We start from the raw sequence: 57,671 nt of genomic DNA, 5'->3' as shown, positions 1-57,671 counted from the left end.
TACAAGGCCCAGATCCGGGAGCTCGTGGCAGACGGACAGAGCGAGGAGGAGGCCAAAAAGAATGCCCCGATCTTGGTCGAGGCGCAGGAGATGTTGCGCCGGTGGGAGGCCAAGGATCCAGAGGTGTACGACCTGTGGCAGACGATGAACGGCTGGGTCTACGACGGTTTCGACGTTACGTACAAGGCGCTCGGCGTCGAGTTCGACAAGGTCTACTACGAATCGCAGACCTATCTGCTCGGCAAGAGCATCGTCGACGAGGGGCTGCGCAAGGGCGTGTTCTACCGCCGTCCGGACAATTCGGTGTGGATCGACCTCACGGGCGACGGGCTGGACGAGAAGCTGCTGCTGCGCGGCGACGGTACGTCGGTCTACATGACGCAGGATTTGGGAACGGCCTTCCGCCGTTTCGAGGACAACCGGCTCGACGACATGATCTACGTCGTGGGCAACGAGCAGAACTATCACTTTCAGGTGCTCAAGCTCGTGCTCAAGAAGCTGGGCTATGCTTGGAGCGATCACATCACCCACCTCTCCTACGGCATGGTGGAGCTGCCCGAAGGCAAGATGAAGTCGCGCGAGGGGACGGTGGTCGATGCCGACGACCTGATCGCCGCGATGGTGAAGACCGCCCGCGAAATGTCGGACGAGCTGGGCAAGCTCGACGGCTGCTCGGAAGAGGAGGCGGCGGCCGTTTCGGAGATGGTCGGACTGGGTGCGCTCAAGTATTTCATCCTCAAGGTCGACCCGAAGAAGACGATGCTTTTCGATCCGCGCGAGTCGATCGACTTCAACGGCAATACGGGCCCCTTCATTCAATATACGCACGCGCGTATCCGCTCCGTGCTGCGCAAGGCGGCGGAGGCGGGCATCGACTTCGGCGGCGACATCCCCTCGGTCCCTTACGTGCCGGAGGAGATCGAGCTGGTGAAGAGTCTGACGGACTATCCCTCGGCGGTCGCTGCGGCCGGCGAGAACTTCGCGCCCTCGATCGTCGCGGCATACGCCTACGAGCTGGCCAAACAGTTCAACGGATACTACCACGACCATTCGATCCTCAAGGAGGAAAATTCCGATGTGCGCCGCATGCGCCTGCAACTCGCGCAGCAGGTCGCCCGCGTGATCCGTTCGGCGATGAAACTGCTGGGCATCGACGTGCCGGAGCGGATGTAGACGTGTCCGGACTCGGCTTACGACGGAGACCTGCGGCTGAGGCGGGTCTCCGCCGTATTTTATATATGATTCAGGTACAGGATCATTCCGTCTCGCCGCTGCGGTTGCTATCGTCGTGGTACGAATCTTGCGATAGGGTAGTGCAGGAATTTAACCAACACTATTTTAGCGTGAAAACAATACTCTTTACTTTCGCTCTCCCTCTTGCGTTGTGTGCCGCTCACGGAGCGACGGCCCAGATCAAGAGTACGATGTCCGCCCCGAAGGCGGATTCCGTGATGCTGTCGGAAACGACCGACGGCGATTATCTCGTTCGCAGATACATGGTTCGAAGCGATGCCGACACGGGTTATACGGTTCGCTACAAGATCAGTTCGTCGACGCTGACGACGAATTTCGACGGCAACCCCTCGGAAATTCAGGGGCTTACCGACTTCATCAACTCGATGGATCGGGATTCGCTCATGCAGGTGAAGTCGGTAACGATCACCGGTTACGCATCGCCGGACGGACCGCTGGCGCTCAATGAGCGACTGGCCAAAAACCGTGCGCAGAGCCTTAAAAACTATGTAGACAAGCAGTTCGGCCTTTCGAAGAAATACGACGTGAGGACTGCTTCCGTGGCGTCGGATTGGGATGCCGCCCGCGAGGCCATCGCCCGATCGAACGTCCCCGACAAGCAGACCGTGCTCGGCATCATCGACCGGCGCGGCGGCCGCACGGCCGTCGAACAGCGTTTGAAAGCGCTTCCCGCAGAGGTTTGGAAGTATCTTGCCGACCGGATTCTGCCTCCGATGCGTTATGCGGAGATCGCCATAGCCTATGTCGGCGGTCGGGAGGTCGTACAGCGCACGCTGATCCCGAAGCCCGAAGTCGTAGTAGTCGAGGAGGTCGAAGAGGTGTGCTGCGATCCGTGCGCCTGCGTCGAGGTGATGGAATCGGTCAACGGACTGATTGTCGAAATGCCCGATGTACCGGTCGATTTCTGACGACGGAATTTCGCAAAAATTCGCAAAAAAGGGATTTCTCACCGCAGAGAAATCCCTTTTCTTGCGTTGAGTGCGGTTCTTTTTTCGGGATGCGGCCGGCGGTGCTCGATTGCAGGTGCGGGGCCTGCGGGCGGGCTGCGCACCGATGCACCGCAGAAAAAGAGGGGGTCTGCTGTTCGATAATCGGAAACTTTTGCTACCTTTGCCGCAGGAATAATTTATTACTCTACGATATGGCGAATTTAAGAGATTTGAAAAAGGAGATCGACTACCGTCTGGAAGAGGTGGTATTCGACTGCGATATGGCGATGTGCTTCCAGCCTTCGAAGGAGAAGGAGATTTTCGAGGTGATGCAGGAGGCCGTTGCCGTGCGCAACGCGCTTTTCGCAAAGGCGAACAACCCTGCCGAGCCTCATAACCGCTCGCTCGTGCGCAAGCATTATGCCGCACTGCGCTGCGAGATGGCGGAAGCGTACGACAAGCTGTTCGAGAAGTTGAGCGGGATCAACAAGTAGAAGCGAAATATACGGCTGCATGCGGCGCAAATCCTCTTTCCTCGCGGGGAGAGGTCTGCGCCGCAACTGTTATTCGTGTTTGTGGCAGCAGGTGTGGTTTTGCAGCACCGTGTGGGGTAGGTCTCCGTGCGCGATGAGCTGAATCGGACAGTCGTACTCGCGGAGCTGCTCTTCGGTGATGATGTTCGAGTCGTGGCGATGGATGTGGCGGTTGACGCATACGACGCTCTTCACGACGCTCGACAGGGTCCCCACGTCGTGCGAGACCATCACGATCGCCATGCGTTCGTTCAGCGTGCACAGCATGCGGTAAAGTTCGTTTTCGAATTTGTTGTCGACGAAATTCGCCGGTTCGTCGAGGATCAGCAGCCGTGGATCGGAGATGATCGCGCGGCACAGGAGAGCCCGCTGCATCTGACCGCCCGAGACCTCCGCGACGCCCTTGCGCGCCGCTTCGCCGATGCCGGCCGCGGCCAGCAGTTCCGCCGCCTTTCGTTTGTCGTTTTTCGTGTAGCGCCCGAAAAGACCCTTCCGCCCCTGAAGGCCGGAAAGCACGACCTCTTCGATCGAGATCGGAAACGAGCGGTCGAACTCGGTGATTTGAGGCATGTAGCCGATTAGCCGCTCCCGGCCCCGGAAGAGCCGGGGCGAGAAAACGATCTCCCCGCTGTGAGGGACGAGGCCCAGAATGGCCCGTATGAGGGTGGTTTTTCCTCCGCCGTTGGGGCCGATTACACCCAGAAAATCGTCGGGATAGATGTCGAGGTCGGCGTTTTGCAGGGCTTCGCAGCCGTCGTAGTCGACGGCTACGCTGCGCAGAGAGACGAGGGGCGGGTTCATGGTGCGGTGATCAGATCGGTTATTTCCGTGATATTCTCGAATATGTCCTCTCTCAGCGGGTTGATGCCGACGGACTTTCCGCCGATGTCGCGGCTGATGATTTCGACTGCCGAAGCAGGAAACTGCACTTGATAGAAGATGCGTTTTATCCCTTCGGCACGGGCGCGGGCGATCAGGCGGGAGAGCCGTTTGGCCGACGGCTCCTTGCCCTCGTCTTCGACGGCGATCTGTTCGAGGCCGTAGGCGCGGGCGTAGTAGGTGAGGGCAGGGTGGTGGACGATGAAGCTGCGGACGCCGCTTTGCGAGACTTTTGCCGCGACCCGTGCATCCAGACGTTCCAGCTCGTTACGCAGGATTTCGTAGTTGGCCGCATATTTCGTCGAGTCGGGATATGCGAGGCGAAGGGCCCTGTAGGCATTCGCTGCCATCGTTTTCAGTTCGCGCGGCGAGGTCCAGACGTGCGGATCGACGCCGTGGGTTCGGCCGTCGTGGGCGCAGTCGCCCGCGATGGGGACGATGCCGCGGCTGAGAGCGACGATTTTCGCCGTATCGGCCGTTTTCGACAGGAGCGACCGTTCGAAGTCGAGCAGTCCGACGCCGAATATCAGGCGGGCATCGTTCAGCCCGTTGAGTTGCTTCGGCGTGGGTTCGAACGTTTCGGGGCTCGCACCGGCCGGTACGAGCACGTCGATCCGGAAGTCGTCGCCAACGATCCCCTCCACGATCGGCCGCAGGGGCAGGATCGAGACGGCTAAGGCCGGCTTACGCGATTCGTGTCGCGTAGAACAGCTCGCTATGCAGAGCGTCGCAAGAAACAGCGTGATGATTTTTTTCATATTTCGTGCGCCGGCGGCCGTGTTTCCGGCGTTCGCGGCATATTTACGGTTAACAGCGGACAAAGATAGTGAAAGACGGCCGTAAATCGCACGATCCCCGCATGAAAAGATGCCGAGGCCTCTTGACGTACATATTCGCCCGATCGGACGGCGGAAATTCCGACGGGCGATGCCGCCGGCCGGCTCGCCCCCTCCCGTATGTCGGGCCGAAGCGGAGGCCGCCGTCTTCGTACCGGAGGACGGAAGGACGACAGCGCCGGCCACGGCGGCAGCCCGCTGAACATCTGCTCCGCCATACATCCCCGAGGTTGCGATTCATCGGGCGTCCGAAGAGGGGCCGTGCAGGCCGGGCGCGATCGCTGCACCTCCGACCCGTCCGTCGCAGCGCTATAGAAATAGAAGACGCACCTTTCCGAGGCGGCGAAATCCCCTTTGGCAGACAGGGGATTTCGCTGTCGTCCGTGCGGCAAACGTCCGCTGTTTCCGTTCGTTCGCGCACGGCGGGGCAGTCTGTTGCCGACGATCCGGAACCGAACGGCACGCACGGCACGAAATGGAACAGATCGTGCGGAACGCGCCCTGCGAAACAAATATTTCGTTCTGTGTCATAAGTTGACACTGGGGCGCTGTTCCTTTGCATCGTAGTACGAAACGAAAAAAAACCGATCATGGGAACCGCTTACAAAATCCGCTGCAAACACTGCGGCGCACGATTCGATCATCATGCCGACGCCGGCTACGGTTTCATGCAGCCCTGCGTGGGCTGCTGCGACTATGTCGAGACCGAACTTCCGATCCGCTGTCCGGCCTGCCGGCACAAACTCAACGCCACACAGGAGGAGTTCTACGAGCAGATCGAGGTAACCTACCTGTGGGACTGAACCGAAAAAAGTGCCGCGAACGCACCTCCGGACACGAAATTTTTCGTACCTTTGAGAAGTAAACCACACGAATCGCTACATTATGACGAAATTAGCCGCAGGGGACTGTGCCCCCGATTTCAAATCGACGGACCAAAACGGAAAGACGGTAACGCTCGCCGACCTCTCGGGGCAGCGCACGATCCTCTATTTCTATCCGAAAGACAACACCTCGGGCTGTACGTTCGAAGCCCTCAGTCTGCGCGACGGCAAGGCCGAACTGGCACGGATGGGATTCCGGATCATCGGCGTGAGCCCCGACAGCGAAAAGTCGCACCGCAACTTCTGCGAAAAGAACGAACTCGGCTTCACGCTGCTCGCGGACACCGACCACAGCGTGTGCGAGGCCTACGGCGTCTGGGCCGAGAAGTCGATGTACGGCCGCAAATACATGGGCGTCCTGCGCACGACGTTCATCATCGACGCCGAAGGGCGGATCGAAAAGATATTCGACAAGGTGGACACGAAAAACCACTACCGGCAGATTCTCGATTCATATAAATAGGGTTGTCGTGAACGGTTTGCGGACCATAGCCTGCGTCGGATTCCTCGGCTGCGCCTGTGCGCTGCACGCACAGGAACGGCCCGAGAACCGCCCGATCGAACATCGTATCGCCCCCTCCGCGCTGCAAAGTCCCGTCGGGGCTCCGGTCGGTTATTCGACACGGCAACTGCGCGAGCGGCTCGATCCCGTGAGGCGCGAACGGATGCAGATCCGGCGCTGGCTCGACGACCGCCGATCGGAATCCGTTCTGCACAGGCGGAGCAGCGGCACGAAACGCGATCTGAATCGGGAAAGCGGTTTTTGGAAAGCCACCGTCGGCAACTCTGCGGCAAAGAACTGGAGCCCCTATCCGGACCGTTATCTGGACGCGCGGACGATCAAATTCCCGCTTCCGCGGAAATGACGCGGGCGCCGGCGCCGGATGCGGCGAGGCGGCAGTGGTTTTCGCACCTCCGGCAGGCCGGTTGCGGCCATTTTCTCGGCTGCGGCCGAACGTATGAGGATGCAACGGGAATGCGGGATCGTAGCGCCTCGCGGAACAGGCGCTTCGGAGGAGTGCAGCGCATAAAACAGAAACGACAAAACCGTACTTGCTACGGGAAAACACCGGCCCGAATGGACCCGGGGACAGGAGTGATGACGGATACGACGAACCGCCCCTCCCCTCACGGACAACGCGGGCCGAATGGAACTGAAAACGATTCAAACAAATAATAACGCATAAACCAATGGCAGAAAAAGTACAGGCGAATCCCGACAAGCTCAAAGTGCTGAACGCGGTGATGGAAAAAATAGAGAAGGACTTCGGCAAGGGGTCAATCATGCGCATGAACTCGCAGGAGGTGAACGACGTGCCCGTCATACCGACCGGTTCGATCACCCTCGACATGGCGCTCGGCGTCGGCGGCTATCCCAAAGGCCGCGTGGTCGAAATCTACGGCCCCGAGTCGTCGGGCAAGACGACGCTGGCCATCCACGCCATCGCCGAAGCGCAAAAGGCGGGCGGCATCGCAGCGTTCATCGACGCCGAGCATGCCTTCGACAGCTACTATGCCCAGAAACTCGGGGTGGATGTGGATAACCTCCTCATCTCGCAGCCCGACAACGGCGAGCAGGCGCTCGAAATCGCCGACTCGCTGATCCGGTCGAGCGCCATCGACATCATCGTGATTGACTCCGTGGCGGCCCTGACCCCCAAGGCCGAGATCGAAGGCGAGATGGGCGACGCGAAAATGGGCTTGCAAGCACGCCTGATGTCGCAAGCGCTGCGCAAGCTCACGGCCAGCATCTCGAAAACGAAGACGGTCTGCATCTTCATCAACCAGCTCCGCGACAAGATCGGCGTCGTCTACGGCAACCCCGAGACCACGACGGGCGGCAACGCCCTGAAGTTCTATGCCAGCGTGCGGATCGACATCCGCCGCGTCTCGGTCATCAAGGACGGCGAAGAGCAGCTCGGCACGCGCACGAAGGTCAAGGTCGTGAAAAACAAGGTGGCGCCTCCGTTCAAACGCGCCGAGTTCGACATCATGTTCGGCGAGGGCATCTCGAAGATCGGCGAGATCATCGACCTCGGCGTGGATTACGGCGTCATCAGGAAAGCCGGTTCGTGGTTCTCCTACGGCGAACGCAAGATCGGTCAGGGGCGCGACGCGGTGAAAGAGCTGCTGAAAAACGACGCGGCTCTCAGCGCCGAGATCGAGGAGAAGGTGCGCGAGGCGATGAAAACGAAAAAAGAATAAAAGCCTATGGTATGGATTATACTGCGGAGGACGAAAAACTGATCAAGGAAAAGTGGGACGACCTGCTCTACTCGTGTACCAAGATCTGTAAGAACGACGAGGACTGGAACTTCATCAAACGTGCGTTCTTCCTTGCGAAAGAGGCTCATCAGGGGGTAAGGCGCCGTTCGGGCGAACCTTACCTGCTGCATCCGATCGCCGTGGCCAAGATCGTGATCGAGGAGATCGGACTGGGCGTGAAGTCGGTCGTAGCTTCGCTGCTGCACGACGTGGTGGAGGACACGGAGTATACCGTGGAGGACATGGAGCGCATCTTCGGTCCCAAGATCGCCTCGATGGTCGACGGGCTGACCAAGATGTCCGGCGTCTTCAACGCCGACACGTCGGAGCAGGCCGAATACTTCCGCAAAGTGCTGTTGACGCTTTCGGACGACGTGCGCGTGATCCTCATCAAGATCGCCGACCGCCTGCACAACATGCGTACGCTGGGGTCGATGCCCATGAACAAGCAGATCAAGATCACGAGCGAAACGATCTACCTCTTCGCGCCGCTGGCCTACCGCCTCGGGCTCTACTCGATCAAGAGCGAACTGGAGGACCTCTGCATGAAATACCGCTTTCCGAAGCAATACGAGGAGATCACCCGCAAGCTGAACGAAACGGAGGCTTCGCGTCAGGAGTTCATCAACAAGTTCAACGCCCCGATCATCGCCGCGCTCGACCGCGACCATATCAAGTACGAAATATCGGGCCGTGTGAAAAGCATCTATTCGATCTGGTCGAAGATGCAGCGCAAGCAGATTCCCTTCGAGGAGATCTACGACCTGTTCGCCATCCGCATCGTCTTCCAACCGCTTCCGTTCCCTTCGGAAAAGACGCAGTGCTGGCAAATCTACTCTACGATCACCGACATCTATACCCCCAAGCCCGATCGCCTGCGCGACTGGATCTCGATGCCCAAAGCCAACGGCTACGAAGCGCTCCACTCGACGGTGATGGGCCCCGACGGCGTCTGGGTCGAAGTGCAGATCCGCACGCAGCGCATGGAGGACATCGCCGAGCGGGGATTCGCAGCCCACTGGAAGTACAAACACGCCACCATTTCGCAGAACGAAGACGAGTTCGACAAGTGGCTGGCACAGATACGCGACGCACTGAACAGTCCGACGGAGAGTGCTGTCGACTTCTTGGATAACTTCAAGTTGCAGTTGTATACCTCTGAGATCGTAGTGTTTACCCCCAAAGGCGAAGCGCGCAAAATGCCGTTCGGCGCCACGGCGCTCGACTTCGCCTACGAGATTCACTCGAAGATCGGCAACAGCGCCATCGGCGCCAAGATCAACCACAAGATCGAGCCGATCACGGCTCGCATCAACAGCGGCGACCAGATCGAGATCATCACCTCGGATACGGCGCGCCCCAAGCCCGAATGGCTCGACATCATCACCACGAGCAAGGCGAAGCAGGCCATCAAGAGCTTCCTCAAAGGGGAACGGCAGCACAACATCGAACGGGGGCAGCAGACCCTCGAAGAGAAAATGCGCGAATTGAATATTCCGCTCAGCGGCCGCGTGCTCCGCAAGATCATTCCGATCTACGAAAGCAATAACAAGGAGGAGCTGTACAGCAAAATCGGCGCGGGAATCGTCCGCCTCGACGATCTGGAGAAAGTACTGAAAGTCAATTCGAAGAGTAAGATACTGAAATTCTGGACGCTTTTTATTCCGAAAAAAGAGAAGGGCGACGAAGACGAACCGGCGAACGCCGGGGAGATCGCCCCCCGGCCGGGCGCGGAGGGCGATGCCGAACCCCGATTCGTCATCGCGGAATGCTGCAAACCGATCCCGGGCGACAGCGTCGTCGGCTATCGGGATCCGGCTTCGGGCAAAATCATCGTCCACAAATCGACGTGCGACGAGCTGAACCGTCTGGGGGCGCAGTTCGGACGGAACATCGTCAAGGAGGAGATCAAATGGTCGCAGCACAAGGCCATGTCCTATCTGTCGACCGTGCTCATCCGCGGCATCGACCGCATGGGGCTGCTGCTCGATTTGGCGAAGGTCGTTACGGACGATTTCAGCATCAACATGCGCGAAGTGAACATCCAGAGCCACGACGGTATCTTCGAAGGGAATATAAGTCTCTATGTCAAAGACGCGGAAGGTTTGCACGATATTATGGACAAAATCCGGAAAATCAAGGGAATCGAAAGCGTCAAACGCAGTCTGAATTGATATGGAGGATTTTTCGAACATCTTATGGTTGTTGATACTCGTCGGATCGGCGGCGGTATCCATGGCGACGAAGGCCAAAGAGCACAGGCGCAAAACCGCCTCTGCCTCTCCGCCGCAGCCGAAGGCGTCGGAATCGGTCCGACCGGGCAGAGAGGCAGCTGCGAAATTCCGTCCGAACGGCGGAAACAGCTGCAAAATCCCCTCTGCCGACACGAAGGCGGCCGCCGACACGAAGGCCGAGACCGCATCCGCGGATGCGCTATATCGTGGGCCGTTGCACGATTCGTCGGCCGGACAGCCGGAGAGTTGCACCGAGAGCGGTATCTTATCCGGTTGCGACCTGCGCAAAGCGGTCGTCTGGTCCGAGATCCTCAAACCGAAATTCGGTGAGGACTGACCCGTGTCATTCTGCACGACGTGCCCGGTTCTATACGTGCACCGTTACCTATCCACTTGTAAACATTATGACAATCCGATAATAATCACGATCATGAAGTATCCCTATTTCACGTTATTCTGTCTCCTCGGAGTGCTCTGCGGCTGCGGCCCTTCCGACAACCTCCGTATTCGGGCACATTTTATCGACCGCCCCGAACTGAATGAAAAAATGGCCTATCTTTTTGCTGCAAAGGACAATCGGATGAAACTGCTCGATTCCTGCCGGATCGAAGAGGGGGAGTGTCGTTTTTCCGCCTTTATCGACGAATATTACGATGGAGAGATTATCGTCGAACCCGGATACATGTTCATGCTTTTCGCATTGTCTCCGAACGACCGGATCGACATAACGTATCGAAAAGGACGGGGAAGGGTCCCTCTCACCGTGTCCGGCTCCCCCGACATCGCTCTGCAAATACGCATGTCGGAACTCAATCGCCAGCGTATCATACGGAGCAAAATCCTCCAAGACAGTCTGTGGCGGACCTCAGACCCCCGGAAACAGCAGCTTATGCGCGACAGCATCGAATATTACGATGGAGTCTATGTAACCAAAATATTCGGAGACGCGGCTATCGCACAGAACAATCCTTATGTAGCCGCAACGAATCGGTACCTGATGATGAAGATGGGCACCGATTCGGTCTATGCGGCATTCGTTACGGACAGCCTCCGACGGAAGTTTCCTCATTCGGAAGACGTCCGCATGGAATTGGAAAATGATATCGAGAAAATCCGATACAGTACGCACGAAGATACCCTCGCACACAATTTTCGCCGTAAGATAGCAGGGCTGCCGCCTCTCCAGCCTCTTTCGGATCGCCGGATCGCGAAGCCCGCCGAAGGGATCGAAGCCTACAAGACGGGCGACAAGGTGGCCGACTTCGCGCTGCCGGGCCTCGACGGCACCGACGCTTCGCTCGCGCAGTGCAAGGCTCCCTATGTGCTGCTCGACATCTGGGCCACGTGGTGCATGCCCTGCCTCAAAGAGATCCCGCACATCGTCGAAGCAAAACGGAAATACGGCGACCTGCTGGACGTTTACGCCCTCTCGCTGGACTACTACGCCGACACGTGGCGCAACTATATTGCCGAGCACGGCCTCGATGATTTCGTGCACGCTTTGGTTACGAACGACGATCCGCGCAAACCGGAAGTGCTGGCCCGCTTCGGCGCCGTAGCCATCCCGCACAACTTCCTGCTCGATGCCGAGCGGCGGATCGTGGCCGTCGACCTCCGAGGCGACGCCCTCGACCGGAAGATGCGGGAGCTGACCGGCAAATAAAGGCCCGAATCCCACGCCTCATGGAACCCTATATCGAAAATACGGCCCGAACGCTGGAACACTACCTGCACCGCATCGGCATCCGGCTCGACCGGCTGACGCTGCGGGAGTATGTCGACCGCCATCCCATGCGGCACAATCTCCGGTGCGTGAGCGATATGCTGGACCGGTTCGGCATAGACCACATGGCCTGCGGATTGACGTGGGAACAACTGCTCGAAATCGAAACGCCCTGTCTGGTGCAGCTCCGCACGATCGACGACCCGATCGGCGAGATCGTGCGGACTACGCCCGATACGGTCGTACTCCGCACGCCGCAAGGGAAAAAACTCCGCTTTTCGCAAGAACAATTCCAACCTCTGTGGAGGGGGATCGTGCTGGCGGCCGAGAAAACCGACCGGATGCGACAAAGGCGAAGGGCAAGTTACTGCGTGCGCCGGCTGCTGGCAAAGGTTCGAGCCGGAGGCCGCCATAAGCCTCACGCAAGCACTGCCGGAGAGTTGCCGATAACGAACGGGCGCCGTCTGCGTCTTACACAGATCACGAACCATTGCTAACACCCAAAAATAATCGAAACGATATGGCATCAGTATTTTCACGCATCATTGCCGGAGAAATTCCGAGCTACAAAGTGGCGGAGAACGAACGATTCTACGCATTCCTCGACATCCATCCCCTCGCCGAAGGGCATACGCTGGTCGTACCGAAACAGGAGGTGGACTATTTCTACGACCTCGACGACCGGACACTGGGGGAGATGATGGTTTTCGCCAAGCACGTTGCGGACAAGATCCGGCGCGAAACCGGCTGTAAAAAGGTGGCAACCGTCGTTCTGGGGCTTGAGGTGCCCCATGCCCACATTCATTTGATCCCGATGAACAGCGAGGAAGACGTCGATTTCCGACGGGAAAAGCGTTCTTTCACTCCGGAAGAGTTTGCGGAAACAGCCCGTAAACTAAGTCGCTAAAAGGCGGTTTACAAAATTATAAATCCTTGGAATCGAATAGGATGACTTGCACTGCAAGTCATCCTATTCGATTTGTTTTAACATAATATAGCTGCAAAGCGGGATTGTTGAAAATTTTCGTCCGATAGAAATCCGAATAGGTGAAAAACGAATATTTCGGTCTGTTCAGGGTAGGGTGTTTTACAAATGTAAACAGAAGAAATCTTGTAAAATGAAATTTGATGTTACACATGTAATTGCATTCGAGTCTTTATCTCTGTTGATAGTTTAAAGTTGTAAATTCACAATAGGGGAGCGGACAAACCCTCTGCAAGCAGCGATTCGAACGAATTCAATCGTTGAATTATTACCGAATATATCATAGTATATCAGATGATTGAAATAATTACCTAAAGTTTTGATTCGATAGAATATCTTCAAGGGATTCGAAGAATATCGATCGGGTATGCAAACCGTAATATTTTGTTATATATTACTGTTAATCATATTTATATATTCAATTATATCATATAATATATGAGATGAGAATGTGGACCGCTATTTAACAGTATACATGAAGTTACAAATGTAAACAACTTTGATCGCTGTCGATAATTTACAGGTGTGAAATTTGCTTGTTTTACAAAAGAAAAATGTTTATATTTGTAAAAAAATATTCGAATGAAGGAAAAATTGCAGCGATTGATGAAAGATGAAGGTTTGACCTCCAGCCGGCTTGCCGAGATTCTGGAAATCCAACCGTCCGGCATTTCCCATCTGCTATCCGGACGCAACAAACCCGGATTCGATTTGCTGCAAAAAATTTTGCGTCGGTTCCCGCGGATCAATCCCGACTGGCTGCTGCTCGACTCCGATCAAATGTACCGTGCCGAACCTCCTGCAAAAGCACCGGCGACCGGTGTTATGGCGTCCGTCGGCCCACGAGCCTCCGATACGGACGAACCGAATCTGTTCGCAACGGCTCCTCGGTCCGATATTCGGACGGAAGCCGACCGAGAATCCGACCCGCCGGAGCGAGCGAGCGAACAGGCGGCGACTGCAATCGGCCGACAGCTCCGCGGCGACGTGGAGCGAATCGTGTTGTTTTACAGCGACCACACGTTCGACAGTTTCGTGATGAAGAAATAGCCGCCTCCGCGGCCGAACGACAAGCGGAGCGCGGAATGACAAACCGCGCAATCGCAAAATCTGAATATCCGCATCCCGGTGTCGACGCAGCAAATCGGAACCGCTCCCCATGTCCGTGAGCTGCGAATATATCTCCGAAAATGCTTCGTCCTTGTCCCTGTTCCCGGCGGCGAATACCGTGCGAAAATACGGATGCGTAACGAGCCTCTTTTTCGCAGTAAAAAGCACGACCGACAAAATAGCTCTTCCGCAAACGGTCGATTCCTCCGAGGATTGGCAGTCTGCTATACCGTGTGCATGCGCATCGTCCGGAGACGCTGCTGCGAACCGTTGCTGAAGACTGCGGAAGCTCCCCGTCGTATCCGGCGGAGCCTGCGGCCAAGATAGAAAAGGAATCGGCGGCTATCGAATGCCACCGGGGATGAATGGAAACAGCACACGTTTCGGTACGGGAGCGCGACGCTCGGCAGCGAATGATCGGTCGATACGGCGCTTTTTCCCGTCGGCGTCGCAGACCGGCAGCCTAAAGACAAAGCTTGCAACTGATCGGGCTATGATGTGCGACGGGAAGATCGCCGTCGTCTGAATCGGCGCATATCCCGGCGATGTATTTTTTCCTGAAAGACCGCAGCCGATAAACATTTTGCGGAATGGCCGCAGAGAGGAGCCGTTCGACGGATACGACGTATGTATGGCATAACGATGGCGCAGAGTGCAAGAGATCAGCATAATAAATAATGATATAATATTTATATTATGTTAAATAATGTGTCGGAATTCGGAATTATCTCGGAAATATGTCGGAATTTTTTAAGGCTTTCGCAGCGCCCTGTTTTCGCAGAAAGACCGCAACCGCCCGAACGGCTGTCCCGCAAGCAGACGGCGCTTCAAGGAAAAAGCGACGGTACACACTTCCGCCGACATCCGCAAACCGTCTCATGATTCGGGTCCTCCTCCTTTGTTCGTAGAAAATACACGAATACCGAAAACCGGCCGTCCGACCGCGGAGTTGGGAGGTTGCTTTTGGCAGGAAAAATTCATCCTGTGCAAACTTGTCGTCCTATGGGAACCTATCGTCGGTTTATCTTCGATCTGGACGGCACGCTGACCGATTCGATACCGTGCCACCCCTTGCGCGCAACTCGTATTGCGGCATTTCGGTCGCCGTATCGAGATTCTCCCGCCTCTCCGACGGATACTCACCCGCTACGTCTTGCGCGGCTATTTCCATCCCTAATGTCTTCTGCGGGGACGGCAGGTGCGCAACCCCGAAGGTCGGAACCTGTCCGCAGCGCCGAGTGCAAGTTTGCCGGCGCATCCGGTCCGATGTCGAGGACGGTCGGTCTGCGCCGTATCTTTCAGGAGCAACTCGGCGGAGGCGGCCGACGTCTGCGGAGCGGGAATCTGTCGGCCGCAAGCGTTTGCAGCGAGGAGTGAAATTGCGGAGCGCGCAGTCGGCCGGGATATTGGTTTCGCGGCTTATCGTTTCGGCGAACGGCGGGGATGACGGTTTGCCGCGGCCGGGAAAGGGGCGACGGTCTACAGGTGCGGCATATTCGCCGAGAGATAGTCGCGTACGTATTGCCGCAACCCGGAGGATTCGACGATCCGGATGTCGTCCAGAAGCCCCGCCACGAAACGTCCCACTCCGGCATAGCCGGCCACTTCCGTGTCGAGCAGCCACTTGTCGGGTCCGGTTTCGCGGATGTCCCGTTCGGCGAGCGGATACTCCTCGGTGAGCAAATTATAGGCCCGTATGCCCAGTTCGAGCCTCACGCGGTGCCGGTGTTCGCCGTGCATGCGAAAGATGTCGATGTACCCTTCGCGGTGTTCCGGACCGTGCTGCCACGGAACCTCGGTCGTCTCTACCCCACCGATGCGGGATGTTTTGAAGAGCTTGCAGGCATCGTCCTCCGTGTCGTAGCACCACACCTGCACGTAGTTGGTCGTGAAGGCGAAAGGCTCCACCCGGCGGTCGCGCACGGCGTTTCCGTGTGCCGACTGGTAGCTCTTGAGGATGACCTGCCGCCGCTGTTCGATCGCCCCGATCAGCGCATGGATGTTGGGGGCATGGCGTCCGCGGACGACGGTCTGGGCCAGCGTTTTGTTGTCGTAGACCGAGTAGAGCTTGCGTTTGAGGTTTTGTTTGAGCAGATTCGTGTCGTCTATGCTCTCGATCGCCCGCCGCAGAATGACGGCTTCCTCTTCGGTGAAATGTACGAGCTGCGAAATCTCCCGGAAATGAGGCGACTCCTTGTCGAGGCGGATGCAGTCGCCCGATTTCTTGATGACGAAGCCCGCTGCGCGGAAGGTGTCGATATAGCGGTAGACCGTGCGCCGCGACATGGCGAGCCGCTCGGCGAGGTCGTCCACCGTGTAGGTGGTATTGGCCGTGAGCATCTTCATCAGACGCAGCAGTCTTTCGAGTTTGGGTTGGTCCATGCGGTCGAGTGTGCGTTTCGTGCGGCTGTGCGGCAGCCGGCGGATTCGGTGCAAAGGTACGAATTTATTTGCTTTTGCCGGGCGGAAGCGCTCGTGCCGAAGAGGGCGAATAAACCGGGTGCGCAGACGGTTTCATTTGCGTATTATCGGGTGTGAGTATCCGAGACGAAAAAAGGGCTGTCTAACAAGTTTTTTCAACGCTCTGAGAATTGCGTATTCGGAAAAAAGTCTCGAATAGCAGTACGAATGAAAAAAGCTGTCTAAGATTTGTTAGACAGCCCCTTCTCTGTTCGTATCGCGGTATGCCCTATTGGGCCAAGACGAGTTTCTCGATCTCTTCGACCTGACGGCGGAAAGCCTTGTCGGTCTCGATCAGATTCGACACGGCTTTGCACGAATGGAGCACCGTGGCGTGGTTGCGGCCGCCGATGGAGGCGCCGATCGTCGTGAGGGGCGCTTTGGTGTGCTGCTTGGCCAGATACATGGCGATCTGGCGGGCCTGTGCGATTTCACGGGTGCGCTCCGAGGAGTTGAAGCGCGCGAAATCGAGGTTCAGGTATTGGCAGACCACCTCGATGATGCGGTCGATCGTGATCTCTTTCTGGTAAAGTTGCACGTACACCTTCAGAATCTCCTTGGCCAGCGAAATGGTGATCTTCCGGCCGAGGAACGAGGCGTTCGCCACGAGCGACGAGAGAGCCCCCTCGATTTCGCGCACATTGGCCGAAATGTTCTCCGCGAGGAATTCGATCACCTCGTCCGAGATCTGGGCGCCGAGTTTGAGCGACTTCGCACGGATGATCTTGATTTTGGTGTCGTGATCGGGCGTATCGAGCTGCGCCGAAAGGCCCCATTTGAATCGCGTGAGCAGACGCTGCTCGATGTCCTTGAGCTCGACGGGAGGCTTGTCCGACGTGAGGATCAACTGTTTGCCGGCGAGTTGCAGGTGGTTGAAGATGTTGAAGAACGCATTTTGCGTACCGGTTTTTCCCGTCAATTCCTGAATGTCGTCGATAATCAGGACGTCGATCATCTGGTAGAAATGGATGAAATCGGGAATTTCGCCGTTCTTGTAGGCGGTCTGGAACTGCGCCTGAAACTTGTTCATCGAGACGTAGAGCACCTGCAACTCGGGATGGCGCTGCCGCACTTCGTGGCCTACGGACTGGACGATGTGGGTTTTGCCCAGTCCGGAATTGCCGTATATATATAAGGGGTTGAACGGGTTGTTGCCCGGGTTCACCGCCACAGACATCGCCGCCGAACGCGCCAGACGGTTGCATTCGCCCTCGATGAAGGTCCCGAACGTGTAGTTGGGATTGAGCTGCGGATCGATGACGATCTTCTTCAATCCGGGAATGACGAAGGGATTTTTTATATTCGCCGTGTCGGTCCGGGTATTGAACCGCGAGATGGCGGTGTTGTCCGTCTCCCCTGCGACCGGCATGTTTTGTGCGTCGGACTTGGGGACGGCGTAGTGCAGCCGCGTATGCTGTCCGTAGAGCTGCGAGATGATCGGACGCAGGAACGGGATGTAGTTCTTCTCGATCTGGTAGACGTAGCTGGCATTGGGCACGCGCAGGCGCAAAGTCGTTCCGTCGAATTCGAGCGGAACGATGGGCTGGAACCACTTGACGAACTCCTCTTCGGAGGTCTGCGTTTTGATGCGGTCAAGGCAGCTCTGCCACATATCGCTATATGTCTGCGCGTTGTTCAGCATAGTGGGGGTTGTACTCGATTTTGACGAGACAAAGTTGTGCATAAAATTGTAAAAAAATTCCCCGAATCGAGTTGCAAATCTTGTTTTTTTATATATAGAAAAACAAGGCTTTTCGAGGGCGGTTTTTTAACTCGCTGATAGTGAAGATTCGAATTTTTTAGCTATATTTGCGTATAAAATTTTTGACGGAACGAGTTGTATATCTATAAATAAAACTAATAGACTTATGGAAAACGAATTGGAACAATTGGTGCTCCGAAAGGCGCAGACGTGGCTCGACGGTCCTTACGACGAAGATACGAAGAAACAGGTTAAATACCTGATGGAGAATAATATGAATGAACTCGTGGAGAGTTTCTACAAGGATCTCGAATTCGGTACGGGCGGTCTGCGGGGCATCATGGGCGCGGGCAGCAATCGGATGAACGTTTATACGGTGGGCGCTGCCACGCAGGGGCTTGCGAACTACCTGAAGAGGTGTTTCGCCGGGGAGCCGATCCGGGTGGCCGTGGGGCACGACAGCCGCAACAATTCGCGGATGTTCGCCGAGCGCGTGGCCGACATTTTCGCTTCGAACGGTTTCACGGTCTATCTGTTCGACGCGCTGCGTCCGACGCCCGAGCTGAGCTTCGCCATCCGCGAGCTCGAATGCCAGTCCGGCGTAGTCGTAACGGCTTCGCACAATCCGAAGGAATATAACGGATACAAAGCCTATTGGACCGACGGCGCACAGGTTACGGCGCCCCACGACCGCAACATCATCGAGGAGGTGGCGAAGATCACCGACATCCGCATGATCCGCACGGGCGAGCATGCGGAGAACATCCGCCCGCTCGGCGAGGAGTTCGACGAGCGATACCTTAATAAAATACACGAACTCTCGCTTTCGCCCGAGAGCGTCGCACGCCGCCACGACCTGAAGATCGTCTATACGCCGCTCCACGGCGCCGGCGTGCGGCTGGTGCCCGCCTCGCTCCGCAAGTTCGGTTTCACGAACATCACGGTCGTGCCCGAACAGGCCGTCGTCGACGGCGACTTCCCCACGGTCGAATCGCCCAATCCCGAGGAGCGCAAGACGATGTCGATGGCGATCGAACTGGGACGGAAGGTGGAAGCCGATCTGGTGCTGGCGACGGACCCCGATTCGGACCGCATCGGCGTGGCGCTGCGCGACAGGAAAGGCGGATACGTGCTCCTGAACGGCAATCAGACCCTCGTGCTGCTGCTGAGCTATCAGTTGACCCGCTGGTCGGAGCTGGGGCGTCTGGACGGGAAGCAGTATGTCGTGAAAACCATCGTTACGTCGCTCATGGCCAATGCCGTGGCCGGCCGCTTCGGGGTAAAGTGCTTCGAATGCCTGACGGGTTTCAAGTACATCGCCAAGATCATCCGCGAGTTGGAAGGCCGGATGAAATACATCGGCGGCGGCGAGGAGAGCTTCGGCTATCTGGCCGGCGACTACGTGCGCGACAAGGACGGCGTGTCGGCCTGCTCGCTGGCGGCCGAGGCGGCCGCATGGGCGATGGATACGTTGGGCATGACGCTTTTCGAATGGTTGCAGGACCTTTACGTGAAGTACGGTTTCTACCGCGAAGGGCTCGTGTCCGTGGTCCGCAAAGGCAAGGAGGGCGCCGAACAGATCCAGCGGATGATGGTCGATTTCCGCGCCGCGCCCCCCAAGACGATTCTCGGTTCGCCCGTGGTGAAGATCAACGATTTCAAGTCGCTCGAATCGCTCGACGTGAAGACGGGGTGCAAGAGCCCGATCGAGCAGGATGCGAGCAACGTGCTCCAGTGGTTCACCGAAGACGGTACGATCGTGTCGGTCCGCCCGTCGGGTACGGAGCCGAAGATCAAGTTCTATTTCGGCGTGAAGGCCGCTCTGCCCTCCGTGGACGATTACGACCGTGTGTCGGCCGAGCTGGACGGGCGGATCGAAACGATCAAAAAAGAGCTGAAGCTGGAGTAATCCGAAGTCGCAGGAGAAGCGTGTGCGGCGACGGGGGGGGCCGAAGGGCCGGAAGCCGTTCGTCGCCCTCCCCTCTCCCTTTCCGAGGTAAGTCGGCGAGGCTGTCTAACAAGTTTTTTAACCCTCTGAGAATTGCGTATTGGGAAAAGTTCCCGAATAGCAGTACGAAATGGGAAAGGGGTGTCTGAAACTTGTTAGACAGCTTCTTTATTTTATGCTTCGATGCCCTGCCTGCGGGGTGCGGTCGGCTCCCCTACCTTCCCTCCATACGGGAGGCCGATCGTTCCGTTTGCACGGCAATGTCCCGATGCGCCCGTCGGCCGCGTTGCCGGCGGTCCGGTCGGTATGTCTCCGCAGCCGACAGGAGGTGCTTGACGCAGCGGGCGCCGTCGACCGTCGGGCGCGGCGAACCGCATGACCGGGCGCACGCTCCGGAGGCGAAGTAGGATTCCGCCCGGTCCTGCCCGGATACGCGCCGTCGCCGAGCGAATCCCGCGCCCGGCGATTCGCTGCCAGAGGCGGTGCGAATCCTGATTCCGCGCGGTCCGTTTTACGCGAAAGGCATCCGCCCGGTCGTTCGAATCCGGTAAAAAGAGCGTGTCGCATGCTCGGATGATCTTTTTTTGATTATATTTGCACCCGCAAACGGTCTCCCGTATGATTCGGAACCCGTTGCAGATGATCGGTTTGGCCGTGCAGCGATGTCGGTTCCAAACCGCGAAGCGCACCCGGAACGGTGCATTCCCTTCTTCTCCCCGATGAATTTTCCGGTAACTTTTTCCGCTGAGCAGCAGCGTTTTTGGTTTGCTGCGCGGGTCAAACACTGTCAGGAGTTCGCCGTACGCAACGCCTTGCAGAAATTCGGCATCGAATGTTATATCCCGACCCGCCCGGTAATCCGTGAATTGCGCAACCGTCGCATGCAGGTGGAGGTGCCCGTGATCCGCAATCTGATCTTCGTGCACGCGGCCAAAGCCGAGGCATGCGCCGCCGCCAACGACTACGGCATACCGCTCTATTACGTCCGGGACCTCCACACGCGCTCGATGCTCGTGGTGCCCGACAAGCAGATGGAGGATTTCATGCTCGTGATGCGTGTGATGCAGCAGCAGGTCGCTATCGGCGAGTGTCCGCTCGCCGTGGGTTGCAAGGTATTGGTCGTCAAAGGGGAGCTTTGCGGCGTGGAGGGCGAGCTGGTCGGTGAGGGAAACCGTACCCATGTGCGGATCCGTATCCCGCAGATTTTGTCGGCCACGGTGCGCATTCCGCGCAGTTACTTGAGAGTCAGGAAGGAATAGAGGCTAACTATGGATAAGTGTAAAGAATTGTACGATGCGGCCCACCGGTTGCTGTACCCGGATTTTTCGCAGGCGTATTTCGACGACGATCTGACCGCTCTGCAACGGCGCGTGTCCGAACTGTCCGACGAGTTGATCGTCCGGCGCGGTTCGACGCCGGAGACGGAAGGTGCGTTGTGCCTTGCCCTGCTGATGGGCTGTTGCGCATCGGTCTGCGACGACGGTGCCGAAACATGCCGGAAACAGGCGGTGCTCGACCGTATCGAACGGGTGCTGCCGAAGCTGCCGGCTTCGCTGCTCAAGTGCCGGCTGCTGACCTTCGCCTACGGCGAGGTGTTCGACGAAAGGCTGGCCGCAGAGGCGCTGTCCGTCTTCCGCAGTTGGGAGGGGCGCCCCCTCTCCGCCGAGGAGACCGAAATCCGGGAAACGCTGTGTGAACTCATGCAGTATCCCGTTTGCGAAAAGATCTGACCCTCCGGTAGATACCTATGTCGCTCAAACAGCAAACTGTCCGCGGCACGATCTGGAGCGGAGTCGAGCGTTTTTCGGTGCAGGGAATCCAATTCCTGATCCTCGTGGTCATGGCACGCATCCTGACACCGACCGACTACGGCATGGTTGGTATGCTGGCGATTTTTCTGGCGATCTCGCAGTCGCTCGTGGACAGCGGTTTCTCGTCGGCGCTCATCCGGAAGACCGACCGCACGCAGACGGACTACTCCACGGTTTTCTATTTCAACATTGCGGTCGGTATTCTGCTTTACTTGGCGATGTTCGCCGCGGCACCCGCCATCGCATGGTTCTACCGCCAGCCCCAGCTTACGGAGGTTACGCGGGTCGTCGCCCTGACGCTGTTTCTCAATTCACTGGCGGTCGTGCCGCGGGCCATTCTGTGTGTGCGGATCGACTTCCGCACGCAGGCCAAAGCCTCGATACTTGCGACGGTCGTCTCCGGCACGGCCGGCATCGCCGCCGCCTATGCCGGCTGGGGCGTGTGGGCCATCGTACTTTACAATGTCTCCAACGTCGGTCTCAATACGGTGCTGCTGTGGCTGTTCGTGCGCTGGCGTCCGCTGAGGGTCTTTTCCGGCGCCTCGTTCCGACAGCTGTTCGCATTCGGTTCCAAACTGATGGTCTCCGGACTGATCGACACCGTTTATAAAAATATCTATACGCTCGTGATCGGCAAACGCTTCGCCGCTGCGGAGCTCGGTTACTATACGAGGGCCGACCAATTCGCACAGTTTCCGAGCGCCAACCTCACGGGCATCATGCAGCGCGTAACTTTTCCCGTGCTGAGTACGATCCAACAGGAGGACGACCGGCTGCGCACGATCTATCGCAAATTCCTGCGGCTGTCGGCATTCGTCGTATTTCCGCTGATGATCGGGTTGTCCGTACTCGCCGAACCGGTGGTCGCCGTGCTGCTCAACGATTCGTGGTTGCCTGCGGCCGGGCTGCTCAGCATCCTGTGTCTGAGCTGCATGTGGTATCCGATCCATGCGATCAACCTCAATCTGTTGCAGGTCAAGGGACGTTCCGATCTGTTCCTGCGCCTCGAAATCATCAAGAAGGCGATCGGAATCTGCATCCTGTGCGTAACGATCCCTCTGGGGGTGAAAGCGATGTGCTGGGGGTCGGTCGTCTCCTCCTACGTGGGTTTGTTCATCAACACGTACTACACCGGAAAGCTGATCGGCATGGGGTTTCTCAGGCAGATGCGCGATCTGCTGCCGACGCTCGGTCAGGTGGCCGTCATGGGCGCGGCCGTCTGCGGCATCGCGCGGTGCTTCGATTCGGACGCGGCGAAACTGTTCGCCGGGACGCTCGGCGGGGCCTTCGTTTACGGCCTGACGGCATTTCTGACCGGGTCGGACGACCTGAAGGAGCTGTGGCTGCTGTTCCGCCGCAAATAAGAATCCGGCAGCCGGACCGGAACCAATCTTTTTTTCTATGAATCTTAAAAAGAAAATCGGTGCGATCGCCCGAAAATCGAATTTTCTGTTCAGCGCCGTGCAGTCGCTGCGCCGAATGTATTTTGCGCTTTGTCCGGTACGCGGCAAGGACAACCGTATTATTTTCGAGGGGGGGGGAATTTTTTACCGCGTGAAAAAGGATATTGCAGGCAACGGCAATACGATCTTCGTCGGAAGCGGCGCGCAGATCAGCAATACCCTGTTTTACATCCGTGGGAACAATCATACGATCCGCCTCGGCGAAGGGAGCAGTTGTGCGGGCGGGAGCTTTTGGCTCGAAGGAGAGAACGGCAGGATCGAGATCGGTGCGGGAACCAGTGTGGTATCCGCACACCTGTGCGTTCAAGAGCATGATACGGAAGTCGTGATCGGCGAAGATTGCATGCTTTCGAACAATATCACCATCCGGACGAGCGATTCCCATCCGATGTTCGACCGGGAAAACCGTCGCTTGAATCCGGCGGCTTCCGTGCACATCGGCAATCATGTGTGGATTTGTGCGAAAGCGACCGTGATGAAGGGGGTGGAGGTCGGCGACGGCGCGGTCATCGGCTATCAATCCGTGATTACGAAGGACGTGCCTCCGCATGCGCTGGCTGCGGGAGCTCCCGCACGGGTCGTTCGGAGCGAGGTGCATTGGACCCGCGAAGCCTTGTTTTAACAATTATCACATATGGACAATTCGAAACCGATTACGGTAACTTCTCCCCTGCTGCCGCCGATCGAGGAATTCGACTCCCTGTTGCGCGACATCTGGGACCGTAAATGGATCACCAACAACGGGCACTACCATCGGGAGCTGGAGAGGGCGCTCTGCACCTATCTGGGCGTGGAGCATATCAGTCTTTTCACCAACGGGACGCTGCCTCTGATTACGGCCTTGCAAGCGCTGCGCATCACGGGCGAAGTGATTACGACGCCTTACAGTTTCGTCGCCACGACCCATTCGCTGTGGTGGAACGGCATCCGCCCCGTATTCGTCGACGTCGATCCGCGGACGGGCAACCTCGATCCCGACCGGATCGAGGCGGCCATCACGCCGCAGACGACGGCCATCTTGCCGGTGCATGTCTACGGCAACCCGTGCGACACGGAGCGTATCCGGCAGATTGCCGACAAATACGGACTGAAGGTGATCTACGATGCGGCTCATGCGTTCGGCGTACGGGTCGGCGGCGAGTCCGTGCTGAAGGCCGGCGACATCAGTACGCTGAGTTTCCATGCGACCAAGACCTACAATACGGTCGAAGGCGGGGCGCTCGTCTGCCACGACGCCCGGACCAAACAGCGGATCGACTACCTCAAGAACTTCGGATTCGCCGGCGAGACCGAGGTCGTGGCGCCCGGGATCAATTCGAAGATGGACGAAGTGCGGGCCGCCTACGGACTGCTCAACCTCCGCTACGTCGACGAAGCCATCGAAGCCCGCCGCAAAGTCGCCGTCCGCTATCGCAGCGCGTTGCGCGGCGTGCCCGGCATCACGTTTTTCGACGACGTGCCCCGCGTGCGCCACAACTACTCCTATTTCCCGATCTTCGTCGATGCGGAGAGGTACGGCACGACGCGCGACGAGCTCTATTTTCGGATGAAGGAGGCGGGCGTGCTCGGACGGCGCTATTTCTATCCGCTCATCAGCACCTTTTCGACCTACCGGAGTCTGCCGTCGGCCGCGGCTTCGAATCTGCCCGTCGCCACGAAGATGGCCGACGAGGTGATCTGCCTGCCGCTGCATCACGAGTTGAGCGAGCGGGATGTGGAGCGTGTGTTGAACTTAATCCGCTGAAGAGATGATCCTCGGTATCATGCAACCCTACTTCCTGCCGTATATCGGTTACTTTCAGTTGATGAAAGCGGTGGATCGGTATGTGATTTACGACGATGTGAATTACATCAAGGGAGGATGGATCAACCGCAACAATTTGCTTGTCAACGGTCGAAAACAGCTTTTTACGATCGCTTTGGAAGGCGCCAGCCCCAACAAGAAAATCAACGAGATACGGATCAAGGACGACTTCTCGAAGTTTCTGCGGACCGTGCGCATGAACTATTCCAAAGCCCCTTGTTTCGGGGCGTTCATGCCCGTGTTGGAGCGGATCGCCGGATTCGGGGACAGGAATCTTGCGCGGTTCATTGCCAACAGTTTTCACGAGCTCGCCTCCTATCTCGGATTCGACACGCAGTTCGTCGTCTCCTCGGAGCTGGAAAAGGACAATTCGCTGTGCGGGCAGGACAAGGTGATCCACATCTGCCGGTTGCTTCGGGCCGATACCTATTACAACGCCGTCGGCGGCCGCGAACTCTACGATGCGGAGACTTTTGCGGCGAACGGTATCGAACTGAAATTTCTGTCGAGCTGTCTGCTGCCCTATCCGCAGCTCAAGACGCATGAGTTCGTACCCGCCTTGTCGATACTCGACGTGCTGATGAACAACTCGGTGCGGGAGACGAACGATTTGTTGAATGCTTATGCGTTGTTATGAAGTCGATCGGTGGCTATTTTGAGCTCGAATTCCGTGAAGGGGTTCAATATCATGAAACGGCATTGAAACTGAGTACGGCACGTCAATGTTTAGAATATGTGCTGCGTGCAAAGTGTTATAATAAGATATATGTTCCTTTTTATACTTGCGACGCTATTCTTGAGCCAATTTTGAAATTGGGTATTTCTTATGAATTTTATCATATAGATAAAAACTTTGAGCCTGTTTTCGATAGAGCGATTGAGGAAGATGAGGTTTTTCTTTATACGAATTATTGGGGATTGAAACAAAAAACGGCGGAGTTACTTGCTCGTCGTTTCCGAAATTTGATTGTCGATAACTCTCAGGCTTTCTTTGCAAAGCCGATTGATGGGGCAGACACATTCTATTCTGCACGAAAGTTTCTCGGTGTACCCGACGGAGCTTATCTCTATACGAACTGTTTTCCAATTCCGATGACGGATTATCCCCTGTTTGATCCGCAATCTCATATTTCATATTTGACAGGACGATTGACACACTCTGCAGAACAGCATTATAGTGAATTCACAGCATGCGAGGCTGAATTTTCAAATTTGGATATTCACCGGATGTCTCTATTAAGCGATCGTATTTTGCGATCGTTGGACTATAATCGAATTGCAAAGAGTAGGCGTTCGAATTATCGTTGTCTTCATGAAGCGTTACAAGCGACCAACGAATTGAAGATCGATATGGATGATACGCGGGATGTTCCGATGTGTTACCCTTTTCTCAGTAGGAGACCGGAACTGAGGCAACGATTGATCGGGCAGCGGATCTATGTTCCTCGCTTTTGGAGAAATGTAACGGATTGGCTGAACGGAGAGTTGGCATTTGAGCATGAGCTTGCGTGCGATCTTTGTCCGTTGCCTGTAGACCAACGATATGATGAAACAGATATGCAAACTATTATCGAATGTATAAAAAAATAATATGATGAAAAAGAAAATTATAATTTTCGGTGCAACAGGAAATGTGGGTTCCTATTTATTGAAGTATGCATTGGACTATTTTCCCCGCAGCAAATACGACATCATTGCATCGGGACGACGCAAAACCGATTTTTTCGATAAAATGGGTGTGGAATATCATGCTGTGGATTTGACCTGCGAGGCTGATTTTGATAAACTGCCAACGGATAATATTCATGCGGTGATGCTCCTTTCTGCTCAGATCCCGTCGTATATGGATACCTATCAACCTAAAAAATATATCGATTCCATTGTGGTCGGAGGATATAATGTTTTGGAATTTTGTCGTAAATATCATGTCGATCGGATTATTTATACCCAAACAGTTTTCGATGTCTCCTCTTATCCTCACGACATCGTGTTGAAGGCGGATGCCAAGCCTAACTTCAGCTATGTCGGAGATCACGCCGTTTATGTGATTGCAAAGAATACAATGTTGGAATTGATGGAGCATTATCGACAGGAATACGGGTTGAAAAAATTCATCTTCAGATTACCTACGATCTACTCTTATAGTCCTTATCCATATTATTATCCCAATGGCGTTAAGACGAAACGACCTGTTTATCAGATGATTGAAAAGGCGATGGACGGGAGTCCGATTGAAATATGGGGTGATCCGCATTATGCCAAAGATATGGTACACGTCTACGACTTCAGCCAGATGCTATGCAAAGCAGCCGAGGTGGATCGGGAGATGGGCTTTTACAATGTGGGAACCGGAATCCCTGTTACTATTGAAGAGCAGATACGGACGATTATTGATGTATTCTCACCTAAGGATCACCCTTCACAAATCGTCTATCGACCGGAAAAAGTTTGTGGCGGAGGTTTTCTGATGAATATCGACAATGCAAAACATGAGCTCGGGTATGAACCGCAGTATGATTGTCGTAAACTGTTCGAGGACTATAAGTATGAGATGAGCCTCAATCGTTTTGCTGAACTTCGTTTGAAATAATGATTACAGAGCCTTTGGTCAGTGTGTGTTGTCTGACATACAACCACGTGAAGTATGTCGGACAATGTTTGGAAGGATTTGCCTGCCAGAAAACGAATTTTCCATTTGAAATATTGATTCATGACGATGCGTCTCAGGACGATACGCAAAATGTGATTTTAGAGTTTGCAGCGAAATACGATTCAGAAGTTGTTAAGCCGATATGTCAGAAAATAAATCAGTTTTCTCAAGGTATATCGCCCTTGCGCCAGATTTTGTTGCCTCGGGTAAAAGGTAAGTATATCGCACTGTGCGAGGGCGACGACTACTGGACCGATCCGCTGAAGTTGCAGAAACAGGTCGATTTCCTCGAAGCGCATCCGGAATATGCGATGTGCTTTCATAATGTGAAGGTCATCGCGGAAGAGGGATGCCGTGCGGAAACCGATATTTATGCCCATTTGCGGGACGGAGATTTTACGGGTGAGCAGATCATTTCGCGTTGGACGGTACCGACCTGTTCGGTGGTTTTCCGTAAATCGTGTCTTGACCGATTGCCGAACCACCCTGACTTTAAGATCGGTGATAATGTATTGTTCCTGACTTGTGCATCCTGCGGCAAGTTATATTGTCTGAATGAGAAAATGGGGGTTTACCGACGTAATGCCGGAGGTTGGACCAGTCAGTCCACCCAGAAAGTGGCTAAGGATTTCATACGTCATTACGAAGCGATGAAAGTCTGTTTTCCGATGATTTCTGCCTGTATTTTCGACCATAAGATCGTTTCTTTCTATGGTTTACTTACGCTTCTGCAATTTTGTCGTTTCGATCCTGAGTTACGACAGACCGTATGCAAAGGATTCGAATCGTACGGATTTCGTTATCTCGGTTCTTGCATCGGATGGGGCGTGAGAAAATGTTACGATCATATTCGCAAGTTCTTTCGTAACGGTACTCGTCATACTTTCCGAAAATGATAATAAAGTTGGTGAGCATTATCCTGTATTTAATTCAAATAATTCATTATGTCATCGACTCCGAAAGTTTCGGTTTATGTTCCGATCTATAATGTCGCACCGTTTATCGAACGTTGTGCCCGTTCGCTTTTCGAACAGACTCTGGAAGATTTGGAATATATATTCGTCGACGATAAGTCTCCGGACGACAGCGTGGATATTTTATTACGGGTCTTGGATGAATATCCGCACAGAAAATCCCAAGTTCGATTGATTCGCCATACCAAAAACCAAGGTATTTCAGGAGCACGAACGACAGCCTATCGTGCCGTTACCGGCGAGTTCGTGATTGGTTGCGATAGCGATGATTGGGTCGAGCCCGATGCGTATGAAGCCATGTATGAACTGGCACGGAGAACGGGTGCGGATATGGTCGTAGCCGATTACTATGTAAATTATGAGAACAGAGAGTCTTATGTGTCGCAACGGGGGGAGGGAACCGGATTGGATGTTACTAAACAGCTGTTGAGTGGAAAGCTACATTGCTCGGTTTGTAACAAATTGATTAAGAGTGTAATATTTAAGGATAATAAGCTTTTGCCGGAACCGAACGTAAATATGTGGGAAGATGTGATTTTAAGTGTGAGGTGTGCTTTTTTTGCCAAAAAAGTCGTTCATCTATCCAAAGCTTGTTACCACTACAACCAGGAAAATGCGGGATCGTATACAGCGGCTGTTAACTATTCGGACCGAATCATCGCAAACCTTCAGAAAGTGGTGAGTGTGCTTGAACGTTTTTTTGAAGAGCAGAAAGCTCTTGAAATTGTCAATGAGGAACTTGTTTTACTCAAACTAAATGTTAAAAGAGCTTTTCTACTGCATACTCGTGGTTTAAAACGACGTGAATTACAACGATTTTACCCCGATACGACAAAATATATTCTTCGGCAGGATACCGTTCGCCTGTATTACAGAATCGCACTTTGGGCCGCTAATCATTGCATGATGCCGCTTGCGGTGTTTATTCTCACTCTTGTAAACTTTACCAAAAAACGCTGGTTTTTATGACTGTGGGTTTCATAATCGTATGCTTGTTGTTTACGATCCTTTTTTTGTCGGCTGTGCGTAAAGCCGCAGGAAAAACGGAATTGTTCCCACTGGTGATACTGTTGGTGCTTACGGCTGTATCCGGCTTGCGATATGACGTTGGGGTTGACTACCCTGTTTACAGAGAGGTTTACGATTCTCCTTCGGATATTAGAGCCCTTGCGTTCGAACCGTTTTGGATTTTTTTTTCCGAGTGGCTTCGCGATATGGGTTTTGCCTCTCGTATGTGGTTCATTCTGACCTCTGCGGCGATTAATTTATTAATGTATTACGGAATCAAACGTATGTCCGTAAATCCATATTTGTCGTTGTTGCTATACGTGGTCATGTCGTTCGGATATGTTGAAACATTTAATATGGTCCGGCAATATGTGGCAATCGGTATTCTCTTCGCTACATTCCATTACGTTACAGAAAATAAGGTATGGAAATATCTTCTCTTCATTGTTCTTGCGGCATGTTTTCATTTGAGTGCTCTACTTATGTTGCCCTTTCTTTTGCTTATGCGAATCCGCTATCCCATCTGGCTATTATGGATAGTATTTTGTACCTTATTTTTTTTCGGACGGCAGTTATTAACCGTTTTTTTGAATTATGTCATTCCGTTTATTCCAACTTACGGATTTTATGCGGATCGTATTATATTGGAAGATTATTCCGGTTTTTTAAAACTTTTTTATTTTTTTGTCGGGTGCGGCATTCTTGCTGTGGCTCCTTATTTGACAAAACGTTATGCAACCGGTTATCTGTACATCAATGCAGTTTTAATGGCCTTGATGTGGTATTTTGTATTCATTGATATTCAGGTATTCATGCGTGGAATGTTTTATCTTGTAGTGTTTCTTTTCATTCTGATCCCGATGCTCACCGATGTTCTTGCGCCGCGGACAAGGATGCTTCTAACGCCGTTGATCGTACTCTTGTTTCTGACTGTAACGTTAAAAATGCATTGGAGTGTGCCCTACAATTTCGATTTCCAGTTATTCTATTGATACATGAAACAGATCGCTTTACTATCCGCCTGCAATGATAATTATGGTAGTTTGCTGCAGTCCTGCGCATTCCAGCATTATCTGGCTATGCTCGGGATCGACGCAGAAATCATCGTATATACCGGTCGGCCTTTTCTGAAGCAAATACTCAGGTTATTTAATTTGCCCTTGCTGCGGATGAAAACCAAATCGGTATATCGGGAGGTGAGTTGTAAATTGTTCCGGCCCGAATTACAAAGGCGCTTTCAATGTCGTGCCCGGCAGTTCGAGAGATTCCGAAAAGACTACTTGCATATTGCAGCTCCGATTGCCGACCGAGCACAATTATTACTGTGTCCAGATCGCTACGATGTTTTCATCGTCGGTAGCGATCAGTTATGGAATCCCGTAAATGTGGGAACGGATTTTTTCACATTGAACTTCGTTCCGGATCATCGGCTCAAACTTTCGTATGCGACCAGTTTCGGCGTTGATCGCATTCCTGCATCGTTGACTGCGACATATCGGCGTTATTTGCAGCGCTTCGACGAAGTTTCGACACGCGAGCACTCTGGGCAAAGCCTGATCCGTGAGATTGCAGGACGCGATGTTCCGGTCGTTTGCGATCCGACGATGCTCGTAGACCGCACTTTCTGGGACGGAATCAAAGGGGAGAAGCCCTTGATAGAGGGGGATTACATTTTCTGTTATTTCATCGGTCCGCGTCCCGATATACGCGCTTATGCGAAGGAATTCGGTCGTAAGACAGGCCTGCGGATCGCCTCCCTTCCCCACATAGACGAATATGTAACGGCGGACGCTGATTTCGGAGATGTGCAATTATTCGACGTAGGACCAGCCGAGTTCGTCAATCTTATCGCGAATGCGACTTATGTACTTACCGACTCGTTTCACGGTACGGTTTTCTCCGTGGTGTATGAAAAATCGTTTTTTACGTTCAACCGTTTTCGGCAGGAAGGGAAAGGGTCGATGAATTCCCGAATCAGTTCTCTGTTGCAGGTTTTGGGAATTCCCGAACGGAGAATCGATGTTGAAGTCGATATGAAGCATTTGGACGAACTTACGATCGATTACGACTCCGTGAACCGCAATTTGTCCCTATTCCGTTCCCAGTCGGTCGATTATCTGCACAAATTGGCGACACTTATTCATAATAGGTCATGATCCGTATTACCGATAAAAAACGTTGTACCGGTTGTGAGGCGTGCGCGAATGTTTGCCCCGTGCAGGCTATTACCATGTTGCCGGACCGGGAGGGTTTTCTGTATCCCACTGTGGATGAGTCGATTTGTGTAGAATGCGGGCTATGTGTAAAACGATGTCCAGTTTTGGTCGAACGGTGTGTCGGGCGACCTATCGTAGCTTATGCGGTACAAAATAAAGACGAATGCGTGCGTCGCGAAAGCAGTTCGGGTGGTGCCTTTACAGCGATTGCGCAGGAGGTGCTCCGGCAAGGGGGCCTCGTTTTCGGTGCGGCTTTCGATCCGAAATTTGAGGTCGTGCATATATCGGTCTCCGCTTCCGATGAGTTGTCGCGGTTTCGAGGATCGAAATACGTGCAGAGCAGGATCGGTACCACCTATGCTGAGGTGAAAAAAGCTTTGTTAGCTGGTATGTACGTGTGCTTCAGCGGTACTCCCTGTCAAATCGAAGGTTTGATGCAATATCTGGGAAAACCGTACGATAATTTGATCGCAGTCGATGTTGTCTGTCACGGCGTACCTTCTCCCAAACTCTTCCGAAAATATCTCAACTACCAACAGGATAAGTACGGACCTTTGAAGGGGATTTACTTCCGAGATAAAAGTTATGGGTATGCCGGATCGACTATGGCACTGCGTTTTACAAGTGGGCGGACGATTTCTAACGGACGGGAATTGCAATTCTTCAAAGATACTTTTTTCCGGAATCTATCAACTCGTCCTTCTTGTTATGCCTGCCCTTTCAAGACCGCTGGACGTGTTTCGGATTTCACCCTATTCGATTGCTGGCATATCGGAAATTGGAACAGGAAAATGGACGACGACAAAGGGACGACGTTCGTTTTGATCCACACCTCCAAAGGGCGCGATCTGTTCGAAAAACTGATGCCCGAATTGCGTTATTGTTTAGTGGATGCATTGGCTGCCGTTGCTACGGACGGTGATATGGCTGTTGCCTCCATACCTTCTCATCCGGCGAGATCCTCCTTTTTCGCGGATATGGATCGGTTGAGTGTTCCGATGCTGATGAAGAAATATGTGCCGTCGTCTCTGTTCCGACATGTACTTTTCCTTGTAAAGCCGATATTGTTCCGTATGCATCTGCTGCCGATCCTGAAAAGGCTGCTAAAATAACTTCGTATGAAACTCGCATTGATTCTCCCTTCTCTCGTGAACAAGGGGCCGATCATTGTTGCCCACACTCTTTTGACCCATCTCGTGTCTCGTTTGGAACGGGCGGATGTATATTACTTCGATGAATCCGAAGGGATGAATTTTCCATGCCCAACTCACCGGATTCGAATGGACCAGCCGATCGATTTTCGTGCGTATGATGTGATTCATTCACACATGTATCGTCCAGATAAGTATGTGCATAAGTGGCGCAGGGAGATTCGGGAAGCTGGTGTCAAGACCGTTACAACGATTCATCAGAATATCTATGCGAATATAAAGTACAGTCATGGAGCGGTCGTAGGTTGGGCGTTGATGCAGATTTGGCTTCCTTGTATGCGCAGTTTCGATGCAGCGGTACCGATTTCCGAGGAGTTGTACCGGCTTTACCGTCGCAGATTGCCGAATATCACTCCGGTGATTTATAATGGGGTGGACATCCGCTATGAGCCCGAGAAGGCAGAACCCGTAATAAATGAGCGGATTCAGACAATGAAAGAGACGGGTGGATATGTCATCGGAAGCTATGCCGCCATTACGCGCCGTAAGGGATTGGATCAGTTGATCCGGTTATTGGCGGTACGCCCGGAACTGAAACTCGTAATCATCGGCGAAGGCGATGAGACGGTCCGTCTGAAGCGTCTTGCAAAGAGATTATCCGTACAGGATCGAATATTATTCCTACCCTATCTGCGTGCACCGTATAATTATTTGGAGTATATAGATATATATGCTATGCCGAGTCGTTCCGAGGGATTCGGACTCGCTCATGTCGAAGCGGCTTTCACCCGCACGCCGGTTGTTTGTTCGGATATTCCCGTCTTTCATGAATTATTCGACGAAAAAGACGTCGCCTTTTTCGAGTTGGAAAATATCGACAGTCTTTCGTCTGCTGTGGATCGTTGCATTGCCCGCATGGAGAAGCAAAGCGAGCATGCGTATGCGACCGCATGCGAGAAATTTGCCGGAAGTTGCATGGCTGACAGGTATTTCAACTTGTATGAGAATCTGCTTGCCAAGACTTCCGGATGTTGAAAGAGTCTCGGAAGATTTATTTGGAAAAAATATAGAAACCTTTTTTTATAGTTCATTTATATTATGCTAACTGCATCATTGGTTATCTATCATAATCCTCTGCCGGAGATCGAGACTGTGTTAAATTGTGCATTGCGCAGTCCGTTTGAATGGATTTATATTGTCGATAACTCATGTAACGATTCATTGCGTATTCTGGAACATCGATCGCCCAAAATCCGGTACATTCATAATCTCAATACCGGTTATATTGCGCATAATATCGCTATTCGCGAGGCGATGGCACTCGGGGCTAAGTACCACGCCGTGCTGAATCCAGATATCAGTTTCGAGCCTGAAACGATCAATGAATTGATCCACTATATGGAAGCTCACGAGGATGTCGGATGGGTGATGCCCAAAGTGATTTATCCCGACGGTCGATTGCAATATCTTTGTAAGCTGTTGCCAACACCTGCAGATTTGATATTACGGCGTTTTTTTCCTAAAAGTTGGTTTCCGAAAAGCCAAAAACGCTTCGAAATGCGGTTTTTAGACTATGATACAGAGGTAGATGTACCTTACCTTTCGGGATGTTTCATGTTTTTACGGACGGAGGTCTTATGTAAAACAGGGCTTTTCGATGAACAGTTCTTCATGTATGCTGAAGACATCGATTTGTCGCGTCGGATGCATGCAATGAGCCGGACGGTTTACTATCCGGCCGTATCAATCGTTCATGCTCATGAGGGCGCATCTTACAAAAACAGGCGAATGCTTTACGTCCATATTCGCAATATCGTACTTTATTTCAATAAATGGGGTTGGTTTTTCGACCGCGAACGACGTAGGGCGAACAAAGCGGTTTTGAAACGTTTCGATCATTGAGTAAATAATGATGAACAATGTGCAGATGATAAAAGAGTTCTTTTGAAGGCTTTATTTATATGAGAATTTATGAAGGGGTTTAAATAGAAAGAGGATATGAATATAACATTATTGGGTGGCTCCGGATTTGTGGGAACCCGTTTGTTGGGGCTTCTGTCGGAACACGAGGAGGATTACACGTTGCGCAATATTGACAAACGTCAAAGTGAATTTTTTCCGAAAATTACCGAATTGGGTGATGTGCGTGATCCAGAAGCGATGCGTCGAGCCGTATCAGGCGCCGATGTTGTCGTATTGCTTGCGGCAGAACATCGTGACGATGTGTCTCCTGCATCGCTCTATTATGAGGTTAATGTGAACGGCATGCGCACGGTACTCAATGCCATGGAAGCGGAAGGGGTTCATCGTATTGTCTTTACTTCGTCAGTCGCTGTTTATGGTCTGAATAAGCAAAATCCGTCGGAGGATCATCCGGTAGATCCGTTCAACCATTACGGTAAAAGTAAATGGGAGGCCGAGCAGGTCCTTCAGGCGTGGTATGAAAAACATCCGGACTGGAATATCAATATACTTCGGCCTACGGTAATTTTCGGCGAGAGAAATCGTGGAAATGTTTTCAATCTATTGCAACAAATTTCTTCAGGCAAGTTTTTGATGGTTGGTTCTGGACAGAACAAAAAATCGATGGCATATGTGGGTAATATCGTTTCGTTCATTCGTTTCCTGATTGAGACGCGACGTATTGGATACAATGTCTACAACTATGTGGATCAGCCTGATTTTACGATGAACATGCTGGTGAAACATGTTGGTGAGGTTTTGGATAAACATATCCCCACAATCCACCTTCCATATTGGTTGGGGATGTTGGGCGGTCGCTGTTTCGATCTTTTGGCTTGGGTTACAAATCGAAAAATGACTATCAGCAGCGTGCGGGTAAAGAAATTCTGTGCGACGACACAGTTCGATGCAAAGAAAGCTTGGGAGTCTGGGTTCGCGGCACCGTATTCGTTGAGTGAGGGATTAGCGCGTACGTTGCGATTCGAGTTTATCGATCCGCCTAAGGATGGTATTACGTTCAAGACAGAATAGATCTCTATCAAGAGAGACAAAAAGGATCCGTGCTGAATTTGCGGATCCTTTTTTGTATTTGCAGGGTCTTGGAGATTACAGTTTCGGATTGCTGCGGTGCCGCTCCTTGTCGCGCGAGGTTTTCTTGGCGAAGTTGGCTTCGAGAGCCGCGGTGAGGTCCACGCCCGTCTGATTGGCAAGGCAGACCAGCACCCACAGCACGTCGGCCATTTCGTCCGCGAGGTTGCACGCCTCGCCCGCCTTGAACGACTGGTCGCCGTATTTGCGGGCCACGACGCGGGCCAGCTCGCCTACCTCTTCCGTCAGGACGGCCATGTTCGTCAGTTCGCTGAAATAGCGGACACCGTATTCCTTGATCCATGCGTCTACACGCTCCTGCAATTCTTTGATCTCCATTGTGCGATTTTTTTGTTTTCGGTCATTCCGAATTTTTCCTCCCCCCCCCTCTTCCCCGAATATCGCCCTCTGCATCCGGTGCGGAAACTTCCGGTCTTTGCCGCCGGAATCTGCGTTTACGAATCCGTATTTCCTCGCTCCTGCCCGTGTCCTTCGGGCGGGAACGATCGCATTGGGGCGAGTGGCAGGAGGCGCCCGACGAAAAACGGCGTTCCCGCTTCATATTCCTGCACCCTTCACAAAGGGAATTTCGAAGCGGGTTTCGGCGAATCCGCCCTTTCGCCCGATCGTTTGCCTGCCGGTCCGGGGCCGGCGTCGATTGCGCGATCGCTATGGGATTGCGCCGGGCGCTCCGGCATGCGTGCCGGAGATTCGATTGCGGTTCCGTCCGGGGCCGCAATCGGCGTTTGGAGGATGCGGTCGTTCCGGCTTCCGTCGCACTGCTATTTCACCCGGATGAGGTTCAGTCCGTCGCGCAGGGGTAGGATCACGTTCTCGACCCGCGGATCCGCCGCTGCCATGCGGTTGAACTCCAGCAATGCCTGCGTGTGGCGGTCGCTGCGGGCGACCGGCTCGACGACTTTGCCCGACCAGAGGATGTTGTCGGCGATCAGCACCGAACCGCTTCTTACGAGCGGCCGTCGCCCGTCGTCGCCCATGAGCATCCGGTAGTAGTCGGGGTATTCGCGCTTGTCGCCGTCGATGAACACGAGGTCGAATACGCCGCCCAGAGCGGGCGCTATGGCGAGTGCCGAACCGATGTGCAGGCGGATTTTGCTCCCGTGGGGGCTGCGGTCGAAGAACGACTGCGCCAACGGTTCCAGTTCGTCGTCCACCTCGGTGGTGTGCAGCTCGCCTTCCGCGTCCAGCCCGGCCGCCATGCAGAGGGCCGAATACCCCGTGAAGGTGCCGATTTCGAGGATGCGCCGCGGGCGGAGCATCCGCACGAGCAGCTCGAGCAGTTTGCCCTGAATATGCCCCGAGAGCATCCGCGGAGCCACGACCCGCAGATGCGTTTCGCGGTCCAATTCGCGCAGCAGCTCCTCCTCGGGTGCCGAGAAGTCGTGGATGTAGCGTTCGAGTGCGTCCATCAGTTTGGGTAGAATCCCTGTTTGTTGAACCGGTAGGAGGTTTCGATGGCCTCGGGCGTATCGGCACCGAGCGCGAGCAGATAGGCCCGCGTGAATTCGAGATAACCCGTGCCGTTGGCCGTTACGATTCCGCCGTCGCTCACGGCCTGCCGCTCTTCGTAGCGCGACTCGCCCGTATAGCGTTCGCCGCCCCACTCTTTCATCAGTCGGACCGTGTTGCCCGTGTGGCGCACGGTGTTGAGGAACCCGTGCGCTGCCAGAAAGAGCGTCGCGTTGCAGATCGCTCCGACGGGCAGACCCCGTTCGAGCGCCCGGGCGACCAGCGGTGCGACCTGCTCCGCTTCGGGGCTTCGCCAGCTCATGCCGCCCGTGAGAATCAGACCCGCACAATCGTCGGGCAGCGCCGCAAGGTCGCAGTCGGGCACGACGGAGAGGCCGCCCAGCGAGCGGACGGTGCGTCCCTGCGGCGCGGCGTAGAGAGTTTCGAACCGGCCTTCGCAGCCGGGCATGAGCCCCTCCCGCAGCGCCGGCGCGAGGAATGCGGCTTCCCAATCGGCGAAGGCGTCCAACAGGACGATCATTGTTTTTTTCTTCATAGGGTTTATCGGTATATCAGTTTGGAATCGACGCCGAGAACCTCTTCGGCCACTTCGGCAAGCTGTGCGGCCGTGAGGGCTTCGATTTTGGCGTAGACCTGCTCCATGGTGTCCACCTCCTCGTGCAGCAGGAAACTTTTGCCCGTGCCGAGCATGTAGCCTTCGTTGCTCTCCAGCGATATGGCCAGTTGGGCGATGAACTGTTTCTTGGCCATCGAGAGGCGCCGCGGGGTGAGCGTCTCGGTCCGCAGACGCCGCATCTGCGCTTCGATCAGCTCGATGCACTGCTCCGTGTTGCCGTGGTCGCAACTGAAGTAGGTCGCCACGATACCGCAGTCGGTGTAGGGGGTGTAGGAGGCTTCGATGTTGTAGGAGAGCCCGTGTTTTTCACGCACGACGACGTTGAGGAGCGAGTTGGCCGACGGACCGCCCAGTATGTTCACCAGCAGCGCCAGCGGCAGACGGCGGGGATCGTCGATCCCGCAGGCGCGGCTGCCGATGATGCAGTGGGTTTGGTGGGTGTGCTTCGTGATGGTCCGCTCGAACGGCGGCCGCACGTCGGGCGCTGTCCTGTGCGTCGTCCGCACCGTGGCGGGTTGCCGTCCGAAATAGCGGTCGGCGACGGCTTCGACGGTTTGGGGCGCGATGTTGCCGATCGACGAGAAAACCATCTGATCGGTCGTATGCGTGCGGGCCGTGAAGCGGCGGATGGCGTTCCCGTCGAAACGGGCGAGCGCCTTTTTGCCGCCGAGGATGTTGTGTCCCAGTTCGGAACCTTCGAAGAGCATGTCCTCGAAGGTGTCGTAGATGAGGTCGGCGGGCGAATCTTTGTAGGTGTTGATCTCGTCGCAGATCACCTCCTTTTCGCGTTCCAGCTCCCGGTCCGGAAAGGTCGAGCGGAAGGCGATGTCGGCGATCAGTTCGGCCGCCTTGGGGAAATCGCCGCGCAGCGTCGTGGCATGGATGGTGGTGTCCTCCTTGGTGGTGAAGGCGTTGAGTTCGCCGCCGAGGTTTTCCAGCCGGCAGTTGACCTGCCATGCCCGGCGGCGCTGCGTGCCTTTGAAAAAGGCATGCTCGGTGAAGTGCGCGAGGCCGTATTCCGCGGTCAGCTCGTCGCGCGAACCGGCGTTGACGATCAGCGCGCAATGAGCCACGTTGCTCCGCACGCAGCGGTGTATGCCCCGAATGCCGTTCGGGAGGCGGTAGGTTGTGAATTCGTTCATCGATAGTCGTTTTGAGCTTTGTAGCGCCGGTCGATCCGGAATCCGTGATCTTTTGCGAGAGAGTAGACGATACCGGACGAACGGACTTTTCCGTAGACGACGGCGATCTTGGGACGCCGGTTTCGCTTTTCGCCGCTGCCTTTGATCGAGGCGTTTTTCGGATCGGCACAACCGTCTGCTCCGATCGTGAAGCCGAGCTTGCGGCGGTATTTCCGAAGCGATGCGTCCATGTGCATCGAGTCCGCCGGCGGCATGCCGTTCGCCGGATCGGCGCCGAGTTTTACGATGTCCGTTTCGCGGATCGTATCGACGTGAAACGGAGCGGGGATCGTTTCTTCGGAAAAAGTTACGTACCCTCCGGCTTTCAGACTGTCGAGGTAGAGGCGCGTCTCGGCATGATCTTCGGCGGAACTCGTGTGCTGCATCGGCACGAAGACGACTTCGCGCCCTGCGGTCGGATGGGTGGGTTTCCGCACGCCGTACCGTGGATGAGTGGCTTTCCACCGTGTTCCCTGCATGAGAGAACGGGAATCTGTACCGGACAGCGGCCAGCTCGGCGACGTGTATCTGAAAAACGTTTTTCCGGTCATTTTTTGTGCAAATCGAGGTTTTTGCGGAGAAATGCGCCCGTGTGGCTCTCGGGGCAGGCGGCCAGTCCGCGCGGGGTGCCTTCGTAGACGATGCGCCCGCCCTCGCCGCCCGCTTCGGGGCCGAGGTCCACGACCCAGTCGGCGCATTTGATGACGTCCATGTTGTGCTCCACGACCACGATCGTGTGCCCCCGTTCGATCAGGGCTCCGAAAGCGGCCAGCAGCTTGGCGATGTCGTGGAAGTGGAGCCCCGTGGTCGGCTCGTCGAAGATGAACATCACGCTGCCGTCCGCCGGACTGTCCTTGGTGAGGAACGAGGCGAGCTTCACGCGCTGGCTTTCGCCGCCCGAGAGGGTCGAGGAGGATTGACCGAGGCGGATGTAGCCCAGTCCCACATCCTGCAACGGTTTGAGGCGTTCGACGATGCGCCGGCAGGTCGCATCCTTCCGGTCGGCCGCGAAAAACTCCACGGCGTCGTCCACGGTCATGTCCAGTACGTCGGAGATCGACTTGTCGCGGTATTTCACTTCCAGAATCTCGTCCTTGAAACGTTTGCCGCCGCAGGCGTCGCACACGAGTTCGACGTCGGCCATGAATTGCATCGAGACCTTGATGACGCCTTCGCCCTGACACTCTTCGCAGCGCCCGCCCGCCATGTTGAACGAGAAGTGCGACGGATTGAGCCCCGTGTGTTTGGCTTGGGGCTGGTCGGCGAAGAGTTTGCGTATTTCGTCGTAGGCTTTGATGTAGGTAACGGGATTCGAACGCGACGATTTGCCGATGGGATTCTGATCCACCATCTCCACCGATTTGAGCAGCCGGACATCGCCGTCGATGCGGTCGAAATCTCCGGGTTTCGTGCCCGTGTCGAAGAGCATGCGCCGCAGCGCGGGGTAGAGGATGCCCTTCGCCAGCGACGATTTGCCCGAGCCGCTGACGCCCGTGATGCAGGTCATCACGCCGAGCGGAATGCGGACGTCGATGTTCCGGAGGTTGTTCTCGCGCGCTCCGCGGATCACGACGGAGTTGCTCCAGCCCCGTTCCGCGGACGGACACGCGATGCGGCGACGGCCCGTGAGGTAGTCGGCCGTGAGGCTTTTCCGGCTTCCGAGCAGCGCTTCGAACGATCCGCTGAAGACCACCTCGCCGCCGTGTTCGCCCGCTGCGGGGCCGATGTCGACGATGTAATCCGCGGCGCGGATCACCTCTTCTTCGTGCTCGACGATGATCACCGTGTTGCCCAGATCGCGCAACTGCCGGAGGACTTTGATCAGCCGGTTCGTATCGCGCGGATGGAGGCCGATCGAAGGTTCGTCGAGTATGTAGAGCGATCCCGTGAGGTTGCTGCCGAGCGACGTGGCGAGGTTGATGCGCTGGCTCTCGCCGCCCGAAAGGGTCGCCGAGAGCCGGTCGAGCGTGAGGTAACCCAGCCCGACGTCGGCGAGGTATTGCAGCCGGTTGCGGATCTCCACGAGGATGCGAGCCGCGGTTTTCGTGTCGTGTTCGTCGAGCCGCAGCCCGTCGAAGAATCCGATGAGCGCCTCCACGTTCATGGCCACCAGCTCGGCAATGGTCCGGCCGCCGACCCTGACGTAGAGCGCCTCGGGCCGCAGGCGCGAGCCGCCGCAGTCGGGGCAGACGGTTTTGCCCGTGTAGCGGGCCTTCATCACGCGGTACTGGATCTTGTGCCGCTGCGAGTCGATGTAGGCGAAAAAGTCGTCCAGTCCGTCGAAATATTCGTTGCCGCGCCACAGCAGTCTCCGCTGCGCGGGCGTCAGCTCGTGGTAGGGCGTATGGATCGGAAATCCGAACTTGCCGGCGTTCTGCACCAGCTGGTCCTTCCACTGCCCCATCGTCTCGCCGCGCCAGCAGGCCACGGCCCCTTCGTAGACGGTTTTGCTCTTGTCGGGGATCACCAGATCTTCGTCGATGCCGATCACCTTCCCGTAGCCTTCGCAGCGGGGGCAGGCGCCCAGCGGATTGTTGAACCCGAAGAGGTGTTCGGTCGGAGGTTCGAAGCGGATGCCGTCGGCTTCGAACCGCGACGAGAAGCTCTCGGCCCCGCGGTCGGTCAGGATCGTGCAGACACCGTCGCCGTAGGAAAAGGCGCGGGCCACCGAGTCGCGCAGGCGCGTGGCGGTATCGTCGTCCGGAGCGACGCGGGCGCGGTCGACCACCACCGCGATCTCCTCCGCACGGGTCTCGGGGCCGACCGTCGGCAGGTAATCCTCGATGAACCGTGTTTCGCCGCCGACGCAGACGCGCTGGAGGCCGTCGCCGACGAGCAACGTGAGTTTTTCGATGATGCCCTGTCCCGGGGCCAGCACCAGCGGTGCGGCGATCACCACCCGACTGCCCTCTTCCAGCGCGAGGATGCGGGCTGCGACCTCGTCCACGCCGTAACATTTCACCTCGCGCCCCGACACGGGCGAGAAGGTGTGCCCCGCACGGGCGAAGAGCAGCTTCAGGTAGTCGTAGATCTCGGTGGTCGTGCCTACGGTCGAGCGCGGATTGCGCGTGTTGACCTTCTGTTCGATGGCTATGGCCGGCGCGATGCCCGTGATGAGGTCCACGTCGGGCTTGTTGACCTTGCCCAAAAACTGCCGCGCATAGGCCGACAGCGATTCGACGTAGCGGCGCTGCCCCTCGGCGAAAATCGTGTCGAAGGCCAGCGTCGATTTGCCCGAGCCCGAGAGCCCGGTAATTACGGTCAGCGTGTCGTGCGGGATCGAGACCTCGATGTTCTTGAGGTTGTGGACCCGCGCACCTTTGATATGAATGCTCTTTTCTTCTTCCATCACTCCTCCTCGGGGATCGCGCCCCCGACTTTATGCAGTTTGCCGAGCAGGGCTTCCGCACGGCCGGCCCGTATGGTGAGCGTTACGGTGCAAAGGTTGCCGAATTCCTGCGAGCGGACGGCCGGCTGCTCGTCTTTGACGATTCTCATGATGTCGTTCATCGCTTCGTACGGGAACTGCACGCGGAATGTGCGGTCGACCGTGCGCTCCGTGATCCCGGCTGCGGCGATGACCGCGGCGGCCGCCTCCTTGTAGGCGGCGATCAGGCCGGGGACTCCCAGTTTCGTGCCGCCGAAGTAGCGGACCACGACGATGAGACATTCCGTGATCCCGTGCGAGAGCATCTGTCCGAGGATCGGCCGGCCGGCCGTTCCCGAGGGTTCGCCGTCGTCGTTGGCGCGGAACCGCTCGCCGCGGGGACCGAGACGCCACGCATAGCAGTGGTGCGTGGCGTCGTAGTAACGTTTGCGCAGGGCATCGAGCCGTTCGCGGATCTCCTCCTCGCTGCACACGGGATAGGCATAGGCCAAAAACCTGCTGCTCCGCTCCCGCAGCGAAGCCTCGGCCGGAGCCGCGAGTGTCAGATAGCTGTCTTCGGGCGTCTCCACGGCGTTAGCGTACCTTGCTGAACAGACGCTCCCAGCGGATGTTCGAGGGGAAGCTCTTGTTCGGGTCGAGCGACAGCCATACGAACGAAGCTTTGCCGACGATGTGGTCCTCGGGCACGAAACCCCAGAAGCGCGAGTCGGCCGAGTTGTGGCGGTTGTCGCCCATCATCCAGTAGTAGTCCATCGCGAACGTGTAGGTGTCGGTCCGGATGCCGTCGATGTAGATCGCGCCGTCCCGCTCTTCGAGCCGGTGGCCTTCGTACACCTCGATGATCCGGCGGTAGAGCGGCAGATTATCCTCCGTGAGCGTGATCGTCGCACCCCGCGCAGGTACCCAGATCGGACCGTAATTGTCTTGGCTCCATGCGGGGAAGGAGCGGTGGGGGTAGACCTCCGCGTTCGGGGCGGCGACGTATTTGCGGACCGAGAGCACGTTGTCGAGCGCCCGCAGCCGCTCGGCCGCTTCGTCGGTGAGCATCATGTAGTAGCCCGCGCCGTTGCCGCTGTACTCCGTGATGCCGAGTTTTTCGATCGCGTATTGGGTCAGCGGCGACGAGGTCTGTACGATGTACGAGTACTGCAAACCGGGGATGGGCTCCTGCTTCTCGCCGTTGACCCACACGTCGCCGCTTATGATCCGCAGCGAGTCGCCCGCGACGGCGACGCAGCGTTTGATGTAGTTCTCGCGTTTGTCCACGGGGCGCGTGATGACCGTGTAGTCGTCGTTGAGCCGGCGGCGTCCCTCCGCGGGACCGTAGGTCTCGGTGTAGCTGCGCAGGACATCGTAGTAGGTAACGTTCTGGTTTTCGAGCAGCACGGTGTCGCCCGCCGGGAAGTTGAAGACCACCACGTCGTTGCGGCGGATGCGGCCCAGACCTTTCAGCCGGTGGTAGGGCCACTTGACGGCTTCGGAGAACGATTTTTTCGTTTGCGAGAAGGGCATCGTATGGTGCACGAAGGGGAACGACAACGGCGTATTGGGCATCTGAGGACCGTAGGCGACCTTGCTCACGTAGAGGTAGTCGCCGATGAGCAGCGACTTTTCCATCGACGAGGTGGGGATCACGTACATCTGGAACACGAAGATGTGGACCAGCGAAGCGACGACCGTGGCGAACAGGACGGCGTTGATCCATTCGTAGACCGTTTTATAGGTCTTGCTGCGCTTGCAGAGTTCGGCATTGCGGTGCCAGACGTAGCGGTAGAACAGGCGGCTGATGTAAAGATCGAAGATTACGGGCAATCCCAGCAGCATCCACAGATTGCCCGTCCAGACGACGAACCAGAGCGTATAGAGCACAGCGACGAGCGTGAAGCCCACCCATCTATTGGATAAAAAAGCCTTTATTTTTTTCATAGTTTCGTGTTTTCGAAAGTTCTTCCGCAGCGGATCGTTCTCCGCCGGCCGGCCCGTTTCGCCGGGCGGTTGTGTCATTTCAAAAGGTCATCCATCGTATAGACGCCCCGTTTGCCGCAGAGAAACTCGGCGGCGATCACTGCTCCCATAGCTAACGTCCGGCGATGCTTGATCGTATGCCGGAGCTGAAGAATATCGTCCTCGGATTCGTAGGTAACGGTGTGGATACCCGGGACCGTGCCTTCGCGCAGGGAGCGGATCTCGATCCGCTCCGGAGCGGCTGCCGCCGGAGGGGCCGGGAGCTCGCCGGCATTCTCCGGGGCGGAGACGTCGCCCACCCACCCTTTCCATGTGTCGGATTCGGCGAGAATCCCTTCGGCGAGGGTGATCGCCGTGCCGCTCGGCGCATCCTTTTTCTGGAGGTGGTGGATCTCCTCGATCGAGACGTCGTAGCCGCCCACGCGATTTACCAGCGCGGCGAGCCGGCGGTTGATGCGGAAGAGCAGGTTCACGCCGAGGCTGTAATTCGAAGCGTAGAAGAAGGCGCCGTCCTTTTCGCGGCAGAGTGCCTCCAGTTCCGCCAGACGAGCGGTCCACCCCGTCGTGCCGCTCACGACGGCCGTGCCGCTTTCGAGGCAGCGGCGGATATTTTGGTAGGCGGTCGCGGGCGTCGTGAATTCGAGTGCGACGTCCGCTCGGCTCAGATGGGCGGCATCGAGCTCCGATGCGTTGTCCGCATCGACGATGAGCACGGTCTCATGCCCCCGTTCGGCGAGTATCTTTTCGATTTCGCGGCCCATCTTGCCGTATCCGATGATGGCAGCTTTCATAAGTTACATTATATTTATAATTCGCGGAGCGGCCCTGCGAGCCGGTTGTCGTAATCGGGGGAACACCGCCCGTCCGCGCCGAAGTCTCGTTTTTTCCGGCCAAAGATACGGATAAAAATTGAAATTTTGAGCGCCGGAAGACAAGAAGAGCCGCGTGCGGGCGAAGCCGTCGCGGCCGTCGAAAAACGCGAAGAACTCCGAATTGAGCCTGACGGCAAACAAAATCCGGATACGATGTGCTATATTTGCAGTTGATGAAATGCTGATGGTATGGAACAGTCCCATGTTTTCGATTGCTCGAATGTGCTTATTGCGTGTTATTTCACCGATGACCGGAGGTGTGTTCACGAAAACAGGGAACATACGCTCGTCTATCTGTGTTCGGGCGAGCTGGAGATCGAAGAGCGCGGCCGGAGAACCCTTTTGCATGCGGGCGAGTGCGCTTTCATGCGGCGCGACAACCGGATGTGGCTGCACAAGAAACCCGCGGACGGGAAGCCGTACCGCTCCGTCGTGCTGAAATTTTCGAGACCTTTTCTGCGGGAGTTTTACCGGAGGCTCGACCGGCGGCTTGTTCCGTCCGATTCCCGGCGCGAGAGGGGCGCCCTTCGTGTGTTGCCGGGCAGCAGGCCGGACATCCGGTCGCTGTTCGAGTCGGTCGCACCCTACTTCGAGGCGGGTGAAAAGCCGTCCGATGAGGTGCTGAAGCTGAAGATGACCGAAGGCGTGTACGTATTGCTCCGCACCGACAGGAATCTTTATGCCTCGTTGTTCGATTTCGTGGAACCGTGGAAGATAGACATTCTCGACTTTTTGAATGAGAACTACATGTGCGACCTGTCGATGGAGGAGATCGCGGGTTACACGGGGCGCAGTTTGGCGACTTTCAAGCGCGATTTCGCCAAAATCAGCGACCTGACGCCGCGAAAGTGGATCATCCGTCGCCGGCTGGAGGCTGCGCACGACCTGATCGAATCGGGCGGACGGAAAATAACGGAGGTCTGTTTCGACGTGGGATTCAAGAACCTCTCGCACTTTTCCAAAATATATAAGAAGACCTACGGCGTCGCCCCGTCGCGGTAGCGCGCTGCCGCCGGCGAACGTGAAGTTGCCGTAGGGGCTGCGGAACTATCATGCGTTGTTTTCGGCCGTCGTTGCCGCGCTGACGGTCGTTTTGCCGAATTCGGCGCCGCAGACGTCGGCTCGGGCTGCGGTCATCCGGCTTAGGTTATGCTGACCGCTGCTCGGGGAGTGGATCTGCGGTCGCTGCCGATGCTCCGCCGGTTACGGCGGCGGCATCCGTGATGCCGGTAAAATGGCATCCGGCCGAAAGGTGGCGGCGGACTGATCTTCGGGACAAAGAAATTTGAGCCTTGGGGCAAAATATCCGCGTGAGTTTGTCCGTATCTTCGTATCGGAAACGGAGGACCGGTCGGGGTGCCCGGAAATGTCGAATTGTAAATCGTGTCGTATGAAACCGCAGATGACTTCATTCATGCTATTGTTGACTTTATTTTTTCCGATCATGGCAAAATCTCAAGTAAAAATCAAGCAGACCGCCGGACGCGATGCGCTCGGAGCGTTTGCACCCGAATTCGCGCGTCTGAACGACGATGTGCTGTTCGGGGAGGTGTGGAGCCGCAACGACCTGCTTTCGCTGCGGGACCGCTCCGTCGTTACGGTGGTCGCCCTCATGTCGCAGGGGTTGACCGATTCCTCGTTCGAATACCATCTCGAATCGGCGAAGAAGAACGGGGTAACGCGAACCGAGATGGCCGAAATTCTCACTCATGCCGCATTTTATGCGGGTTGGCCCAAAGCTTGGGCGGCTTTCCGCATGGCCAAGGAGGTGTGGGCGGACGAGACGGACGGTGCGGCTCCCGGTTCGCTCGAAGCGTATGCGCAGACCCTCCTTTTTCCGGTGGGCCGCCCGAACGATGCCTATGCCGAGTATTTCGTGGGCCGGAGCTATCTGGCGCCCGTCGCGGCCGGGGGCGCACCCGTAGTCAACGTAACTTTCGAGCCGGGGTGCCGCAACAATTGGCATGTGCACGAGGCGGACGAAGGGGGCGGGCAAACGCTCGTGTGCGTGGGCGGTCGCGGGTATTATCAGTTGTGGGGCCAAGAGGCGGTCGAACTGCGCCCGGGCGATGCGGTCTATATTCCGGCTGGTGTGAAGCATTGGCACGGAGCGGCACCCGACAGTTGGTTTTCGCACCTCGCCATCGAGGTCCCCGGCAAAGGTTGCAGCAACGAATGGCTGGAGCCCGTAAGCGATGAAGAATATGCTAAATTGAAATAGTGATGAAACAGATCGTATTGTTAATTATGAGTTTACTCGTGTTCAGCAGCCCGACGAAAGCACAAGAACAGCCGGCGGATGCCGTCCGGCAGCCGGGCGGGAAAATCCTCGTGGCCTATTTCTCCTGTACGGGAACCACGGAAAAAGCGGCCTCGGCCATTGCCCGGGCGGTCGACGGCGATCTGTACCGGATCGTGCCGGCCGTGGCTTACACCCCGGCGGATCTGGATTGGACCGACGAATCCAGCCGCAGCTCGAAGGAGATGGCCGATGAGAACTCGCGCCCTGCGTTGGGCGGTGGAAGTCTCGACCCGGCAGAGTACGATGCGGTGTTCCTCGGTTATCCGATTTGGTGGGATGCGTGTCCGCGCGCGGTCAATACGTTCCTCGAAAAGTATGATTTTTCCGGCAAGACGGTCATTCCTTTCGCCACCTCCGGGAGCAGTTCGATCGCGGGCAGCGTCAGGAAGCTCGGGGCACTCTATCCGGAAATCGAATGGAGAGAGGGGCGGCTGTGCAACGGAAGTACGGAGCAGGCCGCGGATTGGGCCCGGCGGGCGATCGAATGATCGTGCAAGCGGGGGCTGTCTGACAAGTCCCGAAAATCGGAAATCACCCCTGCCGGAATTCATTCCGGCAGGGGTGAAATCGTTGAAATCAGACTTGTTAGACAGCTCCTTTTTTCAGATAGATACGGTCGGTCCTTGTCTTTCGGGGGATCGGGCGTCCGGCCGAGATCGCGGAAATATTCGGAGGATTGCGGGTTAAATTTTGGAGAATGGGAAATAATTATTACCTTTATGTGATATTTCGCTTGCAAACAGAAACTTTACAACTTGAAAACAAAAGCATATCGTAACAATTATGAAGACTGACCTGAATGTTAAAACCCGCACCGAGAGCGACCTGCTCGGCAGCGTGGAGGTACCTTGCGACGTTTTGTACGGCGTGCAGACCCTGCGCGGTCTGGAGAATTTCCCGATCAGCACTTTCCGTCTCGACCAGTATCCCCTCTTCGTGAACGGACTGGCCGTCGTGAAGCTCGGCGCCGCCATCGCCAACCACGACCTCGGCCTTTTGACCGACGAACAATTCGAAGCCATTTCGCAGGCCTGCCGCGAAATTATGGACGGCAAGTTCCACGAGTATTTCCCCGTCGACATGATTCAGGGCGGCGCCGGTACGACCACCAACATGAATGCCAACGAGGTGATCGCCAACCGTGCGCTGGAGATCATGGGCCATGAGCGCGGCGAATACCAGTACTGCTCGCCCAACGACCACGTCAACTGCTCGCAGTCGACCAACGACGCCTATCCCTCGGCCATCCACATCGGTCTGTATGCCACGCACCTCAAGCTGATGCAGCACTATAAGGAGCTGATCGCCGCTTTCATGCGCAAGGCGGAAGAGTTCGCCGGCATAATCAAGATGGGCCGCACGCAGCTCGAAGACGCCGTGCCGATGACCCTCGGCCAAACGTTCCACGGCTTTGCGAGCATCCTCGAAGCCGAAATCGAGAACCTCGACCATGCCGCACGCGAGTTCCTGACGATCAACATGGGTGCCACGGCGATCGGTACGGGTATCTGCGCCGTTCCGGGATATGCCGAGCGCTGCACGAAGGCCATCGCCGAAATCACGGGCTGGGACATCCGTCTGGCGGGCGATCTGGTGGGCGTAACGTCCGACACCTCGTGCATGGTGGGCTATGCCGCGGCTATGAAGCGCGTTGCCACCAAGATGAACAAGATCTGCAACGACCTGCGCCTGCTGGCCTCGGGTCCCCGCTGCGGTCTGGGCGAGATCAATCTGCCGGCCCGTCAGCCCGGTTCGTCGATCATGCCCGGCAAGGTGAACCCCGTGATTCCCGAGGTGATGAACCAGATCGCCTATAAAGTGATCGGCAACGAATTGTGCGTTACGATGAGCAACGAAGCCGCACAGATGGAGCTCAATGCCATGGAGCCAGTGATGGCTCAGTGCTGCTTCGAGTCGGCCGATCTGCTGATGAACGGTTTCGATACGCTGCGCATCCGCTGCATCGACGGAATCACGGCCAACGAGGAGCGCTGCCGCCGATACGTGCACGACAGCATCGGCGTCGTTACCGCCCTCAATCCGATCATCGGCTATAAGAATTCGACCAAAATCGCCAAGGAGGCGCTCGAATCGGGGCGCGGCGTGTATGAGTTGGTGCTCGAACACGGCATCCTCAGCAAGGAGGAACTCGACGAGATACTCAAACCGGAGAATATGATCCGTCCGGTGAAACTCGACATCAAACCGCGACGCTGACCCGTGCAGGTTTTCGCATAGACAGAGGCGACCTTTCGAGGGTCGCCTCTGTGGTTTCGTCGAACCTGCCTGCATATTCTTGTCCGTCCGCCCCCTTGCGTTTGTCGTTTTTAGGGGAGCTTGCCGTCTCGTTCCACTGCCTTCTCGTTTTCTTGTCCGGTTGCTCTTTCGGCTTCGTGTCTATTCGTCGATCGGGAACTCGCTTTCTTGTTCCGTCGGCTGTCAGTCGTTGTTGGGAGCTCGTGTCCTTTATCGTTCGGGTTCGAAGTCTGTTTTTCAGGTTACATCGGGTGTTTGTGCGGTTATCTTTCGCCGCCCCTTCACTCTTGATGTGCTGTTCCGCCGCGCCTGTTGAGCTTTCTGTTTTTCTCCTTCACTCCTCTCTCCGGTGTGGACGGTGTACGATTCGGTATTCGCCCGGTACGTTCGCCCGGATGGTCCGGCGTCGCGGTCCGTAAGCGTGTCGCCGTCGTGCGTGTGCACATTGCGGAACCGTGTTCGTTTTTTCCCGATTCGCCGGACAGGTGCATCGAGGTCGGCTGTGCCGGTGCCGCATGCTGCCGGCCGTTGGCCGATGCTCCGCACGATGCCGCCTTGTCGATGCTTCGCCGCGGCGCCGCCTTCTCGTGCGGTTGCGGCAACGGACTGCGTCCGGCTCCTCCGGAACGGGGGAGGTGCAGCTTGCCGGATGGGCTGTTTTCTCGTAGTACCGCGGTTTTTGGGTGTTCGACGGACAGAAACCGTGTTTTTTTCGTATTTTTGTCCGGATACCCCGGCGGCCGGTCCCCGTCGGTCTCGACCGGACCGGCAGAGGGCCTGTGCCACTGAGCGAAATACGGCGAATATAAAAACGAGTGAAATGCGTTATTTTATCGAATTGAGCTACAACGGAGCGGCTTACTGCGGCTGGCAGCGTCAACCCGACCAGCCGTCGGTGCAGCAGACGCTCGAACGGGGCCTCTCCACCCTGTTGCGTCAGCCGATCGAAGTAACGGGAGCGGGCCGTACGGACACCGGCGTGCATGCGCTTTATTATGTGGCTCATTTCGATAGTGCGGAACCGATCGCCGACCCCGGACGAACGCTTTATAAGGCTAATTTTCTGCTTCCCGAGGATATTGCTCTTTTGTCGCTCACACCCGTCGCTCCCGAGGCGCATGCCCGCTTCAGCGCGCGCGAACGGGAGTACCGCTACTTCATCGAGCCGCGCAAAAATCCTTTTACGCGGGGCACGTCGTGGCAGTATTATGTGCCGCTGGATGTAGCGCGTATGAATGCCGCTGCGGCATATCTGCTCGAATTCGATGATTTTACTTCGTTCGCAAAACTCAATTCGAACAATAGGACCAATATTTGCCGCATTTTACGGGCGGAGTGGACGGAAAATGTCGGCGGTGTTTTGTGTTTTACGATCCGTGCGGACCGGTTTTTGCGGAATATGGTGCGGTCGGTCGTAGGAACGCTGGTCGATGTGGGCCGCGGACGCTATACGCCGGAGCAGTTTCGTGCGATTGTAGAGAGCCGCGATCTTGCCCGTTCGAGCAGCGGAGCTCCTGCGCAGGGGTTGTTTCTGAGCGATGTGCTCTACCCGTCCGAAGTGTTCGAACGGAAACTGTAAAACAGACGGAATATATGTGGGCGGAAATCATCTATTGGATCGGCGTACTGTGCTGCATCTGGTGCGTGTACGATCTGTTTGCGCGAAAACGGAGCATCGAGACGCCTCTCAAGGTGCTGTTGGCACTGGTGCTGTTGTTTTTCAGTTGGATCGGAATCGTCGTCTATCTGCTTTTCATCCGCGATAAAATGAAATGAGACGGATCGCCCGTCGGCTGCGGCGCCGGACTCGGCCGGTGGTTCGGGGAGGCGGATGCTTTCGAGTGCTTTCGTGCCGTACGACCGATCGGAAGGGGCTGTCTAACAAGTCCCGAAAATCGGAAATCACCCCTGTCGGAATTCATTCCGGCAGGGGTGAAGTCGTTGAAATCAGACTCGTTAGACAGCTCCTTCCGTTCATGGCCGTTCGTTCAGCCGGTTCCGCAGCGTTCCTGCATGCCTTGCGATGCGGGCATTTCCGCCGCTGCGTTTCGTGTGCGGTCGGTCGTACTTCGTCGGAGAGGCATATGTATTTCATCACCGTGCAGCGGATCTTCCGGAGCATTCGGAAAGTGAGGCGGCGGTGTTTTCGGCGATGAAGCATTATCTATGCCCTTCGAATTTTGCTTGTCGCAGCGATTCGCCGTTTCGACGCTTTCCGGCTTCGGCCATATCGGAACGAACCTTCCTGTTTATCCGACGATTTCACGCAACAAGGCAAGCCCTATCCCGGCCGGAATGTTGGAAAACTTGTTAGACGAGCCTCCTTGCGTTCGCACCGCTTTCGAGAATATCCGAATCTGCGAGCCCTGTAGCGAAGAGGACGAAAACCGGTACGACCGCTTCTGCCGCTTTGCCGTTCGCCCGTTTCGGGGCGCTTCGGTATCGCCCGAGAGTATAGCCCCTTAGTCGTTGCTGGGTATGGCTGCTTCCGTATTTGTCCGTCGCTCCGTATGCTCGCTCCGATGACGACACGAGACCGTTCAACCGACCGAAAGAGCTGCCGATAATTGTCGGATGCGGATTCCTTTCGGCCGTCGGTTCCTGTTGCCGTCGTCGGCTTAGGGGACCCTCGGCTTAAGGTACTTTCGGCCGTCGGCTCCTTTCGGTTATCGGCTCCTCTGGCTGTCGGTTTTTGCGGATCGCCGCGTTCTGCCGGTTCCTCCGATTCCTTTCGGCCGCTTCCTTGATGGTTATCGGTTCTTGTTGCCTATCCGTTTCTGCCGACCGTCGCATCCCGCTGGGGCTCCCGATTCCTTGCGACTGACGGTTCTTTACTGCCGGAGAAACGGGTTTTCCGGCCGAAGCGGGACGCGGCGGGGAACGGACTGTTTATAAATGGATGGCCGCTCCCATTGCCGCTTCCGATGCCTCCATCACCCCTTCGTTCATCGTGGGGTGAGCGTGGATCGTGCGCGCGATCCGATGGGCCGTCGCGCCGAGCGCCTTCGCCAGAGTGGGCTCGGCGATCATCTCCGTAACGTTGGCCCCCACGAGGTGTGCGCCGAGCAGTTTGTCGTCCTCCCCGAAGATCAGTTTCACGAAGCCGTCGCGGTCGCCTGCGGCCGTGGCTTTGCCCGAAGCGGTGAAGGGGAAACGTCCGACCTTGTAGGCGAGCCCCTGTTCCCGCGCCTGCTGCTCGGTGAGACCCACCGATGCCACTTCGGGCGTCGTGAAGACGCACGACGGAACGGTCGAATAGTCCACCGGCGAAGGATTCAGCCCGCAGATCGCCTCCACGCAGCAGATGGCCTCCGCCGATGCCACATGGGCCAGTGCCGGACCGCCCACGATGTCGCCGATGGCGTAGACGCCCTGTGCATCGGTGCGGTAGAATCGGTCCACCACGATTTTGTCGCGCTCGACGCGGATGCCCAGCTCCTCCAGACCGATGCGCTCGATGTTGGACTTGATGCCGACGGCTGACAGCACGACATCCGCCGTGAGGATTTCCGTACCCTTCTTGCCCTCGATCTCCACTTCGCATTTGCCGTCGGCATTCACCTTCACCGACTTCACGGTGGTCGAGGTGAGCACAGTCGCACGGAGTTTGCGGAACGAGCGTTCCATGGTTTTCGAGACCTCCTCGTCTTCGAGCGGCAGCATTCGGGGCAGATACTCGATGACGGTTACTTTCGTGCCGAGCGAGGCATAGAGCGAGGCGAACTCGCTGCCGATGGCTCCCGTGCCGACGACGATCATCGTCTCGGGCAGCTCGGTGAGTGTCAGTGCCTCCCGCGACGAGATGACGTGTTTGCCGTCGATGGGCATGAACGGCATCTCGCGCGGTCGGGCGCCCGTGGCGAGGATGATGTGATCGGCCTCGTACTCCGTACCGTCCACGTTTACCCTGCCGTCGCCTTTGAGACGGCCGAAACCCTGTATGAGGTCGATGTTGTTCTTTTTCAGCAGAAAGGCCACGCCTTTGCTCATGGTTTCGGCGACGCCGCGCGAACGGGCGACGATCTTCTCCAGATCGGGCCGCACCTCACCGGCGAGCTCCAGTCCGTAGTGGGCCGCATTCTTGCAGTAGGTGTAGACCTGTGCGCTCTTCAGGAGCGCCTTGGTCGGGATGCAGCCCCAGTTGAGGCAGACGCCGCCCGCTTCGGCACGTTCGACGATGGCGGTCTTTTTGCCTAACTGCGAGGCGCGGATCGCGGCCACGTATCCGCCCGGGCCGCTTCCGATTACGATGATGTCGTATTTCATAGGTTATGATCGGTTGTTGTAATGGTTCTTTGTTCGCATCGGCCTGCTCCGCCGCCGATGCCGCATTCCGGCTTCGGGGTTTAACGGGCGTTCGGCGTCTTATGTTTCTGTGTCCTTGTGCCCCCCCCCTTCTGTGTGCGGCCCCTCGGCTCGCCGAGGAGTGTCGGCCGAGGCCGACATCCTTGCCGTTCCGGCGGCCGGTCGTGCGGTGCGGCGTCTCCGCGTTCCGGGAAGGTTCCGGTTCTGCGGAAGAGGTGCACAGCCCCCCCCCATCGCTCTCGGCTTCTGCGGTGCCGCCGCCGAAAATCGGCTTTTGAGGCATGCGGGGGCCGTCGGTTTATTCGACGACTTTCAGCACGTCGCCGTGATCCGCCGCCACAGCCCGCTTCCACCTGTCGTTGTAGCCGGGCTGCTCGATCCGGCCCGGAATGCCGCGTCCGTTGCCGTTGTCGATGAAGCCTGCGGCGTCTTCGCCCTTCACGTTGCCGTCGATGAACTTCACGAGCAGGTATTTGTCCAGTTCATTCCATCGGTCGAACAGCTTTTGCGCAGTCCGGGTCGAATAGGCCGTGAGGTATTTCGCGCGTTTTCCGGGCGACATGCCGAGCGCTTCGGCGTCGACTTTCCGCACGGCCTCCAGTTGCGCGGTCTCCCATTCGTCGGCGGAGGCCCTCACGACGGGCGCCACGCGGTCGTAAAAAAGATAGGCGAACTGGGCGATCCGGTTGAAGAGCCAGAATGCCGAGGTCGGCGAGTATTCCAGCATCGAACCGTTCTCTTCGCTGAAGCATTCGGGCACCTGCGTCGCGGAGCAGTAGATCGGCGTGAGGCACGAAGTCGCCGCATCGTCCACGCCGAACCAGAGGATGCCCATGTCGTCCGGCAGTTCGGGACGGGCTTGTGCCACGAACCAGAAGCCCGTCTGCTGGGTCGCCGCGGCGCGTTCGTTGAGGTATTCCCGGCCGTTGACCTCGAAGGTCATCGGCCGCCAGCGGTAGGGGCAACCGTGGCCGCCGGCGCCGATGTCGGCGGTCATGTCCATCGGCGTGCCTTCGTAGTGGTCGCGCATGCAGTCGAAGACGACTTTGGGCTCCACCTTCGCGCGGGGTTTGACCCACAGCGGCATCCGGTTATCGGGATTGTAGCCCATCGCGTAATCCGTGTAGCGGTCCATGCCGTCCGCCACCGTGCGGAAGAACGACCAGACGCGGGCGTCGCAGCCGCGGATCGTGGCGAAGTCGGCGGGTGCATAGGCGTCGCAGAAGCTGAACGTTTCGTCGGGTCCTTCGTAGTAGCCCATTTCGCGGGCGAACGAGATCACGTCGGGCGAATAGAGGCAGTTTTCGGGATCGTCGAGCGGGAAGGTCGTGATGCGGGACTGGTTGGCGTGCGCCGAAACGTATCCGTCCGGAATCCGGCGGGCGACCCAGACGATGCCCCGACGGGCGTTGCCGCCCCGGCCGTCGTCTTCGAATCCCTTGCCGATCAGCTCCATGATCCATGCTTCGCCGGGGTCGGCGATCGAGAACGATTCGCCGCTCGATGCATAGCCGTAGGTGTCGGCCAGCTCGGCGATGAGGGCGATCGCCTCGCGGGCCGTCCGGGCCCGTTGGAGCGTGATGTAGATCAGCGAACCGTAGTCGATGCGGCCCGTCGGATCTTCGAGCTCGGAGCGGCCGCCGAAGGTCGTCTCGGCGATGATGAGCGAGTGTTCGTTCATGTTGCCGACGGTGCCGTAGGTCGCCGCTGCCTGCGGAATGTCGCACAGGTAGCGGCCCGAGTCCCAGTCGTAGACGGGGAGCCGCGTGCCCGCCTTCCAGCGGCCGCGCGGCGTGAGGTAGAGGGCGCCGTACAGGGCGTGCGAGTCGGCGGCGTAGCTGACCATGACGGAGCCGTCGGCCGAAGCTCCCTTCGTAACGATGAAGTTGGTACAGGCTCCGGCAGGGCTGCAAACGGATGCGCCGCAGAGGACGAGGAGAAAAATGCGAACGAGTTTTTTCATAGGTTCGGGTCTAATCTTTGCAAAGATAATAAAATTGCGTAATTTTACCCAATCAAAACAGCATAAAGATGTCAATAGCCTGCCAATTATCGTTCGTCCGGAGTACGATTCCGGAAAACGTAACTCTCGTGGCCGTTTCGAAAACACACCCTGCGGCGATGATCCGCGAAGCCTACGACGCGGGCCACCGCATCTTCGGCGAGAGCCGTCCGCAGGAGCTCAGGGCCAAGTACGAGGAGCTGCCGAAGGATATCGAGTGGCACATGATCGGCCATCTGCAAACCAACAAGGTGAAGTATATCGCACCGTTCGTTTCGATGATCCAGTCGGTCGACAGCGCGCGTCTGGCGGAGACCATTCAGCGCGAAGCGGCCCGCTGCGGCCGTAAGATCGGTATTTTGCTGGAGATCCGCATCGCCGAGGAGGAGACCAAGTCGGGTTGGGCGTTCGACGAGCTGATGCGCTACGTCGGGACGGTCGAACTGAACCGGATGGCCAATATCGAGGTGCGCGGCGTGATGGGAATCGCCACCAACACCGACGATCCGTGCCGTGTGAGACGGGATTTCGAGGTCCTCAAACGCGATTTCGACATTTTGCAGCCCAATTTCGGTCCGCGGTTCAACGTGATCTCGATGGGCATGTCGCACGACTACCCTCTTGCCGTGGAGTGCGGATCGACGATGGTGAGGGTCGGATCGCTCATTTTCGGCGAACGGGATTATTCGAAATGATGCGCAGCCGGCGGCGTCGGGGCGGCGCCGTCGCGGTCGGAACCGTTTCGCGGCTGCCGGCTTCTATGTATCGAAAAACGCCTCGACGGCGGTACGGTGGGGATGTTTCGATCGCACAGCTTTGTCCTTGCTCGTCGGAAATCCGCAGGCCCGGTATGCGCGGCGTCCTGCTGTCGCAAAAGCTTCCGGGAGAACGAGCGGTGCCCCCCCCCTTCCTCCGGACATCCCGTGTGCGAGAGAACGCATGCGTCCGGATCGCCGGCAGACCCGAGGGGCGTGTACGCGCGGCGCAACGGATACTGTCGGCAGCGGGCGAAGCGGAGGACGGCGCATGCCGGGGCGGCATGTATTTTCGGGGTCGCGGCTCTCGCAGAGTTGGTGCGTGCTGCGATCCTGCAATCGAACACGGATCAATGTTGAAAGATATGAATATCGGTTTCATCGGATTCGGCAACATGGCTTCGGCTCTTGCCGACGGATTTGTCAGAACGGGAGCCGTGCAGCCTGCCCGAATCGGAGCCTGTGCGCGCGACTGGGAAAAATTGCGGCGGAATGCGGAGGCCCGGGGCATCGTGCCGCTGAGGGATGCGGCTGCGGTCGCGGAATTCGCCGATGCGGTGGTCGTGGCCGTGAAACCCCATCAGGTCGAGGAGGTGCTCGTGCCTGTGCGGGAGGCGCTGCGCGGGAAGATCGTGGTGTCGGTCGTCGCCGGCTACACGTTCGGGCGA

Annotated in this window: 53 protein-coding genes (2 of these 53 only partly in view); 37 read left to right on the top strand and 16 right to left on the bottom strand. The window is 56.4% G+C overall.

The features are described from left to right. From argS to BN3659_RS01995, 3 genes are all read left to right on the top strand, one after another. Positions 1-1,173 carry the 3' portion of an arginine--tRNA ligase gene (gene argS / locus BN3659_RS02005; RefSeq protein WP_091534309.1) on the top strand. 609 nt of this gene lie to the left of the window's left edge, so the window shows 1,173 of its 1,782 coding nt (coding positions 610-1,782); its start codon lies off the left edge, out of view; it ends in the stop codon at positions 1,171-1,173. 65 nt (positions 1,174-1,238) lie between these two features. After that, positions 1,239-2,162 (top strand): OmpA family protein, encoded by a 924-nt coding sequence (locus BN3659_RS02000; RefSeq protein WP_141682450.1) that lies wholly within the window; start codon positions 1,239-1,241, stop codon positions 2,160-2,162. Between the two features lie 233 nt (positions 2,163-2,395). After that, positions 2,396-2,677, top strand: coding sequence for a hypothetical protein (locus BN3659_RS01995; RefSeq protein ID WP_091534150.1), 282 nt, complete (start codon positions 2,396-2,398; stop codon positions 2,675-2,677). Between the two features lie 69 nt (positions 2,678-2,746). Here BN3659_RS01995 and BN3659_RS01990 read toward each other — a convergent pair whose 3' ends face one another. Together BN3659_RS01990 and BN3659_RS01985 are read right to left on the bottom strand one after the other, a co-directional pair. Further along, positions 2,747-3,517 (bottom strand): metal ABC transporter ATP-binding protein, encoded by a 771-nt coding sequence (locus BN3659_RS01990; protein WP_091534148.1) that lies wholly within the window; start codon positions 3,515-3,517, stop codon positions 2,747-2,749. Continuing rightward, positions 3,514-4,353 (bottom strand): metal ABC transporter solute-binding protein, Zn/Mn family, encoded by an 840-nt coding sequence (locus tag BN3659_RS01985; RefSeq protein ID WP_091534147.1) that lies wholly within the window; start codon positions 4,351-4,353, stop codon positions 3,514-3,516. Before BN3659_RS01985 ends, BN3659_RS01990 begins: the two co-directional genes overlap by 4 nt. A gap of 668 nt (positions 4,354-5,021) precedes the next feature. On the opposite strand from BN3659_RS01985, the gene BN3659_RS01980 reads away from it, so the two are divergent. The 9 genes from BN3659_RS01980 to BN3659_RS01935 all read left to right on the top strand — a co-directional run bounded on the left by BN3659_RS01980 (position 5,022) and on the right by BN3659_RS01935 (position 13,572). Continuing rightward, positions 5,022-5,234, top strand: a complete 213-nt coding sequence (locus BN3659_RS01980; RefSeq protein WP_091534145.1) for a hypothetical protein — start codon at positions 5,022-5,024, stop codon at positions 5,232-5,234. A gap of 82 nt (positions 5,235-5,316) precedes the next feature. After that, the gene (gene bcp, locus BN3659_RS01975; protein WP_091534144.1) at positions 5,317-5,778 is read left to right on the top strand and encodes a thioredoxin-dependent thiol peroxidase; all 462 of its coding nucleotides are present in this window, start codon (positions 5,317-5,319) and stop codon (positions 5,776-5,778) included. Between the two features lie 7 nt (positions 5,779-5,785). Beyond that, positions 5,786-6,181 carry a hypothetical protein gene (locus BN3659_RS01970; RefSeq protein WP_141682449.1) on the top strand — a complete coding sequence of 132 codons (396 nt, stop codon included), beginning with the start codon at positions 5,786-5,788 and terminating at the stop codon, positions 6,179-6,181. 325 nt (positions 6,182-6,506) lie between these two features. Next, positions 6,507-7,520, top strand: coding sequence for a recombinase RecA (gene recA / locus BN3659_RS01965; RefSeq protein ID WP_091534140.1), 1,014 nt, complete (start codon positions 6,507-6,509; stop codon positions 7,518-7,520). A gap of 11 nt (positions 7,521-7,531) precedes the next feature. After that, positions 7,532-9,754 (top strand): RelA/SpoT family protein, encoded by a 2,223-nt coding sequence (locus BN3659_RS01960; RefSeq protein ID WP_091534139.1) that lies wholly within the window; start codon positions 7,532-7,534, stop codon positions 9,752-9,754. A 490-nt stretch (positions 9,755-10,244) separates the two neighbouring features. After that, positions 10,245-11,477, top strand: a complete 1,233-nt coding sequence (locus BN3659_RS01950; protein WP_091534135.1) for a TlpA disulfide reductase family protein — start codon at positions 10,245-10,247, stop codon at positions 11,475-11,477. Positions 11,478-11,497: 20 nt separating this feature from the next. Beyond that, positions 11,498-12,034 (top strand): hypothetical protein, encoded by a 537-nt coding sequence (locus BN3659_RS01945; protein ID WP_091534134.1) that lies wholly within the window; start codon positions 11,498-11,500, stop codon positions 12,032-12,034. Positions 12,035-12,057: 23 nt separating this feature from the next. Beyond that, positions 12,058-12,444 (top strand): HIT family protein, encoded by a 387-nt coding sequence (locus BN3659_RS01940; RefSeq protein WP_091534132.1) that lies wholly within the window; start codon positions 12,058-12,060, stop codon positions 12,442-12,444. A 660-nt stretch (positions 12,445-13,104) separates the two neighbouring features. After that, the gene (locus BN3659_RS01935) at positions 13,105-13,572 is read left to right on the top strand and encodes a helix-turn-helix domain-containing protein (protein WP_091534130.1); all 468 of its coding nucleotides are present in this window, start codon (positions 13,105-13,107) and stop codon (positions 13,570-13,572) included. A gap of 402 nt (positions 13,573-13,974) precedes the next feature. On the opposite strand, the gene BN3659_RS12725 is transcribed toward BN3659_RS01935, so the two are convergent. From BN3659_RS12725 to dnaA, 3 genes are all read right to left on the bottom strand, one after another. Then, complete coding sequence (locus tag BN3659_RS12725; protein ID WP_141682448.1) at positions 13,975-14,301, bottom strand: hypothetical protein; 327 nt, start codon at positions 14,299-14,301, stop codon at positions 13,975-13,977. Positions 14,302-15,111: 810 nt separating this feature from the next. Then, the gene (locus BN3659_RS01930) at positions 15,112-16,014 is read right to left on the bottom strand and encodes a helix-turn-helix transcriptional regulator (RefSeq protein ID WP_091534307.1); all 903 of its coding nucleotides are present in this window, start codon (positions 16,012-16,014) and stop codon (positions 15,112-15,114) included. Positions 16,015-16,321: 307 nt separating this feature from the next. Next, positions 16,322-17,734 carry a chromosomal replication initiator protein DnaA gene (gene dnaA / locus BN3659_RS01925; protein ID WP_091534128.1) on the bottom strand — a complete coding sequence of 471 codons (1,413 nt, stop codon included), beginning with the start codon at positions 17,732-17,734 and terminating at the stop codon, positions 16,322-16,324. Between the two features lie 226 nt (positions 17,735-17,960). Here dnaA and BN3659_RS01920 point away from each other — a divergent pair, with 226 nt between their 5' ends. The 17 genes from BN3659_RS01920 to BN3659_RS01840 all read left to right on the top strand — a co-directional run bounded on the left by BN3659_RS01920 (position 17,961) and on the right by BN3659_RS01840 (position 35,813). Then, positions 17,961-19,703 (top strand): phospho-sugar mutase, encoded by a 1,743-nt coding sequence (locus BN3659_RS01920; protein ID WP_091534126.1) that lies wholly within the window; start codon positions 17,961-17,963, stop codon positions 19,701-19,703. 758 nt (positions 19,704-20,461) lie between these two features. Further along, positions 20,462-21,001: a UpxY family transcription antiterminator gene (locus tag BN3659_RS01915; RefSeq protein ID WP_091534305.1), complete on the top strand. Its 540-nt coding sequence runs from the start codon at positions 20,462-20,464 to the stop codon at positions 20,999-21,001. 9 nt (positions 21,002-21,010) lie between these two features. Next, entirely contained in the window at positions 21,011-21,472 is a 462-nt protein-coding gene (locus BN3659_RS01910) for a UpxZ family transcription anti-terminator antagonist (RefSeq protein WP_091534125.1), read from the top strand. Between the two features lie 11 nt (positions 21,473-21,483). Further along, complete coding sequence (locus BN3659_RS01905) at positions 21,484-22,917, top strand: lipopolysaccharide biosynthesis protein (RefSeq protein WP_091534123.1); 1,434 nt, start codon at positions 21,484-21,486, stop codon at positions 22,915-22,917. 37 nt (positions 22,918-22,954) lie between these two features. Then, a complete protein-coding gene (locus BN3659_RS01900) occupies positions 22,955-23,638 on the top strand; it encodes an acyltransferase (RefSeq protein ID WP_091534122.1) in 684 nt (227 codons plus the stop codon). Positions 23,639-23,650: 12 nt separating this feature from the next. Further along, the gene (locus tag BN3659_RS01895; RefSeq protein ID WP_091534120.1) at positions 23,651-24,760 is read left to right on the top strand and encodes a DegT/DnrJ/EryC1/StrS family aminotransferase; all 1,110 of its coding nucleotides are present in this window, start codon (positions 23,651-23,653) and stop codon (positions 24,758-24,760) included. 4 nt (positions 24,761-24,764) lie between these two features. Next, positions 24,765-25,457 (top strand): WbqC family protein, encoded by a 693-nt coding sequence (locus BN3659_RS01890; protein ID WP_091534119.1) that lies wholly within the window; start codon positions 24,765-24,767, stop codon positions 25,455-25,457. Next, positions 25,454-26,410, top strand: a complete 957-nt coding sequence (locus tag BN3659_RS12720) for a hypothetical protein (protein ID WP_141682447.1) — start codon at positions 25,454-25,456, stop codon at positions 26,408-26,410. Before BN3659_RS01890 ends, BN3659_RS12720 begins: the two co-directional genes overlap by 4 nt. Before the next feature lies 1 nt (position 26,411). Then, the gene (locus tag BN3659_RS01880; RefSeq protein ID WP_224757825.1) at positions 26,412-27,410 is read left to right on the top strand and encodes an NAD-dependent epimerase/dehydratase family protein; all 999 of its coding nucleotides are present in this window, start codon (positions 26,412-26,414) and stop codon (positions 27,408-27,410) included. Next, positions 27,410-28,366 carry a glycosyltransferase family 2 protein gene (locus tag BN3659_RS01875; protein WP_091534115.1) on the top strand — a complete coding sequence of 319 codons (957 nt, stop codon included), beginning with the start codon at positions 27,410-27,412 and terminating at the stop codon, positions 28,364-28,366. Before BN3659_RS01880 ends, BN3659_RS01875 begins: the two co-directional genes overlap by 1 nt. Before the next feature lie 48 nt (positions 28,367-28,414). Further along, on the top strand, positions 28,415-29,413 hold the full coding sequence (locus BN3659_RS01870) for a glycosyltransferase family 2 protein (RefSeq protein ID WP_091534114.1): 999 nt from the start codon (positions 28,415-28,417) through the stop codon (positions 29,411-29,413). Then, positions 29,410-30,444: an EpsG family protein gene (locus BN3659_RS01865; protein ID WP_091534112.1), complete on the top strand. Its 1,035-nt coding sequence runs from the start codon at positions 29,410-29,412 to the stop codon at positions 30,442-30,444. The genes BN3659_RS01870 and BN3659_RS01865 overlap by 4 nt, the downstream gene beginning before the upstream one ends. A gap of 3 nt (positions 30,445-30,447) precedes the next feature. Continuing rightward, positions 30,448-31,608, top strand: a complete 1,161-nt coding sequence (locus BN3659_RS01860; protein WP_091534110.1) for a polysaccharide pyruvyl transferase family protein — start codon at positions 30,448-30,450, stop codon at positions 31,606-31,608. Further along, positions 31,605-32,780 carry a Coenzyme F420 hydrogenase/dehydrogenase, beta subunit C-terminal domain gene (locus BN3659_RS01855; RefSeq protein WP_091534109.1) on the top strand — a complete coding sequence of 392 codons (1,176 nt, stop codon included), beginning with the start codon at positions 31,605-31,607 and terminating at the stop codon, positions 32,778-32,780. The genes BN3659_RS01860 and BN3659_RS01855 overlap by 4 nt, the downstream gene beginning before the upstream one ends. Before the next feature lie 6 nt (positions 32,781-32,786). Then, positions 32,787-33,854: a glycosyltransferase gene (locus tag BN3659_RS01850; protein ID WP_091534107.1), complete on the top strand. Its 1,068-nt coding sequence runs from the start codon at positions 32,787-32,789 to the stop codon at positions 33,852-33,854. A 78-nt stretch (positions 33,855-33,932) separates the two neighbouring features. Beyond that, positions 33,933-34,721 carry a glycosyltransferase gene (locus BN3659_RS01845; RefSeq protein ID WP_317041643.1) on the top strand — a complete coding sequence of 263 codons (789 nt, stop codon included), beginning with the start codon at positions 33,933-33,935 and terminating at the stop codon, positions 34,719-34,721. A 96-nt stretch (positions 34,722-34,817) separates the two neighbouring features. After that, entirely contained in the window at positions 34,818-35,813 is a 996-nt protein-coding gene (locus BN3659_RS01840; protein WP_091534104.1) for an NAD-dependent epimerase/dehydratase family protein, read from the top strand. A gap of 75 nt (positions 35,814-35,888) precedes the next feature. Here the strand turns inward: BN3659_RS01840 and BN3659_RS01835 are convergent, their stop codons facing one another. The 9 genes from BN3659_RS01835 to dapB form a co-directional block, all read right to left on the bottom strand. After that, positions 35,889-36,209, bottom strand: coding sequence for a nucleotide pyrophosphohydrolase (locus BN3659_RS01835; RefSeq protein ID WP_091534102.1), 321 nt, complete (start codon positions 36,207-36,209; stop codon positions 35,889-35,891). A gap of 443 nt (positions 36,210-36,652) precedes the next feature. Beyond that, complete coding sequence (locus BN3659_RS01830; RefSeq protein WP_091534100.1) at positions 36,653-37,300, bottom strand: O-methyltransferase; 648 nt, start codon at positions 37,298-37,300, stop codon at positions 36,653-36,655. Then, positions 37,300-37,896 carry a type 1 glutamine amidotransferase family protein gene (locus tag BN3659_RS01825; protein ID WP_091534098.1) on the bottom strand — a complete coding sequence of 199 codons (597 nt, stop codon included), beginning with the start codon at positions 37,894-37,896 and terminating at the stop codon, positions 37,300-37,302. The genes BN3659_RS01830 and BN3659_RS01825 overlap by 1 nt, the downstream gene beginning before the upstream one ends. A gap of 5 nt (positions 37,897-37,901) precedes the next feature. After that, positions 37,902-39,119 (bottom strand): M16 family metallopeptidase, encoded by a 1,218-nt coding sequence (locus BN3659_RS01820; RefSeq protein WP_091534096.1) that lies wholly within the window; start codon positions 39,117-39,119, stop codon positions 37,902-37,904. Further along, positions 39,116-39,637, bottom strand: a complete 522-nt coding sequence (locus BN3659_RS01815) for a hypothetical protein (protein WP_171847676.1) — start codon at positions 39,635-39,637, stop codon at positions 39,116-39,118. Before BN3659_RS01815 ends, BN3659_RS01820 begins: the two co-directional genes overlap by 4 nt. A 68-nt stretch (positions 39,638-39,705) precedes the next feature. Then, positions 39,706-42,507: an excinuclease ABC subunit UvrA gene (gene uvrA / locus BN3659_RS01810; protein WP_091534093.1), complete on the bottom strand. Its 2,802-nt coding sequence runs from the start codon at positions 42,505-42,507 to the stop codon at positions 39,706-39,708. Continuing rightward, positions 42,507-43,115: an IMPACT family protein gene (locus tag BN3659_RS01805; protein WP_091534091.1), complete on the bottom strand. Its 609-nt coding sequence runs from the start codon at positions 43,113-43,115 to the stop codon at positions 42,507-42,509. Before BN3659_RS01805 ends, uvrA begins: the two co-directional genes overlap by 1 nt. 4 nt (positions 43,116-43,119) lie before the next feature. Next, the gene (gene lepB / locus BN3659_RS01800; RefSeq protein ID WP_091534302.1) at positions 43,120-44,472 is read right to left on the bottom strand and encodes a signal peptidase I; all 1,353 of its coding nucleotides are present in this window, start codon (positions 44,470-44,472) and stop codon (positions 43,120-43,122) included. 74 nt (positions 44,473-44,546) lie between these two features. Continuing rightward, entirely contained in the window at positions 44,547-45,302 is a 756-nt protein-coding gene (gene dapB, locus BN3659_RS01795) for a 4-hydroxy-tetrahydrodipicolinate reductase (protein WP_091534089.1), read from the bottom strand. Positions 45,303-45,572: 270 nt separating this feature from the next. Between dapB and BN3659_RS01785 the strand changes: the two genes are divergently transcribed. The 6 genes from BN3659_RS01785 to BN3659_RS01760 all read left to right on the top strand — a co-directional run bounded on the left by BN3659_RS01785 (position 45,573) and on the right by BN3659_RS01760 (position 51,717). Next, positions 45,573-46,385, top strand: a complete 813-nt coding sequence (locus BN3659_RS01785) for a helix-turn-helix transcriptional regulator (protein WP_091534086.1) — start codon at positions 45,573-45,575, stop codon at positions 46,383-46,385. 442 nt (positions 46,386-46,827) lie between these two features. Continuing rightward, the gene (locus BN3659_RS01780) at positions 46,828-47,604 is read left to right on the top strand and encodes a carboxymuconolactone decarboxylase family protein (protein WP_410488786.1); all 777 of its coding nucleotides are present in this window, start codon (positions 46,828-46,830) and stop codon (positions 47,602-47,604) included. Between the two features lie 2 nt (positions 47,605-47,606). Next, positions 47,607-48,173 carry a flavodoxin gene (locus BN3659_RS01775; protein WP_091534082.1) on the top strand — a complete coding sequence of 189 codons (567 nt, stop codon included), beginning with the start codon at positions 47,607-47,609 and terminating at the stop codon, positions 48,171-48,173. A gap of 295 nt (positions 48,174-48,468) precedes the next feature. After that, positions 48,469-49,902 (top strand): aspartate ammonia-lyase, encoded by a 1,434-nt coding sequence (locus BN3659_RS01770; RefSeq protein ID WP_091534080.1) that lies wholly within the window; start codon positions 48,469-48,471, stop codon positions 49,900-49,902. An 859-nt stretch (positions 49,903-50,761) separates the two neighbouring features. Next, positions 50,762-51,520 carry a tRNA pseudouridine(38-40) synthase TruA gene (gene truA, locus BN3659_RS01765; protein WP_091534078.1) on the top strand — a complete coding sequence of 253 codons (759 nt, stop codon included), beginning with the start codon at positions 50,762-50,764 and terminating at the stop codon, positions 51,518-51,520. Positions 51,521-51,534: 14 nt separating this feature from the next. Then, complete coding sequence (locus BN3659_RS01760) at positions 51,535-51,717, top strand: PLDc N-terminal domain-containing protein (protein WP_091534076.1); 183 nt, start codon at positions 51,535-51,537, stop codon at positions 51,715-51,717. A gap of 1,113 nt (positions 51,718-52,830) precedes the next feature. Here BN3659_RS01760 and lpdA read toward each other — a convergent pair. Together lpdA and BN3659_RS01750 are read right to left on the bottom strand one after the other, a co-directional pair. Beyond that, positions 52,831-54,207: a dihydrolipoyl dehydrogenase gene (gene lpdA / locus BN3659_RS01755; protein WP_091534075.1), complete on the bottom strand. Its 1,377-nt coding sequence runs from the start codon at positions 54,205-54,207 to the stop codon at positions 52,831-52,833. A gap of 337 nt (positions 54,208-54,544) precedes the next feature. Then, positions 54,545-56,209: a dipeptidase gene (locus BN3659_RS01750; RefSeq protein WP_091534073.1), complete on the bottom strand. Its 1,665-nt coding sequence runs from the start codon at positions 56,207-56,209 to the stop codon at positions 54,545-54,547. Between the two features lie 68 nt (positions 56,210-56,277). On the opposite strand from BN3659_RS01750, the gene BN3659_RS01745 reads away from it, so the two are divergent. Together BN3659_RS01745 and proC are read left to right on the top strand one after the other, a co-directional pair. Further along, positions 56,278-56,943, top strand: a complete 666-nt coding sequence (locus BN3659_RS01745) for a YggS family pyridoxal phosphate-dependent enzyme (protein WP_091534071.1) — start codon at positions 56,278-56,280, stop codon at positions 56,941-56,943. 413 nt (positions 56,944-57,356) lie between these two features. Next, on the top strand, positions 57,357-57,671 hold the beginning of the coding sequence (gene proC, locus BN3659_RS01740; RefSeq protein WP_224757826.1) for a pyrroline-5-carboxylate reductase. The gene runs 480 nt beyond the window's last position; only the first 315 of its 795 coding nucleotides appear in the window; it begins with the start codon at positions 57,357-57,359; the stop codon falls past the right edge of the window.

This window comes from Alistipes sp. CHKCI003 (assembly GCF_900021155.1).
In the GTDB taxonomy this organism is placed as follows: Bacteria; Bacteroidota; Bacteroidia; order Bacteroidales; family Rikenellaceae; genus Alistipes; species Alistipes excrementavium.
Note: the sequence above shows the minus strand (reverse complement) of the source record. Positions and strands in the feature narration are given on the sequence as shown.

Excerpts from the sequence above, each read along its gene's own strand:
- BN3659_RS02000 (WP_141682450.1), top strand. The coding sequence starts at position 1,239 with ATGATTCAGGTACAGGATCATTCCGTCTCGCCGCTGCGGTTGCTATCG.
- BN3659_RS01995 (WP_091534150.1), top strand. The coding sequence starts at position 2,396 with ATGGCGAATTTAAGAGATTTGAAAAAGGAGATCGACTACCGTCTGGAA.
- BN3659_RS01990 (WP_091534148.1), bottom strand. The coding sequence starts at position 3,517 with ATGAACCCGCCCCTCGTCTCTCTGCGCAGCGTAGCCGTCGACTACGAC.
- BN3659_RS01985 (WP_091534147.1), bottom strand. The coding sequence starts at position 4,353 with ATGAAAAAAATCATCACGCTGTTTCTTGCGACGCTCTGCATAGCGAGC.
- BN3659_RS01980 (WP_091534145.1), top strand. The coding sequence starts at position 5,022 with ATGGGAACCGCTTACAAAATCCGCTGCAAACACTGCGGCGCACGATTC.
- bcp (WP_091534144.1), top strand. The coding sequence starts at position 5,317 with ATGACGAAATTAGCCGCAGGGGACTGTGCCCCCGATTTCAAATCGACG.
- recA (WP_091534140.1), top strand. The coding sequence starts at position 6,507 with ATGGCAGAAAAAGTACAGGCGAATCCCGACAAGCTCAAAGTGCTGAAC.
- BN3659_RS01960 (WP_091534139.1), top strand. The coding sequence starts at position 7,532 with ATGGATTATACTGCGGAGGACGAAAAACTGATCAAGGAAAAGTGGGAC.
- BN3659_RS01950 (WP_091534135.1), top strand. The coding sequence starts at position 10,245 with ATGAAGTATCCCTATTTCACGTTATTCTGTCTCCTCGGAGTGCTCTGC.
- BN3659_RS01945 (WP_091534134.1), top strand. The coding sequence starts at position 11,498 with ATGGAACCCTATATCGAAAATACGGCCCGAACGCTGGAACACTACCTG.
- BN3659_RS01940 (WP_091534132.1), top strand. The coding sequence starts at position 12,058 with ATGGCATCAGTATTTTCACGCATCATTGCCGGAGAAATTCCGAGCTAC.
- BN3659_RS01935 (WP_091534130.1), top strand. The coding sequence starts at position 13,105 with ATGAAGGAAAAATTGCAGCGATTGATGAAAGATGAAGGTTTGACCTCC.
- BN3659_RS12725 (WP_141682448.1), bottom strand. The coding sequence starts at position 14,301 with ATGCTGATCTCTTGCACTCTGCGCCATCGTTATGCCATACATACGTCG.
- BN3659_RS01930 (WP_091534307.1), bottom strand. The coding sequence starts at position 16,014 with ATGGACCAACCCAAACTCGAAAGACTGCTGCGTCTGATGAAGATGCTC.
- dnaA (WP_091534128.1), bottom strand. The coding sequence starts at position 17,734 with ATGCTGAACAACGCGCAGACATATAGCGATATGTGGCAGAGCTGCCTT.
- BN3659_RS01920 (WP_091534126.1), top strand. The coding sequence starts at position 17,961 with ATGGAAAACGAATTGGAACAATTGGTGCTCCGAAAGGCGCAGACGTGG.
- BN3659_RS01915 (WP_091534305.1), top strand. The coding sequence starts at position 20,462 with ATGAATTTTCCGGTAACTTTTTCCGCTGAGCAGCAGCGTTTTTGGTTT.
- BN3659_RS01910 (WP_091534125.1), top strand. The coding sequence starts at position 21,011 with ATGGATAAGTGTAAAGAATTGTACGATGCGGCCCACCGGTTGCTGTAC.
- BN3659_RS01900 (WP_091534122.1), top strand. The coding sequence starts at position 22,955 with ATGAATCTTAAAAAGAAAATCGGTGCGATCGCCCGAAAATCGAATTTT.
- BN3659_RS01895 (WP_091534120.1), top strand. The coding sequence starts at position 23,651 with ATGGACAATTCGAAACCGATTACGGTAACTTCTCCCCTGCTGCCGCCG.
- BN3659_RS01890 (WP_091534119.1), top strand. The coding sequence starts at position 24,765 with ATGATCCTCGGTATCATGCAACCCTACTTCCTGCCGTATATCGGTTAC.
- BN3659_RS12720 (WP_141682447.1), top strand. The coding sequence starts at position 25,454 with ATGAAGTCGATCGGTGGCTATTTTGAGCTCGAATTCCGTGAAGGGGTT.
- BN3659_RS01880 (WP_224757825.1), top strand. The coding sequence starts at position 26,412 with ATGATGAAAAAGAAAATTATAATTTTCGGTGCAACAGGAAATGTGGGT.
- BN3659_RS01875 (WP_091534115.1), top strand. The coding sequence starts at position 27,410 with ATGATTACAGAGCCTTTGGTCAGTGTGTGTTGTCTGACATACAACCAC.
- BN3659_RS01870 (WP_091534114.1), top strand. The coding sequence starts at position 28,415 with ATGTCATCGACTCCGAAAGTTTCGGTTTATGTTCCGATCTATAATGTC.
- BN3659_RS01865 (WP_091534112.1), top strand. The coding sequence starts at position 29,410 with ATGACTGTGGGTTTCATAATCGTATGCTTGTTGTTTACGATCCTTTTT.
- BN3659_RS01860 (WP_091534110.1), top strand. The coding sequence starts at position 30,448 with ATGAAACAGATCGCTTTACTATCCGCCTGCAATGATAATTATGGTAGT.
- BN3659_RS01855 (WP_091534109.1), top strand. The coding sequence starts at position 31,605 with ATGATCCGTATTACCGATAAAAAACGTTGTACCGGTTGTGAGGCGTGC.
- BN3659_RS01850 (WP_091534107.1), top strand. The coding sequence starts at position 32,787 with ATGAAACTCGCATTGATTCTCCCTTCTCTCGTGAACAAGGGGCCGATC.
- BN3659_RS01840 (WP_091534104.1), top strand. The coding sequence starts at position 34,818 with ATGAATATAACATTATTGGGTGGCTCCGGATTTGTGGGAACCCGTTTG.
- BN3659_RS01835 (WP_091534102.1), bottom strand. The coding sequence starts at position 36,209 with ATGGAGATCAAAGAATTGCAGGAGCGTGTAGACGCATGGATCAAGGAA.
- BN3659_RS01830 (WP_091534100.1), bottom strand. The coding sequence starts at position 37,300 with ATGGACGCACTCGAACGCTACATCCACGACTTCTCGGCACCCGAGGAG.
- BN3659_RS01825 (WP_091534098.1), bottom strand. The coding sequence starts at position 37,896 with ATGAAGAAAAAAACAATGATCGTCCTGTTGGACGCCTTCGCCGATTGG.
- BN3659_RS01820 (WP_091534096.1), bottom strand. The coding sequence starts at position 39,119 with ATGAACGAATTCACAACCTACCGCCTCCCGAACGGCATTCGGGGCATA.
- BN3659_RS01815 (WP_171847676.1), bottom strand. The coding sequence starts at position 39,637 with ATGCAGGGAACACGGTGGAAAGCCACTCATCCACGGTACGGCGTGCGG.
- uvrA (WP_091534093.1), bottom strand. The coding sequence starts at position 42,507 with ATGGAAGAAGAAAAGAGCATTCATATCAAAGGTGCGCGGGTCCACAAC.
- lepB (WP_091534302.1), bottom strand. The coding sequence starts at position 44,472 with ATGAAAAAAATAAAGGCTTTTTTATCCAATAGATGGGTGGGCTTCACG.
- dapB (WP_091534089.1), bottom strand. The coding sequence starts at position 45,302 with ATGAAAGCTGCCATCATCGGATACGGCAAGATGGGCCGCGAAATCGAA.
- BN3659_RS01785 (WP_091534086.1), top strand. The coding sequence starts at position 45,573 with ATGGAACAGTCCCATGTTTTCGATTGCTCGAATGTGCTTATTGCGTGT.
- BN3659_RS01780 (WP_410488786.1), top strand. The coding sequence starts at position 46,828 with ATGGCAAAATCTCAAGTAAAAATCAAGCAGACCGCCGGACGCGATGCG.
- BN3659_RS01775 (WP_091534082.1), top strand. The coding sequence starts at position 47,607 with ATGAAACAGATCGTATTGTTAATTATGAGTTTACTCGTGTTCAGCAGC.
- BN3659_RS01770 (WP_091534080.1), top strand. The coding sequence starts at position 48,469 with ATGAAGACTGACCTGAATGTTAAAACCCGCACCGAGAGCGACCTGCTC.
- truA (WP_091534078.1), top strand. The coding sequence starts at position 50,762 with ATGCGTTATTTTATCGAATTGAGCTACAACGGAGCGGCTTACTGCGGC.
- BN3659_RS01760 (WP_091534076.1), top strand. The coding sequence starts at position 51,535 with ATGTGGGCGGAAATCATCTATTGGATCGGCGTACTGTGCTGCATCTGG.
- lpdA (WP_091534075.1), bottom strand. The coding sequence starts at position 54,207 with ATGAAATACGACATCATCGTAATCGGAAGCGGCCCGGGCGGATACGTG.
- BN3659_RS01750 (WP_091534073.1), bottom strand. The coding sequence starts at position 56,209 with ATGAAAAAACTCGTTCGCATTTTTCTCCTCGTCCTCTGCGGCGCATCC.
- BN3659_RS01745 (WP_091534071.1), top strand. The coding sequence starts at position 56,278 with ATGTCAATAGCCTGCCAATTATCGTTCGTCCGGAGTACGATTCCGGAA.